Consider the following 55616-nt stretch of genomic DNA (forward strand, 5'->3'; position numbering starts at 1 on the left):
AACCAGTCGTCGGTGGTTTCCTGCCAGCTGTGGGTCAGGTTATGCAGGTTGAGTTTCCGCCGCTCCCGGAAAAGCCGCCGCATGTCGGCCAGGTCGTCCGGATTGTTGGCCAGCTGCTCCAGGACAACCCAGTCGTTCCACACGGTTGAGAAATGCCAGCCGGGATTGTCGATATCGCAATCCGGCAAGCGGTAGTGCAGGGTTGGCCGGCTTTTGATCCTCGGATCCTGAACATGGCGTTCAAGACGCTCCCTGTCCAGATGGGCAAAGAGCGGGAGCAGATCAAGGGCACGGTTGCGGGTCGGATTGAATTCCAGGTAGTCCTCCATCAGCTCGCCGAGGTTTGGCTGGTAGTTATCTTCCATCAGCAGCTCTGTGTAGCGGCCGTGCCAGGGTTCGATATAGGTGGTGAATTTACGGCTGACATCCAGTTGGTGCCGGTGTTTGAGCCAGTCGTATAACGCCGCAAACGCCTGGAAGTAGCGGACCAGTGTCTCTGGGTTGAGATCGGGCAGTTCCGGGTTCAGTTGCAGGCCGAAGGCAAAATAGATGGCATCCCGGCTGCCCAGCGCACCGGCCTTCCTGAGGTCATCAACGAGCAATTCGATGGCAGCCAGGCTGGAAAATGGCAGGGGTGGGCTGATTATTTCGAGAGGCACAACACGCTCGGCCGCTGCATCGATCACATCCATCGCCTGGCCACCCAGTTCCCGGATTGATTCCGGAAGCCGCCCATCGGTCAGATCGAGATCCTTGATAGGGTCGGAATCCAGTTCCACCGTAAATTCGCCGAGTTCTGTCTGCAGTGCTGTCACGTACCGTGACTGGAGTACAGGGGTGCCTTTCAGCAGTCTGGCGGCCAAGGTAACCAGCTCATCGTAGCCCAGGCCGGACAGCTCGATCTCGACGCCAACACGGCGCTCCTTCCCTTCGTTTGTCTTCAGAATGTCAGGCATCCTGCAGGCACTGGCTTGGGTCATGCTTCTCCCTGGTTCATAAGGACTCGTGCGCTCACCATATCACACCGCCGTTAATCCTCATTGTTAAGCGAATGCAAGAAAATCATGGGCCTGACTTTACACTGGATAAAACACTGTATATAGTCAGTTTACTGTATATAAAAACAGGGCACCCGGAACGGCCTTTCCAGCAGAAAGTTCGGGCCCGGGCCCCGATTAAGCGGAGTAGCTTGATGAAGCTGACAGCAAGGCAGTCACAGGTACTGGACATCATACGCCGATACGTCGATGAGACCGGCTATCCGCCAACCCGCGCCGAAATTGCGGCGGAACTGGGTTTTCGCTCGGCCAATGCAGCAGAGGAGCATCTTCGCGCGCTGGCACGGAAAGGGGCCATCGAGATGGTGCCCGGGGCCAGCCGCGGTATCCGTCTTCCTGAGGCTGAAGAAGATCTGGGTTTGCCGGTTATCGGGCAGGTTGCGGCTGGTAGTCCGATCCTCGCCCAGGAACATATTGAGGATCACTGCACTCTCCGGCCTGAGTTCTTCTCGCCCTCGGCTGACTACCTGCTGCGGGTTCGGGGCATGAGCATGAAGGATATCGGCATTCTTGACGGCGATTTGCTGGCAGTGCACAGCACTCAGGATGTTCACAATGGCCAGGTGGTTGTTGCCCGGGTTGGCGATGAAGTCACGGTAAAACGTTTCCGTAAGGAAGGCTCGAAAGTCTACCTGATTGCCGAGAACGAAGAATTCGAACCCATTGAAGTGGACCTGACAGAGCAGGAATTGTTCATCGAAGGTCTGGGTGTCGGTGTTATCCGCCGCTCTGATCTGCACTGATCAGTCCGGATAGCCTCAGATAGATTGAAAACGGGTGAATTATGGAACAAATGAGCTTTAATCAGAATCTGGCCTACAATCCCAATGCTCTGTCCTGTTCAGTGCCGGCAACCGCCGCCCGCGAGCGACGCTCTGTCATTCGCGCCCGACGCTCTCAGGAACCCACCGAAGCCAAGGTTACCGGTAACGTCACGGAAATTATCCTGCCCGAAGGTCAGGTGGAAAACTTCCAGCTGCTGTTGCCCATGCTGACCCAACTGAACCAGGAAAAGCGTTGGCTGGCCTGGATCGACCCGCCTCAGGCATTGGTCAGCAAGTGGCAAAAAATGCACGGGATCGTGGCTGGTGAGTTGCTGGTGCTTCGTTCAACACCGGACCATCCCGCGCAGGAGCTTGCCGAGCGAGCCCTCAGTGCGGGTACGTGTCATGCGGTGGTCATGTGGACCCGTAAACTGGGCCGTGCTGCCCTGGAATCCCTGCAAAAAGCGTCTGCCGAAGGCCGCAGCCACGGGGTTGTTCTCCGGCAGCGTTAGGTCACTCAGTGGAGAGTGTAGGAGGGCTGGGCGTCTGAAGCGTCCAGTTCGTCATCTTCCCAGTCGATATCATGGGCAACATTGCCGACAGCCTCAATGCCTGCGGCGATCATTGCTTTGGCGACGGACATATCACGGTCTTCCATCATTTCCCGGGCTTCAGCCGAGAAAGAGATTTTTACCAGCGGCGCACTGTCATCATCAATGCGGCGCAGGGCGTAATCGCCGTTGGTCAGTTGCACGATTTCAAAAAACGATGGTGACATTCAGTAAACCTTCAAGTTAATTCGATCTGGAGCGCAGGCGGTTGGAGTGGCTTACCACTCGCTGTGCTGGTCTTCCAGATCGTCAGCAAAATGTTTGGCGGCATTCAGTGTTTTCAGCAACGCCGTCGCGGATCGATCCGGGCCGGAATCGGCGGACACCGCAATGATGTTTTCCGCGCTGACGGTTTTTTTGGTCGCCGGTGGTTGGCTCTGCGAGCGTTCCAATTGTTCCATGTGGTTCCACCAACTTCCGGAGCGCTGTTCCAGCTCTCTTAGCCGACCTATTTCATTCGGTTCCGTTCCGATCAGAAAGGCCAGTTCATCCAGAGTTGCAGGTTCTTCTGATTTTCTCTGGTACAGCCTGGCAATCATTACCAGCAATAGTTTCCGGGACCTGAGGAGGAGTTCAATCGCCCCCTGAATCGCTGCCTCCCGGCGCAAGGCCTGTTCCGCTTCGTTAGGAGATTGCCCTTCAGCCTCGACCGTTGGCCGATCCAGTTGCCCCAGCAGAGTGCGGGCGAGAAAGAGTTTTTGCGAAACCAGCGAGTGCCATTGCGAGGCCATGGAATACTTTTAACCCCCAGCGCGGGTGTAACCCCGGAAAATTAATTCATCACTATACCATTTTCGGTGACAAATTTCTTCAATTGTCTGTGCAGGCAGGATTCACAATAAAATACAAACAATCACTTGAAACGACCGTTTGAATTTGGCAAAAAGGCGCCCGGCTGTGCGAGTTCTGATCGTTGCGGCTGCCCAACTGCATGAACTTCTGGAGGTGTAAGGGATGCGAAGCCACATCGTTGCAGGTGTCGCCCTGGTTTTTTTCGGTTTTTCCGGACAGGCTCTGTCCAAAGTCACGACCGCCGAAGCCGAGCGGCTGGATGAGGACCTCACCCCGGTTGGAGCCGAGAGGGCGGGTAATCGTTCAGGCAGCATTCCAGCGTGGACCGGAGGTCTTACCACACCTCCGGAGGGCTGGCGCAAGGGCCAGGTTGAAATCGATCCGTTTCCGGAGGACCAGGCCCTCTTCGTCATAACCTCCGACAATCTTGACCTGTATCGGGACAAGCTCTCAGATGGCCATATTGCGATGCTGGAAAAGTATGGGCCTGACTTTTTCATGCCTGTCTACCAGACTCGCCGCACGGCGGCGTTCCCGGAGCATGTCTACGACAAGTTTCGTGAGAATGCCCTCACAGCGGAGCTGCTGGACAATGGCAATGGTGTGCGAGACACCATAATGACCAGTCCGTTCCCGATTCCCAAAGACGGCCTGGAAGTCATCTGGAACCACATCCTGCGTTACCGGGGCGAAGAGATCTCCCTGCGCAGCGCATCCGCGACACCTCAGAAGGATGGCTCCTACAACCCGGTGGTCAACGACTACGACTACTTTTTTGCTTACAGCCAGAAAGGAGCGGAGCTGGCGGAAATCGATAACAAGATTTTTTACCTGAAGACAGACACCATCGCACCGTCGTCCTTGGCTGGCACCATTACGCTGGTCCACGAGACCCTTGATCAGGTGCGGTCGCCGCGCCTGGCCTGGCGGTATGATTCCGGTTCCCGGCGGCTCCGCCGGTCGCCCAACCTCGCCTATGAGACTGATCTGCCGAATTCATCGTCCCTGCGTTCGGTAGACCAGAAAGATATGTATAACGGTGCGCCTAACCAGTACGACTGGGAGCTGAAAGGCAAGCGAGAGCTGTTCGTGCCCTACAATGCCTACAAGCTTCACGGTCCGGAGGTGGAAGCCGATGACGTGATTCGTCCGGGCCACATCAATCAGGAACTGACCCGGTATGAGCTTCATCGGGTGTGGGTAGTGGAAGCGAAACGTCGGACCGGAATCAGCCACATCTACGATCGTCGCGTGTTCTATGTGGATGAAGACAGCTGGCAGATTCTGGCCTCGGAGGAATACGATGCGGACGGAAACCTGTGGCGTGTGTCTGAGGCCCACAACATCAGCTATTACAGTGAGCCGGTGTTCTGGACTACCATGGAAATGACTTACGACCTGAAGGCGGAGCGTTACTACATTGATGGGTTGGATGATGGTTTCCCGGCGTATGATTTCAGTCCCGGGTTCCGCGGCGGTGAATTCACCGCATCAGCCGCCCGTCGGGCCGCTCGCCGCTGATTTCCAAGGAGACCGATATGGCAGACCCGCAAGTTCACCTTGATCATCTCGACCAGCTGATGGCCGATCTCGGTCGCGCGCTCGCAGACAAGGACTGGGAAGCGATGACCAGTCTTAATGAGAAGGTGAAGCCGGCAGTCGAGCCCCTGATGGCTGCCCTGGAAGCGGGAGAGGTTGAGGCGGAGCCGGTGAGGCTCCGCTTGCAGGAGCTGCAGCAGTTTATTGACGCCGCGGATGAATCCGCGCGCATCGCCCGCAAGGAAGCGGAAGATGGCCTCAAGGGGGTCAACCGGAATCGGAGCGCGGCAAAGGCCTATCAGAACGTCTCTTCGAATCGACCAAAATAGCGTCATAAAATTGACTCTGCCGCCCTTACAGTCTTAAATACCGCACAAATCCCTCAAGAGATTCGGTTGAATGTCTAAAAATAACAAGGTGCTGGTGCTGAGCGAGGATGATTCAAGATTGCGGGACATGGTCACCATTCTTGAGTTCATCGGCGAGGAGCAGGTCCTTGCCGGCGATGAAGCCAGGGCACTTTTGAACAGCGGCGACGAGGACAGGCTTTCAGATGTCGCGGTCGCGGTGGTGAACGGAGAGGATGCTGGCGCCACCGAGGCCATTGCGGTTGTGAGCAATGCCGTTCAGGGAGTCCCGTTGCTGGTTGTTGGACATCCTGAACTCAAGGGCCTGTCCGATGATGCCAGCGCCCGTATTATTGCCCGCATGGAATGGCCGCTGAATTACACCAAGTTTGTTGATTCCCTCTACCGGGCCCAGATCTACCGGGACCAGTTCAGCCGTTCCCGGGAGCGGGGCCAGCAGCGGGGACTACAGCTGTTTCGCAGCCTTGTGGGAACCAGCCGCAAGGTCCAGCAGGTACGCCAGTTGATGGAACAGGTGGCCGATAAGGATGTTAGCGTACTGATTACCGGTGAATCCGGCACCGGCAAGGAAGTGGTTGCCCGCAACCTGCACTATCATTCTTCCAGACGGGACAAGCCGTTTGTGCCGGTGAACTGTGGCGCCATCCCGGCTGAACTTCTGGAAAGCGAACTTTTCGGCCATGAAAAAGGCGCCTTTACCGGTGCCATTACAGCCCGGGTAGGGCGCTTCGAGATGGCGGAGGGCGGCACCCTGTTTCTGGATGAGATCGGCGACATGCCGCTCAACATGCAGGTGAAGATCCTCAGGGTTTTGCAGGAGCGTACCTTTGAGCGGGTGGGTAGCAATCGCACCCAGTCGGCGGATGTCCGGGTCATCGCCGCCACTCATAAGCATCTGGAGGACATGATCGAGTCCGGGGATTTCCGGGAAGATCTTTATTACCGCCTGAATGTATTTCCCATCGAGATGCCGGCCCTTCGCGATCGGGTGGAAGATATTCCGCTGCTGATCAACGAACTCATTTCCCGGATGGAGAAGGAGAAGCGGGGCTCGCTGCGGATGAATTCGGCGGCGATCTTGAGCCTTTGTCGCCATGACTGGCCCGGTAACGTACGTGAACTGGCCAATCTGGTTGAACGCCTGTCGATCATGCACCCCTACGGCGTAATCGGCGTTCAGGAGTTACCCAAGAAGTTCCGCTATATTGACGACTACGATGAAAACCGTCCGGTAGAGGACACCGGGATGCCTTCCGGTATTCCCGGTCTGGTGGGTCTGGATGCCCCGGCGTTGCTGCCGGTGAACGGTATCGACCTCAAGGATTACCTCTCCAACCTTGAAAAGCAGCTGATCCAGCAGGCACTCGACGAAGCCGGCGGTGTAGTGGCGAGAGCCGCCGAGAAGCTGCGGATCCGTCGCACCACTCTGGTGGAGAAAGTTCGCAAGTACGGGCTACGGGAAGAGGAATCTGAGGAATCCTGAGCTGGATCGTCCGGATTTTGAAGCTCGTTAAACGGCGTCAAAGGTTCGTAACCTGAGGCGCCGTTTCCATTTCCGACCGACGTAAAATTGTCATCCCTCTCTTTCCGGATTCTCTTTCCTGCTGAAATATATAGAAAAAATGAAGTTGGCACGGTGCTGGCTTAACAACCTGCAAACGAAGTATCCGAACTATTGGGTCCGAACCCAAGGGCCGATCGGGGAGTCAGGTTATGAGTCAGGCACAGTTTGTTCTTCAGTCCGGCGCGGGCGGTGCGAAAGCCAACGCTGCGGCGGATGTAAACGACAAGGTTACGGCCCTGTTTCCGGAACAGGACGACGCGGCGGTGGATTCTGCCCTGGAACTGTTCAACCGGATGTCCCGACAGATTACCGACTCGTATCGAACCCTTGAATCGCGGGTTAACCAGCTCTCTGGCGAACTGAACCAGGAATCGCTTCAGCGTCAGCAGGAGCTTGAAGAGAAAGAGCAGTTGGCGGACCGCCTGTCTACTTTGCTGAACGCACTGCCTGCCGGCGTTGTGGTTCTGGATAGCCAGGGCGTGGTGACGCAGACCAATCCCGCGGCCATTGCGCTTCTGGGAGAACCCCTGGATGGTGCCCGATGGGTGGATGTCATCCATCGCTGTTTCGCGCCCCGGCGGGACGATGGCCACGAAGTGTCTCTGAAAGATGGTCGCAGGGTCAGCATTGAGATCCGGACCATGGAAAACCAGCCCGGCCAGTTGATTCTGCTGACCGACCTCACTGAAACCCGGCATCTGCAGGCGCAGCTGGCCCACGCCCAGCGTCTGTCTGCCATGGGTAAGATGGTCGCATCCCTTGCTCACCAGATTCGCACCCCGCTGTCTGCCGCTATCCTTTATGGCGGTCACCTTGGCCAGGAAGACCTCGACGAAGAAATGCGTCAACGCTGTGCTTCGCGTTTGATGTCTCGCCTGACCCACCTGGAACAGCAGGTGCGGGATATGCTGATCTTCGCCCGGGGGGAAACCCGGCTGGCCGAGGAACTGTCTGCGGGCAAGCTGGTTTCGGCACTGGCTTCGGCCGTGGAAGGGCTGAAGCCGGCTCCCGGCGCAGAAGTCTGCCTCCAGAACGAAATCTCCGGCGACTGTCGTCTCATGTGTAACCGGGACGCCCTCGTAGGCGCCTGCACCAATCTTGTGAACAACAGTCTTGAGGCCGGCGCGACCCGTGTTGCTGTTCGGGTAACCGAAGAAACCGGCGAGCTGGTCATTCGTGTTGTGGATAACGGACCTGGCTTCGAATCCTCGGACACGGCGCGTTTAACAGAAGCATTTTACACAACCAAGTCCCATGGCACGGGGCTCGGTCTTGCGGTGGTGCAAGCCGTTATCAAGGCGCATCAGGGGCGGTTTTCCATTGAATCGCCGGACCAGGGCGGCGCCATCGCTACCTTGCGGCTACCGCAATTACGTAACAGAAACTGATCGGAGGCACCCATGGCTAAGGCCCAGATTCTGATTGTTGAGGACGACCATGACCTGCGGGAAGCGCTGGTAACCACCCTTGAACTGGCAAAATTCCGGGTGCGGGAAGCGTCGAATGCCAGCGAAGCGCTTGAGCGACTGGCAGAGTCCCCGGTGGATATGGTGGTCAGTGATGTCAACATGCCGGGCCTGTCAGGACATCAGTTGCTGGCTGAGGTTCAGCGGCTGTATCCGGGGCTGCCAATGATGCTGATCACGGCCTATGGCCAGATCAGTGATGCGGTGTCTGCCATGCAGGCCGGAGCCATCGATTACCTTGTCAAGCCGTTCGAGCCACGGTTCCTGGTGGATGCTGTCAGCAAGATTGTTGGCGGCGGACGTGAAAAAGCCAGCGATGAGCCAGTGGCCGAGGATCCGATCAGCAAGCGCATGTTCCAGCTGGCGACCAAAGTGGCCGGCAGCGACTCGACGGTCATGATCTCCGGTGAAAGCGGAACCGGTAAGGAAGTGCTTGCCCGGTATATTCATCAGCAATCTCCACGGGCGGATCAGCCGTTTGTGGCTATAAACTGTGCAGCGATTCCCGAAAACATGCTGGAAGCCATTCTGTTTGGGCATGAGAAGGGCGCCTTTACCGGTGCCGTCGCCTCCTCGCCCGGCAAATTCGAGCAGGCCAATGGTGGCACCATTCTTCTGGACGAGATTTCTGAGATGGATCTGGGGCTCCAGTCCAAGCTGCTGCGGGTCTTGCAGGAGCGGGAAGTGGAGCGGGTTGGCGGTCGCAAGACCATCAGTCTGGATGTCCGGGTGGTGGCGACCACTAACCGGGATCTGGCGGATTACGTTCGCGAAGGCAAATTCCGGGAAGACCTTTACTATCGCCTGACGGTGTTTCCGATGCACTGGCAGCCGCTCCGGGAGCGCCCGCTGGATATCATGCCGCTGGCCACGTCGCTGCTTAAAAAGCATTGCCGGAAAATGAAGCTTACCGGGATTACCTTTGGCCAGGACGCAAAAAGCGCGTTGATGAATCATCCGTGGCCGGGCAATGTCCGGGAGCTGGATAACGCCATCCAGAGAGCGCTGGTACTGCACCAGGGCAATGTCATTCACTCGGGCGATCTGTGTCTGGAGCTGGGCATCACCGGCCGACCGGACCTTCGCAGCGTGGAGCCGGCTTCGCCATCCGCAATCGGTGGCAACACAGCGGAGGCAGCTGGCATTTCAGACTCCGGTATTTCCGCCTACGATCAGCCGCTTCATGGGCAGGTCGATGAGCCTGACAGCGCGGCTTCGCTGGGAGATGATCTGAGGCAGCAGGAATTCCGTATTATTATCCAGACACTTCGGAAAGAGCGTGGACGTCGCAATCGGGCCGCAGAGCAGCTGGGCATCAGCCCCAGGACACTCCGCTACAAACTGGCCCAGATGCGCGACGCCGGAATCGATCTGGACGCCGAAATGGCCTTGGTCTGACCCCCTGCAAGACGAACTCCTTCATTGGCACCCCTCGGGGTGCCGTTTTTTTATATCTCGTCAAAAGTCCGTCAGTGATTTCTTCTGGATCAGGAAGAAATTTCCTAACTGTATGATATTTAATATTAAAAACTACTTGGCCTGCCAATTGCTTAATCCGGACTAACAGCACCCCAAGAGCAATGCCGTCCCGGGGAGGGCGGAGCCAGGAGAGAGTTATGGTTCAACGTGCCGACATTAACAGTGTTTTGTCCGATATCCGGTCCCTGCGTTCCCAGATGATGCAGAACCAGCGGGTCGAACAGGATCAATCGGTTCGTGGCCGTATAGACGGTCCCCGTCAGGTTCAGGAAACTCAGGAGACGCCCAGCTTTAATGACATGCTGAGCAATGCTGTGAACAACGTGAACGACCTCCAGAAAACCGCGGGTGATCTGAGAACCGCATACGATATGGGCGATCCGAACGTGGACATCACTCGCGTGATGATTGCCGCCCAGAAATCCTCTGTCTCCTTCGAAGCACTGACCCAGGTACGTAACCGGGTGGTTCGGGCCTACGAAGACATTATGAACATGCCGATCTGATAACGGAGCAGAGTCATGGCCAGCGTACCTGCAGAAACCAACGCTTCCAACATGCCGACAGCCCGGGAGGGCGACGCGCCAGAGAGCCGCAGCGACCTGTTCATGGGGTTCAACCGGCTCAACCTGTTGCGCCAGATCGGCCTGATGGTGGGGCTTGCCGCAAGCGTAGCGCTGGGCCTGGCAGTTGTACTCTGGGCCCAGGAGCCGAACTATCAGCCTGTGGTGGGTGATCTCTCCTCCTACAACCCCCAAGATGTGACCACCATCCTGGAAAGCAACGGCATCGACTACAAGATGGATCCGCGCACCGGCGCCTTACTGGTTCCTTCGGATCAGGTCTACAACGCACGGCTGAAGCTGGCGGCAGAGGGCGTCACGGATCGCCAAACCATGGGCTACGAGTTGCTGGACCAGGAACGCGGTCTTGGCACGTCCCAGTTCATGGAAACCATCTCTTACCGCCGCGGGCTCGAGGGTGAGCTTGCCCGCACCGTCGCCAGCATGCGCGGTGTCCGGAATGCCCGGGTGCACCTGGCAATACCGGAGCGCTCCGTTTTTGTCCGCGATGCCCGCGATCCGTCTGCCTCGGTATTTCTTGAAGTCTTTGCTGGCCGCCGGCCGGAACAGGAACAGATCAATGCCATTGTAAATCTGGTTGCCGGCAGCGTTCCCATGATGAGCAAGGAACATGTAACCGTTGTTGACCAGAACGGCAATTTGCTGACCGGCAAGGAAAGTCAGACCAATGCCGACCAGATGGCGGACCAGTATGAGTACACGTCGAGAGTCGAGGAGCGCCTGACCCGTCGGGTGGCTTCCCTGATCGGACCGATTGTGGGTGATGGCCGTTATCGGGCTGAAGTTTCGGCGGATCTGGACTTCTCCTCGGTCGAACAGGCAGAGGAATTGTTTAACCCCGAGCAGCAGGCGGTGCGCAGCGAGCGCGAGCTCACTGAGCAGCGTTCGGCCGGTGCCCAGGGCGGTATTCCCGGAGCATTGGCGAACCAGCCCCCGGCCGATGCGACGGTGCCCGAGCAGGCTGCCGGTGGCGATGGCGAAGGAGCCGCTCCCGCGCCGGTAAATGTGCGTCGGGAATCCACGCGGAACTACGAAATGGATCGCACGGTCAGCTATCGGCGTCAGGAGCTGGGCAGAGTCAAACGGGTAACGGTAGCTCTGGCCGTGGATGATATGAAAGTGGTGAATCCCCAAACCGGCGAGGTCAGCTATGAGCCCTGGCCGGAGCAGGAGCTGCAACGCCTCAGCATGCTGGTGCGCGACGCGGTGGGTTATTCTGCCGCCCGGGGTGACAGTGTTACGGTAATGAACACCGCGTTTGCGCCGGAAGAAACCGTTGAATATGAGGCTCCTTCCTTCTGGGAACAGCCCTGGTTCTGGGACCTGATGAAGCAGGTGCTGGCAGGCCTGGTCATTCTGGTGCTGGTACTCGGGCTGTTGCGTCCCACACTGAAGAGCCTGTCCGGCGGTGGCCAGAGCGAGCGCGGTCTGGATTCCGGTAGCGGCGGCGGTTACGGTGGCCTTGACGATATCGAGGGCGGCGATGAATTGCGCAAGGCCATGTCCTCCCAGGATGATCTGCTTTTGCCGGGTGCCACAGACGGTTATGATAGGCAGCTGAACGCATTGAAAGGTCTGATTGCCGAAGACCCGGCGCGGGTCGCACAGGTAATGCGCCAGTGGGTGAATGTCGATGACTGAACAAGCCAATCAACAGGGTGGCAATGAGCCGAAGAAGCCACAGCGGAAAATTCCGCGCGTGGAGCAGGCTGCTATTCTGCTGATGTCACTGGGCGAGGCGGATGCGGCTGAAATTCTCAAGCACATGGGGCCCAAAGAGGTCCAGCGTGTGGGTGTGGCCATGGCCCAGATGAAGGATGTCAGCAAGGATGAAGTCACTTATGTGATGAACCAGTTTGTTGATGCCGTGGGTGGCCAGACCGGTCTGGGCGTGGGCAATGACGACTATATCCGGACGATGCTGACTCAGGCCCTGGGCGACGATAAGGCATCCAGCCTGATCGACCGTATCCTGATCGGCGGCAACACCACCGGCCTGGATACCCTCAAGTGGATGGAACCCCGGGCTGTGGGTGACATCATTCGTTACGAACACCCGCAGATTCAGGCCATTGTTATCTCCTATCTTGATCCGGATCAGGCGGCTGAAATTCTCGGCACTCTGGATGAAAAAGTGCGCCTTGACGTCATGATGCGGGTGGCATCGCTGGAGAGTATCCAGCCCCAGGCGCTGCAGGAACTGAACGATATTCTTGAAAAGCAGTTCTCCGGCGGCGCCGCCTCCCAGACCAGCCGGATTGGTGGTGTCAAACGGGCAGCGGATATCATGAACTTCATGGATCGCAGCATTGAAGGCAATCTGATGGATTCGATCAAGGACATGGATCCGGACCTTGCCAGCACCATTGAGGATCTGATGTTCGTGTTCGATAACCTCAAGGAAGTGGACGATCGCGGTATTCAGGCACTGTTGCGGGAAGTGTCCTCGGAAGTACTGGTGGTGGCACTCAAAGGCGCCGACGAAGAGGTTCAGAACAAGATCTTCAAGAACATGTCCAAGCGTGCAGCAGAGTTGCTGCAGGATGATCTTGAGGCCAAGGGGCCAGTCAAGGTCAGCGAAGTTGAATCGGCCCAGAAAGATATTATTACTATCGCCCGCCGGATGGCCGAGGCCGGTGAAATCTCCCTCGGCGGTGCCGGCGAAGAAATGATGTAATGAAAGATTCCACCCGAGACGTCAACCGGATTCCCAAGGAGCAGCTGACCGCCTACGAGCGCTGGGAGTTGCCCCTGCTGGATGCCCGTGGCAACGAAGTGCCCCGGGAGGAGGAGCGGGAGGTCAAGCCCCTGACGGCAGCCGACATTGACGAGATCCGTCAGGCAGCCCGTGAAGACGGTTACAAAGAGGGGCGTGATCAGGGTTACGAGGACGGTCTGAAAGCCGGCAAGGAAGAAGGGCACCGGGAAGGCCTGGAAACAGGCCTTGCAGAGGGCAGGGAGCAGGGCAAAACCCAGGGCTACGACGACACCCGCAAGGAAATTGACACCAAACTCGACCGTCTCGAACACTTGCTGGGTGAACTGCTGCTACCAATCAGGCGGCACGAGGACGAGCTTGAAACCTCGCTGGTCAACCTGACCACGGTTCTGGCGCGGGCGGTGGTCTACCGCGAGCTGACCATCGACTCCTCCCAGATCCGCCATGTGGTTCGCCGAGCGATGGAAGCTCTGCCCTCCACCGCGGAGAACATCCGCATCCACATCAATCCCGAAGATTGCGAGATGGTCCGCGAGGTGACTGCCCGGCTGGAAGCGTCCGCTTCCGTCATTGAAGATGCCAGTATTCTGCCCGGTGGCTGCAAGGTGGAAACCCGCCACAGCCTGGTGGATTTCACCGTCGAAAAACGCTTCCAGCGGGCCGTTCAGAGCATGCTGGACCAGCAGATGAACGACAGTGAGGGCGGAGAGACCGAGGAGCTTGATTCCATGATGGAAGACCTGACCGGTTTCCATCGAGAGGTACTGGATTCTCACGAGTCCGGGGGCTCCGCAGACGACCCGAAGCCGGCGCAGGATGAAGGTGACGGTGATGACCTCGAATCTCGCTGATCGCCTCAACCGCTTCCAGGGCTTTCTGGGCAACGAACCTGAACCTGAGCTCTCGGGCCGACTGACCCGTATGGTCGGCCTGACACTGGAATGTGTCGGTTGCCCCATGGTCGTCGGTGACCGCTGCGTGATCTTTGGCCAGAACACCGGCAACGTTGAAGCGGAGGTGGTGGGTTTCGAGGACGACAGGGTGTATCTGATGCCCCTGACAGCGATTGAAGGGCTCAAGCCCGGTGCCAGGGTAGTGCCTCTGTCCGCCGCCAGTCGTGTTCCGGTGGGGCCGCAGTTGCTTGGTCGGGTAGTGGATGGCAGTGGCGAGCCCCTGGATGGAAAAGGGCCCCTGCAGGCCGAAGCCCGCGTTGCGCTCACCGGCGATATCATCAACCCGCTGAATCGTGCGCCGGTGCGACAGTCCATGGACGTGGGTATCCGGGCGATTAACGCGTTGATGACCGTCGGCCAGGGCCAGCGTCTCGGTCTGTTTGCCGGCAGTGGCGTGGGCAAGAGTATGCTGCTGGGCATGATGACCCGCTTCACCGATGCCGACATCACCGTGGTGGGCCTGATTGGTGAACGGGGTCGCGAGGTTAAGGAATTTATCGAAGACATTCTGGGCGAGGAGGGGCTTTCCCGCTCGGTAGTGGTGGCCGCGCCCGCTGATGACTCGCCTCTGATGCGGCTGCGTGCCGCCATGCTGACCACCCGAATTGCCGAGTATTACCGGGATCAGGGCAAGCGGGTGCTGCTGCTCATGGATTCCCTGACCCGCTATGCCCAGGCCCAGCGGGAGATCGCTCTTGCCGTGGGTGAGCCGCCGGCCACCAAAGGTTATCCGCCTTCGGTGTTTGCCAAGCTGCCCCAGTTGGTGGAGCGAACCGGCAACGGCCGCCCCGGTGGTGGCTCGATTACCGCCTTCTACACCGTGCTTACCGAGGGTGACGACCAGCAGGACCCGATCGCCGATGCTGCCAGGGCGATTCTGGACGGCCACATCGTACTGTCCCGTCGGCTCGCCGAAGAGGGGCATTATCCGGCTATTGATGTGGAAGCCTCGATAAGCCGGGTCATGCCTCAGGTCACCGAAACCGAACATTTCGCCCGTGCCCAGCGGTTCAAACAGGTGTATTCCCGCTATCAGCAGGCCCGGGACCTGATTTCCGTGGGTGCCTACGTCAAGGGCTCCGATCCCGAGACCGATTTTGCCATCACCCACATCGGCAATATGCGCCAGTTTTTACAGCAGGGGCTCAATGAGAGCGCTCCGCTGAAAGACAGTGTCGAGCAATTGCTGGCAGTGGTGCCGGAACGTCGGTCCCCCGAGCGGCGCAAGTCGGCGGTTCCGAATCCGGCAGCCGGCCCCGGCGGCGGTGACGCCTGATGCTGCGATCCCGGCGGCTGGAAGTGGTTCTTTCCCTTGAAGAACGCAAGGAACAGGAAGCTCTGGAACGAATGGGCGAAGCCCGAAAGCTGGCTGAACAGCAGCGCGAACAGGTGCAGAACCTGAACCGTTACCAGCAGGAGTACCGCGATCAGATCCGTAACAGTCAGCAGGGCGTGGTGCAGGTTTCCCGCCTCCAGGCCTGGCAAGCCTTTATCGCGCAACTGGATCAGGTGATCCGGCAGCAGCAGAAACAGCTGGACCAGGCAGAGAAGGTCTTTGAGGCGCGTAAACAGGAATGGCAGCAGGCCTGGGAGCGGCGGCGCGGCATGGAAAAGTACATCGAAACCTGCCGGCAACAGGAACAGAAAGAGCAGGATCTTCGCGAACAAAAGCTCTCGGACGAGGCCGCCGGGCGGGCCTTTAACCGCCGTCGACGCTGAATCTTGCTACGCATCAAGCAAATACGGGTGCAAAATCAGGCCACTCAGCTATCCTTACCCGAAGAAGGACTGGTGAAAAACGCCGGTTGAATGCTGCTCTAGATACCTTGGGAGGTTGAGGAATGCCGATTCAGACGCGCCGCGATGATGACGGTCAGACCCTGGTTATCAGAATCGAGGGGCGGTTTGATTTCAGCACCCATCAGGCATTCCGGGATGCCTACGAGCATGGTGATCCGGATATCCGCTACTACATTGTGGACCTGTCGGACACCACCTATCTGGACAGCTCGGCCCTTGGTATGTTGTTGTTGCTCAGGGATTACGCCGGGGGTGACAGCGCCCGCATTGTGATCGAAAACTGCAATAACGATGTACGCCGCATTCTTTCCATCTCCAATTTCGAGCAATTGTTCAACATCCGCTGATGCTCGCGGACTGCCGGAGTAGTCATGGATGATTCCGTTGCAGAACACAACAGCTCTCTGAGAATACTCATCGCTGACGATTCGGACAGCGACCGCCTGATCCTCAAAACACTCCTGAAGCGCCTCGGGCACGAGGTTCTGGACGTTGCCAACGGACTGGATGCAGTCTCGGTATTCCAGCAGGAGTCGCCGGATCTGGTTCTGCTCGATGCCCTCATGCCGATCATGGACGGTATGGAAGCCGCCCGTCAGATCAAATTCCTGGCCGGCGAGCGGCTGGTCCCACTGATCTTCCTGACCTCCCTTTCTGAAGCTGGCGCGCTGGCCCGTTGCCTGGAGGCGGGTGGTGATGACTTTCTGGGCAAGCCCTACAACCGGATTATCATCGAAGCCAAGATCAAGGCGTTCAACCGGATGCGGCTGATGCACCAGACCCTCTCGGATCAGCGGGATCTGATCCGGGAGCGGAATCGACAGTTGACCGAAGAGCAGGAAATCGCCAAGCGGGTATTCGACAACGTCGCTCACTCCGGTTGCCTGGACGCCGCCAATATCCGTTATCACGCCTCGCCCCAGTCCATTTTCAATGGCGATGTGCTGTTCGCCTCGCCACGCCCTGCAGGCGGGATGCTGATCTTCATGGGGGATTTCACCGGCCACGGTCTGCCGGCGGCCATTGGCGCCATGCCAGTTGCCGAAATCTTTTACGGCATGGCCAACAAGGGCTTTAACGGCCAGGATGTGTTGCGCGAGATCAATCAGAAACTCAAACGGATTCTGCCTACCGGGATGTTCTGTTGTGGCGCCATGATCGAGGCGGACTTCAAACTTAACCAGGCGCAGATATGGAACGGCGGTTTGCCCGATGGCTGGCTGATCCGACCCTCAGGAGAGCATCTGGCGCTGCCATCGCGGCATTTGCCACTCGGTATTCTCTCGCCCGATCAGTTCAATGCCGATTTCGAGAGAGTTGGTGCTGCCCCGGGTGATCGGGTGCTGATGATGACTGATGGTTTTCTGGAATTTTCCGACAGCGCCGGCAACGTCTTTGGCGAACAGGGAGTCACTGGAACGCTTGATCGGCTGGCTGCAGGCGACCACCCATTTGACGCCATGATGTCTGCGGTTCACCGGTTTACCGGTACCTTTGAAGATGGCGACGATCTGACGCTATGCTGTCTGGAAATGATGGACGAAGCCGGACTTTCTACTCTGCCAGATCGTGCCGCACCGTCAGCACTTGCCGGGCCGGCCGAATGGCGCTGCACCTATGAAATCCGTGAAAGGACGCTTGGCGAGTTCAGTCCCCTGCCTCTGTTGCTTCACATCTGCATGGAAGTGCCGGGTCTTCGCCGCAAAAGTGGAGAAATTTATACCTTGCTGGCGGAACTCTACAACAACGCGCTGGAACATGGTGTTCTGGAATTGCCGTCTGAATGGAAACACTCTCCGGAGGGCTTTGGCCGCTATTATGCCGAGCGCAATCGGCGGCTGGCTAACGTGGAGGGGCACTACATCCGGTTTACACTGCATCATTCCCTGAAACCGGATGGCGGCCGGCTTCGTGTAGTTTGCGAGGACAGTGGCCAGGGGTTTGATTTCCGGAATCATCCCAGTGTGGCCTCCGGTGTCTCCCCGGCGATGAGTGGGCGGTATGCAGGGCGGGGCCTGCTGCTGTTGAAACGCCTGGCTGAGACCATCAGGTTTCATGAACAGGGCAATCATGTTGAAATTGTTTATGATTGGCAGTTCGCCCGTACAGCGGAGAATCGAGATGACTGATAAACCACACCTGGACGAGGAGGCACTGGCTGAGCTTCGAGACGTCATGGAGGATGAGTTCGAAGTGCTGATACAGACCTATCTGGCAGATTCCCGGGACAGAATCCTGGCTCTGCGGGAAGCCCTGAAGGCTGAGGACAGTGATGCCTTTGCGAAGACAGCCCACAGTTTCAAGGGCAGTTGCATCAATATCGGCGCTCCCAGACTTGGCGAGATCTGTCTTAAAGCCGAGATGGCCGGAAAGGAGTCCCGGCTGGAAGACGCGCCGGATCTGCTGAATGAAATTGACCGGGAATTCGAGCAGGTGATTGAGCGCCTGGACGGATTGCTGGTTCGATAGTTTTCGCCAACTCAGGCCTTTGGCCAGGCAGGGCCAGCGTGCTCTGGCATCACAATTGCTTTGTCTTTCGCAGTGAGTGTATTAACTGCCCAAACACCGGCCAGGTCCGGCAAGGTGAGGGCGACAATGCGATAAAAGCGGCAAGAGGTTGCCATGGCCCAGATGGTTCTCCCCCAAACCCCCGCGCCCGGGACACAGAAAGATCCCGGCCCGTCCAAATCCGGAAACAGCCGGGATCCGGCTGAAAGAAAAAACGATTTTGAATCTGTCTCCCAGGCGGAGCAGAAGCGGCTGGACCGCCAGAAAGCGGATCGCAACGCCGAGGCAAAGTCTGCTGATGAATCCCGTTCCGCCCGGGACAATGCGCCCGATGCCGACGCCAGGGCAAAGTCTGGTGAGAAGCCCGATGCAGCCTCCGGGACCGAGCCTCGGGAATCCGGTGAGCCGGTCGTTGCCAGTGATGAATCCGGGGCAGAGCCCACCGCACTGCCACTGACGTTTGCCGAGTTACAGTCGTGGCTGAGCCCGCAAGCCGGTCGTTCCGGTGAGGCGACCTTCTCGGCAGCCGGCACTGGAACCGGCGCCAGTGCTTCGGCTGGTGGGCCTGGCCAGGCTGCTGCCGTGGGCGGTATATTCAATGGCATTCTCTCGTCCGCACCCGGGCAGAGCGGGCAGGCCTCTGCTGGCGTCGTCACCGGCGATGCCACATTAACGGACGCCATGAAGGCTTCGGTACTCACCGATACTGGTCGAAACCCCGATTCCGGCTCTCTTCTCAGCTCTGGCCGTTTCCAATCGGCCATGGATCTCGTCTCCCAGCAGGTGGCCAGTGGCACTAATGGAGCGGCTAAACTGGCGGCTGAGAACGCTGCGCCTCTTCGAGGTTATGCCACCTCCATCGATGTGCCGGTTGGTCATGCTGAATGGGGTGACAAGCTGGTGGGCAAGCTCAGCTGGCTGACCGCCCGCAACATGTCGGTTGCAGAGATCCACCTGACCCCGCCGGACATGGGCCCCATGGAGGTCAAGGTTCGGGTGCAGAACGAGCAGGCAAGCATTACTGTCCATTCTGCGAATCCGGTGGTCCGGGATCAGCTGGAACTCCACTCTCACCGGCTCCGGGATATGCTCGGTGAGCAGGGGCTTTCACTGGCCGGCTTCGACGTTTCCGATTCGCCACGGCAGCAGGCCGGTGAACAGGGAGCCGGAAACGGTGATGGCTCCGGCGCGGATTCGACGTCGCTGCTCGTTGCCGATCAGGACGATGAAAATGTCAGCTCCGGCAGCCTTGACCTAAGCTGGAAAGGCGAAGTTGACATCTTCGCCTGACGCCTGTCGATATTCTCCTCTAATCTCTTTTGCCCATCCTTTCCGGCAACGCTAAACTGCTGTTCTGAACGGGAAGGTTGGGTGTTCTGGCCCGCCCTTTGCATCCAATCCTGAAAAGTCACGGAAAAACCCTCCGTCTGACGGATTTCTGGCAAATCGAAGACTATGGCTGAAAATAACGAATCTGAAGCGGCTCCCGCCAAGAAAGGGAAACTGAAGCTGATCATCATGCTGGTGGTGGTGGTAATCCTGGCCATTGTGTTGTCTGTGGTGGGTACCCTGTGGTTCCTGGGTGACGGTTTGCCGGGCCTGGGGGATGGCGAAGGCGAGATGGCCGAAACCGCAGAGGAACGATTTGTACCCAGCAGCTACCACCTGATGGACAAGGCGGTGGTAACCACCGTTCAGGCGGAAGGTCGCCAGCGGTATGCCCAGGTTTATCTGGCGCTTGAGTCCACAGATCAGCAGGCACTGGAAGCTGCCAAGTTGCATATGCCCTTGATTCGAAGCCAGTTGGTAACGGTTCTTGGGAGCAGCAATTTCAATGAATTGCAGACGCCCGAGGGGCGGGGCAGCCTTGCCGAGCGGATGCTGACAACGGTAAATCAGGTGCTGGAGCAGGAAGGCGAGCCCGCCATCAAACGGGTGTTATTCAGAAATTTTGTCGTGCAATAGCGCACGGGCCACGGTACTTCAGGGGCAGGACTACGTATGCAGGACTTGTTGTCACAGGATGAAATCGATGCCCTCCTCCATGGGGTGGATGACGGTGACATTGATACCTATGAAGAGACTGACGATACCGGCATAAAGTCCTACGACCTTGCCAGCCAGGATCGCATCGTCCGGGGCCGGATGCCGACCCTGGAAATGATCAACGAGCGGTTCGCCCGCTACACCCGGATCAGCCTCTTCAATCTGATGCGTCGCAATGCCGATGTCTCTACCGGCGGCGTGCAGATCATGAAGTTCGGCGAGTACATCCACACCCTGTACGTGCCCACCAGTCTCAACCTGTGCAAAGTCCGCCCGTTGCGCGGCACTTCTCTGTTCGTGCTGGATGCCAAGCTGGTCTTCAAACTGGTGGACAATTTCTTCGGTGGGGAAGGGCGACACGCCAAGATCGAGGGTCGCGAGTTCACCCCGACCGAGACCCGCATCGTGCAGATGGTTCTGGATCAGGTGTTCCATGACATGAAGGAAGCCTGGCATGCGGTCCTCAAGGTGGATTTCGAGTACCTGAGCTCGGAGGTCAACCCGGCCATGGCCAACATTGTCAGCCCCAGTGAAGTGGTCGTGGTCAGCACCTTCCACATTGAACTCGACGGCGGCGGCGGTGAACTGCATTTTGCCTTGCCCTATTCCATGATCGAGCCCATTCGCGACGTGCTCGATGCCGGGGTGCAAAGTGATATCGACGATGTTGATGAGCGCTGGGTGAACGCGCTTCAGGAAGACATCAAAGAGGTTAACGTACCGATCAACACCACGGTTTGTCGCCGTCGCATATCGTTGCGGGACATTGCCAAGATGAAAGCCGGCGACATCATCCCGGTGGAGGTTCCCGAGTATCTGACGGTTACTGCCAACGGAATCCCGATCTACAAGGCTACGCTGGGAACCCGTGACGGAAAACTGGCACTGCGAATTCATGAACGGGCATCAGTGCCCAAGGTAAAGAAACAACTGAAGGTGGGACGCAATGGCTGACGACGACAAGAAAGACGAGCAGGAACTCAGCGAAGACGAAAAGCTGGCTGCCGAGTGGGAAGCCGCCATGGAAGAGTCCGGTGATGAGGGCGAACGCGAGGACGAGTGGGCCGCTGCGATGGCAGAGGCCGGCGAGACCGATGAGGCTGAGGACGACGTTCAGACTGCCCCCATGGAGGAATTCGATACCGGAAGCGAACCCGCCCAGGGTGGCGGCCCGGCTCCGGATATCGACGTTATCCTCGACATACCGGTCACTATTTCAATGGAAGTAGGCAACACCCAGATCCCGATACGGAACCTGCTGCAGCTCAACCAGGGCTCGGTAATCGAGCTCGACCGGCTGGCGGGGGAGCCTCTGGATGTGTTGGTCAACGGAACGCTGATTGCTCACGGCGAGGTGGTCATGGTGAACGAGAAGTTCGGCATCCGTCTCACCGACGTGATCAGCCCGGGCGAACGCATCAAGCGGTTGCAGAAGTAATATGTGGTCCAGACTGACTGCGGCACTGGCGCTGCTTGTGATCAATCCGGTCGTCGCCCAGGAAACGGCCAAGACGGTCGCGCCTGATTCCCCGGTGCGAGCCCCGGACACCCTCGGTACCATTGTCAGCCTGGGGCTGGGTCTGGTGGCAGTCGTTGCCGTGATCTATGGCTGCGCCTGGATCATCCGGCGGATGAACGGCATGACCGGCATGAACAACAACGCCATCAAGGTGGTGTCGGTGATGGCCATCGGCGCCCGGGAGCGTATCGCCTTGATTGAGGTGGGCGGCCAGCAGATTCTGTTGGGGATTACGCCATCGGCGATCCGGACCCTGCATGTGTTTGACGAGCCGGTTGTTGAGGCCGGCAGCGCCGGTTCCGGTGATTTTGCCCGTCGCCTTCAGGGCATGATCGGCAAATCCTGGACCTCCCCGACAAGGAACGACTAGCCCCATGCTTGCCGCAACCATCAAGCGAGTTCTTCCTTCCCTGATCGTATTGGCAGGCTTTTTCTGGGCGCCTCTGGCTCTGGCTCAGGAACCTTCCGGTATCCCTGGTATACCGGCCTTTACCGTAACGCCCGGGGAAGGCGAGGGCGCTCAGGAATACTCGGTAACCCTGCAGATCCTGGCGCTGATGACAGCGCTCACCTTCCTGCCAGCCATGCTCATGATGATGACTTCGTTCACCCGCATCATCGTGGTATTTGCCATCCTGCGTCAGGCCATAGGCCTGCAGTCCACACCGTCGAATCAGATACTTCTCGGGTTGGCCCTGTTTCTCAGCATTTTCATCATGAAACCGGTGCTGGAAGAGGCCAATCGGGTCGCATTACAGCCCTATATGCAGGAAGAGGTGACCTCCCTTGAGGCGGTTGAGCTTGCCAGCCAGCCGTTCCGGAAGTTCATGCTGGAACAGACCCGCGAGAGTGATCTGGCGCTGTTCATGCGAATCTCGGACACACAATACGAGACCCCGCAAGACGTGTCTTTCTGGATACTGATGCCGGCATTTGTGACCAGTGAGCTCAAAACCGCGTTCCAGATCGGGTTTATCCTGTTCATCCCGTTCCTGATTATCGACATGGTGGTGGCCAGTGTTCTTATGGCCATGGGTATGATGATGCTGTCGCCAATCATTATCTCCCTGCCGTTCAAGATCATGCTCTTTGTACTGGTGGACGGCTGGGCCCTGATCATGGGCACCCTGGCTGCCAGTTACGGAATATAGGAGGCGTCATGACTCCGGAAACCGTTATCGACATCCTGCGCGAAGCCCTCTGGATGATTGTCCTCCTTGCTTCAATCATCATCGGCCCCGGTCTGGTTATCGGCCTGGTGGTCAGTACCTTTCAGGCAGCAACGCAGATCAACGAGCAGACCCTGAGCTTCCTGCCGCGCCTGTTGGTCACGCTGATCGTTATCATCGTCTGGGGGCCCTGGATGCTGACGCAACTGCTGGACCATGCCAACCGGCTGTTCGCCAATATCCCTTACCTGATCGGCTGACGGATGATACCGGCGGAGATCAGCGCAGACGTTATCGGCCAGTGGGTCGGCCAGCATCTCTGGCCTCTGTTCCGGCTGGCCAGCTTCCTGATGGTGATCCCCATATTCGGTACTCAACTGGTGCCAGCACGGATACGCCTGGGGCTGGCTCTGTTGATGACCATTCTCATCGCACCCATGATTCCGCCCGTGCCTCAGGTAGAAGCGCTGAGCGCTGATGCGGTAGTGATCACGCTGCAGCAGATTCTCATTGGCGTGGGCATGGGCTTCGCGCTTACGGCGCTCTGGCAATTGTTCGTGATTGCCGGTCAGATGATCGCCATGCAGATGGGGCTGGGCTTCGCCTCCATGGTTGACCCGGCGAACGGCGTTAACGTGCCCGTACTGTCCCAGATCTACACGATCACCATCACCCTGCTGTTCCTGGCCATGAACGGACACCTCGTTGCCTTCGAAGTCTTTATCGAAAGCTTCCGCACCCTGCCCATCGGCATGGAAGGCCTGGGACAGACCGGCGTCTGGGAACTGGCTCACCGGATCAGCTGGATGTTCGCCTCCGCCATGCTCCTGGCGTTGCCCGCAGTTACGGCCGTGCTGATCGTCAACATCTCCTTTGGCGTTATGACCCGTGCCGCACCCCAGATGAACATATTCGCCTTGGGTTTCCCGATTGGCCTGATTTTTGGATTGTTTGCCATATGGGTGCTGCACGCCAATTTTCTGCCGCACTTCGATCAGTACACCCGAGAGACCTTTGATTTCATGCGGGGACTGCAGGGGCAGCCGTAAAGACTCATGGCCGAAGAAAACGACAACAGTCAGGAAAAAACGGAAGAGGCCACCCCCCGAAGGCTCGAAAAAGCCAAGGAGGAGGGCCAGACTGCGCGCTCTAAAGAGCTGGCCACCATGGCTGTGCTCCTGGCCGGCGCCGGGGGCATGCTGATGTTTGGCGCCAGCCTCGGTGCGTCGCTGGCGGCCATCATGCGCGACAGCTTCGTGATCGAACGCTCCGCCATCTTTGACATGCGACACATGAGCGTCCAGCTCATAGAGTCCGCCAAGGAAGCAGCCTGGGCCCTCTCACCCATTCTGGTGCTATTGCTCATTGCCGCCATTTTCGGCTCTATCGGCATTGGGGGTCTGTTGATAAGCGGCAAGGCTGTTGCTCCCAAGCTCAACCGCATGGATCCCATCAAGGGCCTCGGTCGCATGTTTTCCCTTCGCTCACTGATCGAGCTGGTAAAGGCCATCGCGAAAGTCGGCCTGGTCATGGCGTTGGCCATCCTCATCCTCGATCTGCGCACGGAAGACCTCCTGGCCATCGCGGAAGAGCCGGTGGTACCGGCCATGGAGCATGTTCTCTGGACCATCGCCTGGAGTTTTTTCCTGCTGTCCTGCGCTACCATCATCATCGCGGCGATCGACGTACCCTTCCAGATCTACGATCACCAGAAAAAACTGCGCATGACCAAGCAGGAGGTGAAAGACGAGTACAAGGACACCGAGGGCAAGCCGGAGGTGAAAGGCAAGATCCGCCAGCTCCAGCGCGAAATGGCCCAGCGCCGGATGATGCAGGACGTGCCCACCGCAGACGTGGTGATCACCAACCCGACCCACTACGCGGTGGCCCTGAAGTACGACCAGAAGGCCATGGCCGCTCCCATTGTGGTGGCAAAGGGGGCCGATGAGGTGGCCTTCAAGGTCATGGAAATTGCCCGTGAAAACAAAGTCGAGATTCTGAGAACGCCGCCGCTTACCCGGGCGGTGTACCACAACACCGACATCGGCGAAGAGATTCCCGATGGCCTCTACATGGCCATCGCCCAGGTGCTCGCCTATGTGTTCCAGCTCCGCCAGTTCCGCAAGGGGCGTGGGCCCAAACCGGGTATGCCTGATTTCCCAATTCCCTCTGATTTGCGGCGCGACGTCTAGTTTGGAGTTGGAGTCCTGTAAGTAGCCTGCGATTTTGGGGGTAAGCGTGGTCGTGGGCGGCCTTTTCAGGACACGCTACGAGCACCCCTTCGGGGTCCAGCCAGCAATCACAGATTGCTGTCGTTCGGCTGTCGCATGAAGCTTCGCTTCATAATCGCTTGGCCTCACCCATGTGCGCTTGGCTGTGGCCATCCATGGCCACAGACAGTCCTGAAAAGGCCGCCCAAGACCACTTATCAAACCCATCGATATCGCTGAAAAATTCCAATGTTGACCGTAGGTCGGATTAGGCGAAGCCGTAATCCGACAATGCAGGTCTGGCTCTGATCCCATTTGTTGGATTACGGCTTCGCCTAATCCAACCTACGTGGTTTTGGCGGATTCCCGTCAGGTTGGCGAGGTTTGTGGGGTTGCCTCCCAAAAATGTCGGCGGCCAAGGATGGCCGACGCCAAGCGCACATGGATGTGCTCGTAGCGGTTTTTGGGAGGCAACCCCACAAAACTCTTACTGCTAAATCATCAGGCTAGGGCAGGAGTGGAAGGCAAGATCAGCAGCCAGCCTCAATAACCCGAACCATCGGCTCCCCGCGGCTTTCGGGAATAGGCAGCACCCCATACCAGGACCGCGGATCGTGCACAGTGGTCGAGGTAAAGCCGCAGGAGAGAAAGTGCTCCCGGGCCTGCTCGTCGGTCTGAAAGTGAAAGGATACTTGGCTACGCGTAGCAGCCCCGAGGACGCCGCCGAGTGCTTTGAGGGTAGTGTTCAGCAAGGGCTGTCTGGGCTGGTAGTAGCTCTCGGACAGGTAAATGGAGCCGGGGCGTTTAGCCATGGCGGCGGCCAGTCGGCGCCAGAACTCGCTGATGGTTTCCAGTGAAAAGTAGCTGGTCAGGCCTTCGGTGATGATGATCACTGGTTCTGAGTTTTCGAATACCCGGTCGATCACTTTTTCCAGTTGGTATTCACCGTGCTCTGCGAGGATATCAATCGGTGTTACCTGATGGTGTTCGCCCAGCCGGCCCGTGGCCATCAGGCGGAGGGCTTTGCGGGCGGCCATGTCGGGCAGGTCGGCTTCGACCATGTGGAGCAGGGGGTGTTTCTGGCGTAAGCGAATCCCCCGGGGCGACATGCCGCAGGCGATTTCCAGCACTTGTGTAATGCCCTTGTCGCGGATGGCCTGGTCAATCAGGTGGTCGATGATCAGGTGGCGCTGCAGGAGGAAGGTGCGGATGTTGCCGCCGATGGCCGCTTTGCTGGCGGCTTCGAAGGGGGTCATCAGTCGGTAAAGCCAGCGGCCTTTTTCTGTGGCCAGGGTGTCGTCAGAAAGCCCGTACCGGTGCCAGACGGCACCGGTATAGAGGGCAGTGAAACTGATGCCGGAGCTGTCAGTCGGCTTTCTGCTCATAAACGGCTTTACCCCATGCCTCGCGGCTGCCGGGGAGTATCAGGTTCAGGATGATGGCAGCCACCGCGCACAACGCGATGCCTTCCAGGTGCCCGAGCACCATGCCGCCGATACCGAACACCAGAGTGACACCCACGATGACCAGGTTGCGAGACTGTGACAGATCCACCTGGTGGCGGATCAGCGTGTTAAGGCCAACCACGGCAATGGAGCCGAAAAGCAGGCACAGGATGCCACCCATGACAGGCACCGGGATGGTCTGCAGTGCTGCACCGAACTTGCCGACGAACGCCAGAACGATGGCAACGCAGGCCGCCCACCACATGACCTTCGGGTTGAAGTTCTTGGTCAGCATCACCGCGCCGGTGACTTCCGAATAAGTGGTGTTGGGCGGCCCGCCGAGCAGGGAGGCGGCGCTGGTGGCCAGGCCGTCACCCAGCAGAGTGCGGTGCAGGCCCGGCTTCTCCAGGTAGTTCTTGCGGGTCACGTTGCCGATGGCCAGCACGTCACCAATGTGTTCGATGGCCGGGGCAATGGCCACCGGGATCATGAACAGTATGGCGCCCCAGCTAAAGGCTGGCGCAACAAAGTTGGGAACGGCAAACCAGGCGGCTTCCTGGATCGGGGTGGTATCCACGATGCCGGCAAAAGCAGACAGGATATAGCCGGTGATCACGCCGAACATGATCGGAATCAGCCGGAAAATGCCCTTGGCCCAGACCGACATGATGATGGTCACGGCCAGCGAGATCATGGCGATCCAGATGGCGGTGTCATAGGGGATCAGCTGGTTGGCGCCGTCACCGGTGCGCCCGGAGGCCATGTGAACCGCAACCGGTGCCAGGCCGAGGCCGATGGTCATGATCACCGGGCCGATAACCACTGGCGGCAACAGGCGGCGGACAAAGCCGGTGCCTCGCAGGCGCACCAGGCCACTCAGGAAAATGTAGAGAATACCCGCTGCCATCAGGCCGCCGAGGGTCTCTTCCATGCCAAACCGGCCTTTGGAGGCAATCACCGGAGCGATAAAGGCGAAGGACGAGGCCAGGAAGATCGGGATCTGGCCGCCGGTGACTATGTGGAATATCAGGGTGCCAAGGCCGGCGGTGAAGAGGGCCACGTTGGGATCCAGCCCGGTAATCAGGGGCATCAGAACCAGCGCACCGAATGCCACCAGCAGCATCTGGGAGCCGGCAATGGCCTGTTTCCAGACCGGGTCGTTGGTATGATCCTGCATACTTAAACGTCCTTCTGCTTGGTGCCGAAGATCTTGTCACCGGCATCGCCGAGACCCGGAAGGATGTAGCCTTTGTCGTTGAGACGCTCATCGACAGAAGCCGTATAGATAGACACGTCCGGATGTTTCTCCAGAACTTTTTCAACGCCCTCAGGTGCTGCAACCAGAACCAGAGCCCGGATCTCGGTGCTGCCCGCCTTCTTGAGCAGATCGATGGTGGAGATCATGGAGCCCCCGGTGGCGAGCATCGGATCGACAATCATGGCCATGCGCTGGTCCAGTTCGCCCACCAGTTTCTCCAGGTAGGTGCTGGCCTCGAGGGTCTCCTCGTTGCGGATCTGGCCGACAACACTGACCCGGGCCACCGGAATCAGGCTCAGCACACCGTCTAGCATGCCAAGACCGGCCCGCAGGATCGGAACGATGGTGACTTTTTTGCCGTGAATCTGCTCCACGTTGACCGGTCCGGCCCAGCCTTCGATGGTCTTTTCCTGCAGATTGAAGTCCTTGGTGGCCTCGTAGGTCAGGAGTGCACCAACTTCCTGTGCCAGCTCCCGGAAATTCTTGGTGCTGATATCCGCACGGCGCATGATGCCGAGCTTGTGGCGGATCAGAGGGTGTTTTACCTCGTGGATTGGCATGGGGTCACCTGTGTGTCTGGTTGGAGATTTATCGTCGCAATCAAATGGCGCAAGGATACCGCATCTGGGAAGGGGAGTCAGGCCGCAAATGGCGGGTTCACGGAAATCCACTAAGGGGTGGTACGGATCTTGCGATAACCCTTCCATACGACGCCCCGGTGTCAGATTTTCGACCCTTAGAACGCCTGCAGGCACGGCCAATCGGAGAAGTATCCGGCATGGACAGAGCTTTAGTCCTCAATAACGTCAAAACCCTGACGCGGGGAAACCTTGGCATTCCCATCATGCTGATGGGTTTGCTGGGCATGATGATCCTGCCCATGCCGGCGTTTCTGCTGGACGTGTTCTTTACCTTTAACATTACTCTGTCGATCGTCATTCTGCTGGTGTGTGTTTACGCCCTCCGGCCCATGGAGTTTGCCTCTTTCCCGACGGTTCTGCTGGTGGCCACGCTCCTGCGTCTCGCCCTCAATGTGGCCTCCACCCGGATTGTTCTGCTGAATGGCCACGAGGGCGGTGACGCCGCCGGTAAGGTGATCGAATCCTTCGGTGCGGTACTGATCGGTGGTAACTACGCCGTGGGTCTGGTGGTGTTTGCGATCCTGATGATCATCAACTTCCTGGTGGTGACCAAGGGTGCCGGCCGGGTGTCCGAGGTGAGTGCCCGCTTTACCCTGGATGCCATGCCCGGTAAACAGATGGCCATTGATGCGGATCTCAACGCTGGCCTTATCAATCAGGACGAAGCCAAGCATCGTCGTTCCGAGATCGCCCAGGAAGCGGATTTCTACGGCTCCATGGACGGTGCGTCCAAGTTTGTGAAGGGCGACGCCATTGCCGGCCTTCTGATTCTTGCCATTAACATCATCGGTGGTATTGCCATCGGCATGCTCCAGCACAATCTGGATTTCGGGCTGGCCATGGAGCGCTATGCACTGCTGACCATTGGTGACGGCCTGGTGGCACAGATTCCCTCGCTGCTGCTGTCCACATCCGCAGCGATCATGGTAACGCGGGTTACCTCCAGCCAGGACATGGGCGGGCAGATCCTCCAGCAGATGTTCAGCGCGCCCAAGGCCCTGTCGATTGCTGCCACCATCCTGATCATCCTCGGCCTGATTCCCGGCATGCCGCACGTGGCCTTCCTGGGTCTGGGTACGCTGGCAGCTGGAGCGGCCTGGTATATCTGGAAACACCAGAGGCAGATCGTCGAGGAAGACGGGGCATTCCCGGCCCGGGGCACTGGCGGGGCGGCACCGCGTCCAGCAGGCCGGGATCTGCCGCCGGGCGGCGACGCAGGGGGCGATCAGGGTCGTCAGCTGCCAGCACCCGGCGAGACCAAAGAGCTGGGCTGGGACGACGTGTCCACCGTCGATATCGTTGGTCTCGAAGTGGGTTACCGGCTGATCCCGCTGGTGGACAAATCCCAGGGTGGCCAGTTGCTCAGTCGCATCAAGGGGGTTCGTAAAAAGCTCTCCCAGGATCTGGGTTTCCTGATGCCCTCGGTCCATATTCGCGACAACCTGGATCTGATGCCCAACGTCTACCGCATCACCCTGATGGGCGTGACCATCGCCGAGGCGGAAATCCATCCAGACCGCGAACTGGCCATCGATCCTGGCCAGGTATTCGGAAAGATAGAGGGCATTGAAGGCAAGGATCCGGCGTTCGGTCTGGATGCCAGCTGGATTGAGCCGGACAAGAAAGACCAGGCCCAGACCCTGGGGTATACCGTGGTTGATGCCAGTACGGTGGTCGCCACCCATCTGAACCAGGTATTGCAGAAACACGCCCACGAACTGCTGGGCCACGAGGAAGTCCAGAAGTGGCTGGATCAACTGGAGAAGATTTCTCCGAAGCTGGCCGAGGAGCTGGTGCCCACGACTGTTTCCATCAGCCTGCTGTTGAAAGTGCTGCAGAACCTCCTGAAGGAGGAGGTGCCGATCCGGGATATGCGGTCCATTGCCGAGGCCATCGTGAACGTGCATCCGAAGAGTCAGGATCCGAAGCTGCTGACCACGGTAGCCCGGCAGTCCCTGCGCCGGATGATTGTCCAGAGTATCTGCGGCAACGAATCGGAAATCCCCGTCATCACCCTGGATCCGGATCTGGAACAGTTATTGCTAAAGTCAGTTCAACAGAGTCAACAATCCGGCGGTCAGGAAGATATTGGCCTGGTTCTGGAGCCGAATATGGTTGAAAAGCTCCAGCGCTCTCTTCAGGAGAGTGTTCAGCGCCAGGAGATGCTCGGTAAACCAGCCATTCTGCTGGTGTCCGGGCCCCTGAGGCCGGTACTGGCGAAGTTTGCCAGTTATGGGGTAGAGCGCCTGCACGTGCTCTCGTACCAGGAAATTCCGGATAACAAACAGATTACGATCGTGGCGTCCGTTGGCCAGTAACGGCGCGGATGACAGAGCGGACAGCGCCGGCACGGCGTTGCCGGTGGAGGAAGAGGCATCATGAAGGTAAAACGGTTTTTTGCTCAGTCCATGGCAGAGGCGCTGAAACAGGTCAGTGAACAGATGGGGCCAGATGCCGTGATTCTTTCCAACCGTCGGGTCGATGGCGGTGTCGAAATCGTCACGGCGTTAGACTATGACGAAAACATGGCGCGTCAGCGCCTGGGCAATCAGGCTGAAGAGGCCACCAACGGTTCCCGACTTGCGGAAATGCAAGCCGACCAGCATCGCCGTCTTGAAGATGAATTGGGCCGGTCCCGTGATCGCATCCGTGAAGTCAGGGAGAAGCGTGCTTCCCAGGGAGCCAGCTACGCAGGATCGTCGTTTGCCGCCGTTCAGGAAGCCGTGGGTGGTGGTTTCGGTGACATTGAACCTCTGCCCCAGGCGCCCAGGGAGGCCTATTCCGATGAGCTGGCGCAGATGCGCGCCGAGATCAGCTCCCTGAGAGACATGATGCAGGGTCGTCGGCCGCAGCCGGAGCCGGAGGTTTCGGCAACCACCGCCGTTCAACAGAGGCTGGCTGAGCGCTTGCAGGAATTTGGCCTGGGCACGGAACTGGCGGGCTCGATTTCCCGTCGCCACAAGGCCGGGCGTCTCGAGGACGGCTGGAAGCAGTCCCTCAAAATGTTGTGCACTGGTGTCCGGACCTCCCGTATGGAGTGGCTGGATGAGGGTGGCGCCTACGCGCTGGTGGGCCCCACCGGTTCCGGGAAAACCACCACCATTGGCAAGCTGGCCGCGCGCTACGTGCTGAAGCACGGCTCCGACTCCGTGGCACTGGTGACCACCGACCGCTATCGGGTGGCGGCCCACGAGCAGCTGTTCGTGTTCGGTCGTATCCTGAATGTGCCCGTTCGGGTGGTGGATGAGAGTCATAGCCTGGATGATATTCTCGACGAGCTATCAGACCGTCACCTGGTACTGATCGATACCGCGGGGCTGACAAGTGCGGATAAAGGTTACCAGGAACAGCTGGCCGAACTGGCTCGCAGCCATCACAATGTCAAGACGCATCTGGTGGTCTCGGCAACCAGTCAGCCACGTATCATGAAATCCGTCTGGCATTGCTATAAGATGGCAAATCTTGCGGGTTGTGTGATGACCAAGATCGATGAGGCCCTGACGCTGGGTGAGTCTCTTGGCTTTGTGATGGAAACCGGTCTGCCGGTCGCCTATTACACGGACGGGCAGAAGATACCTGAAGATCTGCACCACGCAGAAGCTGTTCCGCTGGTGCGATTGGCCGTGGATCGGCTTAAAACACTCCAGCAACAGCAGGCGGTCGCAGAGGGCCTGAAAGAGCACGCCTGAGACCGGACAGATTGACAGCAGGCGCCGGAAACGCACCCGGCGAAACGTGGCGAGAGACAAATAACAGTATGAGCAGAGCACATCCGGTACAGGTGATTGCAGTTTCCGGCGGTAAAGGTGGAGTCGGCAAAAGTAACGTGTCGGTGAACCTCGGAATTGCCCTGGCGCAGAAAGGCCGGAGAGTGGTGCTGCTCGACGCCGACCTTGGGCTGGCCAATATCGACGTATTGCTGGGCATTACCGCCAACCGTAACCTCCAGGATGTTCTGGCAGGCGACTGCGATCTCAAGGACGTTCTGGTGAATGGTCCTGGCGGCATCAAGATAGTTCCTGCCTCTTCCGGCACCCAGAGAATGACCCAGCTCAGCCCCATGGAGCACGCTGGTCTGATTAACGCGTTCAGCGAACTGGGGGACCAGATTGATGTCCTGATTGTGGATACCGCCGCTGGGATCTCCGAATCGGTTGTCAGCTTTCTCAGGGCGTCCCAGGAGTTGTTGCTGGTGGTCTGTGACGAGCCCACGTCCATTACCGACTGTTACGCCCTGATCAAACTCATGAACCGCGAATACGGCACCAATCGTTTCCGTATTCTTGCCAACCAGGTACGGAACGAGCAGGAAGGCCGGCATCTGTTCGAAAAACTGACACGGGTCACCGAGCGATTCCTGGATGTGGCACTACAATATGTTGGAATAGTCCCCTACGATGAGGCTGTGAAAAAAGCGGTCCAGCGACAGCGCGCGGTGCTGGATGCCTACCCCAGAGCAAAAGCCTCCCTGGCCATCAAGGCGCTGGCGGACAAGGTAGACAGCTGGCCGTTGCCGTCTTCTCCCCGCGGGCATCTGGAATTTTTTGTGGAGCGGCTCGTCGAAGTCTGAATCGGATCCAGTCAAACAAGAAACCGGATACATGACATTGGCGAAAAACCTCGGAATCTATAACCAGTCGGGTGCGCAGAAACCGTCTCAGCTTGTTGAGCAGCATGCGCCGCTGGTCAAGAAAATTGCCCTTCACCTGATGGCCCGCCTGCCGGCTTCCGTTCAGCTTGAAGACCTGATGCAGGCCGGCATGATCGGCCTGCTTGAGGCCGCCCAGCGATACAGTTCCACCAAAGGTGCCACCTTCGAGACCTACGCCGGCATCCGGATTCGCGGTGCCATGGTGGATGAAATCCGCAAGGGCGACTGGGTTCCCCGCTCTGTGCATCGCAACGCCCGCCGTATTTCCCAGGCCATCAAGGCCGTTGAAGATCGTCTTGGTCGTGAAGCCCAGGACCTGGAGGTGGCCGAAGAGCTGGGTATGGGGTTGGCCGAATACCATTCTTACCTTTCCGATTCCAACAGTGGCCGACTTTTTAGCCTCGATGAGCTCAATGAATCCGGAGAGCTGCCGATAGAACAGACAGAGACGCAGGATAATCCCCTTGAGGGCTTGTCCTCCGATGCCTTCCGGCGCAGCCTCGCTGAGGCCATTGAAGACCTGCCGGAGCGGGAAAAACTGGTGTTGAGCCTGTATTACCAGGAAGAACTGAACCTCAAGGAGATTGGCGCCGTGCTTGGCGTCAGCGAAAGCCGGGTAAGCCAGATTCACAGCCAGGCTGCTCTGCGCCTTCGGGGACGGCTGTCGGACTGGTGCCAGGAATCGGACAGCTGATTGCGTTCTGTCTGTGTCCGCGAAGAGGCAGTCTGTAGTTTTTGGTAACCGATGCTTTACAACCGAAGCAAAGGTCTGACAATAAGCGGTTAAAACAGCGGCCTGCTAGACTTTGAGCGCGAAGGTCAAACGAATTCCGGGTGTTACTAACTGGAGGTCCCATTGGACAAAAACATGAAAATCCTCATTGTGGACGACTTCTCCACGATGCGACGGATCATCAAGAACCTGCTGCGTGATCTGGGCTTCACCAACACCGATGAAGCAGACGATGGCAACACGGCGCTGCCGATGCTCAAGAGCGGCAAATACGATTTTCTGGTCACCGACTGGAACATGCCGGGCATGTCTGGTTTCGATCTGCTCAAGGCCGTTCGGGCTGATGAAAATCTTAAAACCCTGCCGGTGTTGATGGTAACGGCAGAAGCCAAGCGGGACCAGATTGTTGCCGCTGCCCAGGCGGGTGTGAACGGCTATGTGGTCAAACCGTTTACTGCCGCGGTGCTCAAGGAAAAGATTGAGAAAATCTTTGAAAGAATCCAGTAACCAGAGGTCGGATGGCTCTCATGAGCGATAGCAAAAAGAACCATCGGGGCCTTGAACCGGAGGTGACGGAAAAGCTCCAGCGGCAGGCAGCAGAACTGGCAGAGAGTGTTGATGCGGGGGATTATGCCAAAGCCATGACCCTGATCAATGAACTCAGTGAGGTCAGGGATCAGAGTCTGTATCGCGAGGTAGGGCGATTGACCCGGAGCTTGCACGAAGCAATCCGGAACTTCCAGATTGACCCCCGTAACGCCGAACAGCAGGAAGCACTGTCAATGATGACAGATGCCTCCGATCGCCTCGAGTACGTTGTGCAGATGACTGGAGAGGCCGCCAACCGGACCATGGATCTGGTTGAGGAAACCATGCCGGTGGCCAATGCCCTGAGAGACGAGGCCGCCGCCCTGCGTGACGAGTGGCAGCGTCTGCGTCGCCGGGAAATGCAGCCGGCGGAGTTCCGGGAACTTTATGGCCGGATTGATCGCTTTTTCGTCAGTATGGCGACCGATGCCGACACCATGTACAGCAACCTGTCGGAAATCCTGCTGGCTCAGGATTATCAGGATCTGACGGGGCAGGTTATTCAGAAGGTCACCGCCCTGGTGAAAGAGGTTGAGGAGCAGATGCTCAGCCTGGTGGTGATGGCAAGCCATGTGGACCAGCTCACGGGCACGGTGCACCAGATTGAAGAAAAAGAAGAGTCTGCGGAGAAGGGCGTCGGGCCCCAGATCAAGGCCGATGAGCGTGAAGATGTAGTCTCGGGACAGGATGACGTAGACGACCTGTTGTCCAGTCTCGGTTTCTGAATGAAGAGGGTAACGCATGGCGTTTGATGCTGATGAAGAGATTTTGCAGGACTTCCTGGTAGAAGCCGGCGAAATCCTCGAGAAGCTGTCAGAGCAGTTGGTAGATCTTGAGCAACATCCTGATGACAGTGATCTGCTCAACGCCATCTTTCGTGGCTTTCACACAGTAAAGGGTGGCGCGGGCTTCCTTCAGCTTGACGCGCTGGTGAATTGCTGCCATTCCGCCGAGAACGTGTTCGACATCCTGCGCAATCACAAGCGCAAGGTGGACTCTGAGCTGATGGACGTGGTCCTGGAAGCCCTGGACAACGTCAATGCCATGTTTGAGCAGGTCCGCAATCACGAGGAGCTGACACCGGCCCCGGACGAACTGATTGAACGCCTCGATGCACTGGCCCAGCCAGAAGGCGAGAGGGCATCCGCCGCTGCTTCTCAATCCGGGCACGAAGAGAGCGAACCGGCAGAAGACGGTGGCGACATCACCGACGACGAATTCGAACAGCTTCTGGATGCCTTGCAGGACGAAAAATCTGAGGACACCTCACCGGCGACAGACACCGGATCGCCGGGCGGCGACCAGGAAAGTTCTGGCGACGATGAAATTACCGACGACGAATTCGAGGCGCTGCTGGACCAGTTGCACGGAAAAGGGCAGTTTGCCGGTGCGCCTGCGGGCGAGGAAGAAGCTGCCAACAAAGATGAGAGGCCGGCTGCCAAGGCAGAGGGCGGTGGCAGCGACGACCTGATCACCGACGACGAATTTGAAAAACTGCTGGACGATCTTCACGGCAAAGGCGGAAGCCCGACAGCCGGGGGAGAGCCTTCAGCTTCGAAAGAGCCCTCAGCGCCGAAAGAGCCCTCAGCGCCGAAAGAGCCGGCCAAGCCGAAAGCAGAGGCGCCTAAGCCCGAGAAGTCGAAGCCAGCCGAAAAGCCGGAAGCCAAAGGCGCTGCGGCACCCGCTATGCCCGCCCGCGAGAACGCGCCTGCTGCGGAAACGACGGTACGTGTCGACACCAAGCGCCTTGATGACATCATGAATATGGTGGGCGAACTGGTGCTGGTGCGTAATCGCCTGCAGCGTCTGGGCAACGAAAGCGAAGACGAGCACATGCACAAGGCGGTGTCCAACCTGGATGTGGTCACCACCGATCTCCAGTCTGCCGTGATGCAGACCCGCATGCAGCCGATCAAGAAGGTGTTTGGCCGGTTCCCAAGGGTGGTGCGTGATCTGGCCCGGAACCTCAAGAAAGAGGTCAACCTGGTGATGCACGGTGAAGATACCGACCTGGACAAGAATCTGGTCGAAGCGCTGTCCGATCCGCTGGTTCACCTGGTCCGGAATTCGGTCGATCACGGCATCGAAGCCCCGGAGGTGCGCGAGAAAGCCGGTAAACCTCGCCAGGGTACCGTTACCCTGTCCGCCGAGCAGGAGGGGGATCATATCCTTCTGTTCATCGAGGATGATGGCGCCGGTATGGATCCGGAAGTGCTGCGCCGGAAGGCAGTTGAGAAGGGGATTTACGACCAGGATGCCGCTGATCGCCTGACCAATTCTGAGTGCTTCAACCTGATTTTTGCGGCCGGATTTTCCACCAAAGACCAGATTTCCGATGTCTCCGGCCGTGGTGTCGGCATGGATGTGGTTAAAACCAAGATTGGCCAGCTCAATGGCCAGTTAAGCATTGAATCGGAACTGGGCAAGGGTTCCCGGATTGTCATCAAGGTTCCGCTGACACTGGCCATCATGCCCACTCTGATGATCATGCTGGGGGATCAGTCGTTCGCGCTGCCGCTGGTCAATGTGGTCGAGATCTTCCACCTTGACCTTACCAAGACCAATATCGTCGACGGGCGTGAGTGCATTGTGGTTCGGGAAAAGGTATTCCCGCTGTTTCATATCAAGCGATGGCTGGTTCGTGGCGGTGCTTCCCAGGACGTGCCTGAAAACGCCCATGTGGTCATCGTGGCCATGGGGACCAAACAGGTTGGTTTTGTTGTCGACCAGCTGGTCGGACAGGAAGAGGTGGTGATCAAGCCCCTCGGGCGCGCCCTTCAGGGTACGCCGGGAATGGCCGGCGCCACCATTACCGGTGATGGCCGGATTGCGCTGATTATTGATGTGCCAAGTCTGTTGCAACATTACGGCTGAACCGGGCCTTCAGGTGACTGTGGCGGTAGAAGGCCGAAGAACTATGGATTGGGTAGGAGAAGTGGATGACAGTTTCTGTCCTGGTCGTTGACGATTCAGGGTTTTTTCGCAAACGGCTGACGGAAATCCTGACCAGCTCCGGCCAGATCAAGGTGGTTGGTGCAGCTACCAATGGTCGGGAAGGCGTGGAGCTGGCTGAGAAACTGCGTCCCGACGTGATCACCATGGACTACGAGATGCCGGTAATGGATGGGATCTCTGCCGTGCGCGAAATCATGCGCAAGCATCCGACACCGGTGCTCATGTTCTCTTCGCTTACCTATGAGGGCGCCCGGGTGACCCTCGACGCGCTTGAGGCAGGTGCCGTCGATTTCCTGCCCAAGAATTTCGAGGAAATCGCCCGGGATAACAGTCAGCTCCAGAAAATTCTCATCGACCGGATTCTCGACGTGGCCCGCAGCCGGCCGGGAAACCGGCCTGCGGCCCCGGCCCGCACTGAACCCTCGGCGCCCGCCCCCCGGGCACCAGGCACCTCGGCGCGTCCCCGCCCGGACAGCACGCTGCGCCAGCGCCCAGACACACCCAGCCCTGCAGCCCCGGCCGGCTCCCCGAGTGACGCCGAAGCACCGAGGCGTCATGCCCGCCGAGGCGCTGCCAAGCATTACGCGGTGGTTGGTATTGGTACTTCGACGGGCGGACCGGTTGCCCTGCAACGGGTATTGACTGCGTTACCCGCCGCTTTTCCGGCACCCATCGTACTGGTGCAGCATATGCCGGCCAGCTTTACGCCGGCCTTCGCCGAACGCCTCAACAAGCTCTGCCGGATTGAAGTGCGGCAGGCGCAGGATGGCGATGTGTTGCGGCCCGGGCTTGCTTTGCTGGCACCCGGCGGCAAACAGATGATGGTCGAGAATCGCGGTGGCCAGGCCAGGATCCGTATTCTGCCGGGCGACGAGCGGCTCAATTACAAGCCTTGTGTCGATGTAACTTTCGGTTCCCTGGCCAGGAGTTTTCCGGGCAAGACGCTGGGCGTCATTCTTACTGGCATGGGCTCGGATGGCAAAGAAGGTTGCCGGATGATGAAACAGAGTGGGTCCGACATCTGGTCCCAGGATGAGAAATCCTCGGTTATCTACGGTATGCCCATGGCGGTTGCGAAGGCAGGGCTGACAGATGATGTGCTGTCGCTGGACGAAATCGGGCCGCGCCTGGTCGAAGGTGTCTGCTGATGGATATCCTGAGTCTGCTCGGGGTCATACTGGCCTTTGCCGCCATACTCGGCGGTAATCTGCTCGAAGGCGGTGCGGTTAGTTCCCTGTTCAACGGGCCGGCAGCCATTATCGTCATTGGTGGTACCCTGGCGGCGACCATTCTGCAGACCTCCTGGCCCATGCTCAAACGGGCTTTTACCCAGGTGCGTTGGGTGTTCGTCCCGCCGTTCATCAACCTGGAAGACGGTATTGGTAAGGTCATTGACTGGAGTGTCAAAGCCCGGAAGCAGGGTCTGCTGGGCCTTGAAGGCCTTGCCGAAAGAGAGCCTGAACCCTTTGCCCGCAAGGGGTTGCAACTGCTGGTGGACGGGGCCGAAACCGAGACCATCCGAGGCATCATGGAGGTGGACCTGGAGTCCCGTGAGCAGCGTGATCTGGAGTCTGCCAAAGTGTTTGAGGCCATGGGCGGTTACTCGCCGACTATCGGCATCATCGGGGCTGTGATGGGTTTGATCCAGGTGATGACGAACCTGGAGGATCCTCAGTCCCTGGGCAGCGGGATTGCGACCGCCTTTGTGGCCACCATCTACGGTGTGGCCCTGGCCAACCTGCTGTTCTTCCCGGTCGCAAACAAGATGCGCGGTATCGTGCGGGAACGTACCCGATACGAGGACATGATGATCGATGGCATTATTGCCATTGCCGAGGGTGAAAATCCGAAATCCATCGAATTGCGGCTGCGGGGCTTCCTGCAGTAAGCATGCGCAGGCCAATGTATGCGGCGCCGTAGGCGACAGGACGATGATCTGCACAACAAAGAGCGGTGGCTGATTTCCTACGCGGATTTCATCACCCTGTTGTTCGCCTTTTTTGTGGTGATGTATTCGGTATCGTCCGTCAACGAAGGCAAGTACAAAGTCCTTTCGGAAACCCTGACCGGTGTGTTTAACGCGCCCCAGAGGTCCTTTCAGCCCATTGAGATTGGCGATCAGCCGCAAAGATCACTGAATGCGCCTGCAGAGAATGTCATTCCGCCGGCAGTGACCGAAGCCCCCCGTAATCCGGAGATGGACGCCCAGGCCCGAACGGAAGCGCTGCGGGCCATGGCCGACCAGCTGTCGATGGAATTCGATGAGCTGATCAGCCAGGGGGTGGTGTCACTGGAGACCAGCGACCAGTGGCTGGAGTTGAATCTGCCCAACAGTCTGTTGTTTGGCAGCGGCGACGCAGAGCCCCATTACGACGCGTTTGATGTTGTCGAGAAGATCGCCACCGTCCTGAATAACAGGGACAACGCGGTCAAAGTGGAAGGCTTCACCGATAACCAGCCGATCAGTACCTCCCGCTATCCCTCCAACTGGGAACTGTCTGCGGCCCGGGCGGCGTCGATGGTACGGATGTTGGTGATGGAGGGCATCGAGCCGGAGCGTCTGGCGGCCGTGGGCTATGGCCAGTATCAGCCGGTTGCCCGCAATGACACAGAAGAGGGGCGGCGCAGAAATCGCCGGGTGGTATTGCTGATTTCCCGTGACGCCAGTATCCGCGGCGCTATGCGCTGAACAGCTCGTCGGCAGATGCGTATAGAGCCATTGGCACGGTTCCTGTATTAATCCCTGTTAACAAAAAGGCGCCGGCAAGAGCTTGCCGGCATTCCCCAGTGCGATTTGTTCAAGTTGCCCGGGGAATGGCCGATAACCGGGACTGTGGCCACAGTGATTGCCGGCCACACCGATGTGTTCTCTGGAGAATCGAAGCGTGCGAATCTGGGCAGTAGCCAATCAAAAAGGTGGTGTCGGTAAAACCACGAGTGTTGTTGCGTTGGGCGGCTTGCTTGCCGAGCGTGGCAAGCGTGTTCTCGTTGTGGATCTCGACCCCCATGGCTCGCTTACCAGCTGGTTCGGATACGACCCGGACACCATTGCCCACAGCGTTTTCGATCTGTTCCAGCACCAGGGCAAGGTGCCCGAGGGACTTCCGGCCCAGCTGATTACCGAAACCAGTTGCAAGGGTCTGTCCCTGCTCCCGGCGAGTGCGGCCCTGGCCACCCTTGAGCGTAGGATGATCGGTGTTGAGGGCATGGGGCTTATCATATCCCGGGCCCTGACCCAGCTCTGGGACGACTTCGATTATGTCTTGCTGGACAATACCCCCTCGCTGGGGGTTCTGATGGTCAACGCGCTGGCGGCGGCCCAGCACCTGATTATTCCCGTGCAAACCGAATTTCTGGCCATCAAGGGCCTGGAACGCATGCTGCATACCCTGAAGATGATCATGCGTTCCCAGAAAAACGAGCTGTCCTACACCATTGTGCCAACCCTGTATGACCGGCGTACCCAGGCATCGGTGAAGAGCCTGAACCTCCTGCGAAAAACCTATCGTGAATCCCTGTGGCAGTTTGCCATTCCCGTGGACACCAAGTTCCGGGATGCCAGCCAGGGCGGTATTACTCCCTCTGCGCTGGATGCGGAAACCCACGGTGTCCGGGCCTACAGCCATTTGCTGGACGATCTCATGTCCCGGGTGGGCACGGTGAAGGAGCGTCAGCATGGCTGACGATAAATTGACAAGGCTGGCAGACCCGGAAACCGCCATAGCCAGTTACCTTGACGAACTGCTGCACACGGCCACTGATACTGCGCTACGGGAGGAAGCCGCCGCGCCTGAACCGGTGAAGCAGGCACCTCAGAAGCCTCAGGTAGCAACCCGACCCAGCCCGGCCCCGGTAACGACTGTCGAAAAACCGGCGGCAAGGCCCGAAACGCCCAGACCGGCCCCGGAGAAGCCCGCAGAACCAGCGCGGCCAGTGGTGCGTCAGGCGCCCGAAGCGCCTGTGCCCAAGCCAAAAGTGGAGGCTCGGCCTGAGCCACAGCCAGAGCCAGCTGCGCCACCCTCGCGTCCGGAATGGTCAGAGCAGCCTTTCGAGTGCCTGATATTCACGGTTGCGGGTCTTCAGCTGGCGGTACCACTGATTCTGCTCGGTGCCATCCATCGGATTGAGGAAGAGATTCGGCCCATTCCGGGCAGCCCGCGCTGGTACATGGGCATCCGCCCGGACCGGGACCATAACCTGAGGGTGGTGGATACGGCCGAATGGATCATGGCGGGGCGGGTGCCACAGGATGCACGTGACAACTACCGGTTCGTGATCCGGCTTGATAACAGCGACTGGGGGCTGGCCTGTGATGATGTGGCCCAGTCCTTTACGCTCAGGCCGGACGAGGTTCGATGGCGGACTGCCCGCAGCAAACGGCCCTGGCTGGCTGGGACGGTGATTGACCAGATGTGCGCGCTGATAGACGTGCGTACCATGGCTGACTTGCTGGTGCGGGCGGAAAGAGAGCACCATCTGGATCTGAGCTGACGTAAACAACGGTTACTGAATGAAACCGAGCCGTGCTGGCACGGTTTGTGCCCTTAACTATAGTATTGGGCACTGATGATATTTTTTTGACGATCAGGTTGCCCGCCGGGCAGCCCAATAGGAGAAACATCGCTATGGCATCCCCGAGCGGACAAACCAATCAGGCCCAGGACGATCAGGTACTGCAGTACGTTACCTTCCGGCTGGATGATGAGACCTACGGTCTGAATGTCATGCAGATCCAGGAAGTGCTGAGATACACGGAGATTGCTCCGGTTCCGGGCGCTCCGGATTATGTGCTCGGCATCATCAACCTTCGGGGTAACGTGGTTACGGTCATCGACACCCGCCGGCGTTTTGGCCTGGCGGATGCGGAAGTAACCGATGCCACCCGGATTGTGGTAATGGAATCCGCCAACCAGGTAATGGGCATTCTGGTGGACTCCGTGGCCGAGGTGGTGTACCTGAAAGCCAGCGAAATTGAGACCGCACCGAACGTGGGTAACGAGGAAAGTGCCAAGTTTATCCAGGGCGTGTGCAACAAGGATGGCGAACTGATCATTCTGGTCGAGTTCGACAAGATGCTGTCAGACCACGAGTGGGCTGAAATCGCGGCACTGTAATCCGGGATACCCCGTTACAGGCCTGAAGATGGATGCCTTCCGTGGCAATTAACGGGAGACATCCGTCATGTTTGCAGAAATTCCTTCGTATCTTCCCTGGGCGCTGACTGTGGCAGCCTTGTCCCTGGTTTTTGTTCAGGGCCTGGTGCTGGGGCGCCAGGTACGTAGCCTGAGAGTAACCCTGAAAGAACGCTGCGATACCCTTGGCCGGGAACTGCATGCCACAACCAGTGGCAGCATGGGGGTAGGGCAGCGGTTGGTCACCTGTGAACGCCAGTTGCACGAACTGCGGACCACGCTCGATGAGATGCGTCAGAACGATCCGCTGCGAATCTCTTATGATGAAGCCTCTCGACTGGTTGATCTCGGCGCCGATATCGACGATCTTATGAACACGTGCGGAATTTCCCGTCCCGAGGCCGAGCTGGTGTCAGCACTCAGAAAACGTCAGGCGGCCTGATACCACGCCGTTACGGACGCTGCTGAATGAAGAGAGTTTATCCGAGGGCCCTTGAGGCCCTCCGATCTGTATCCCGCCATGATTTTGTTTCCGGTTCTGATCTGGTTCCCTCGATAACCGGCCACTCCATTCCCCGCGAAGAAACCGTCAGTCATATCCTGTCCCTGCTTCCGGAGATCGAACCGGATCAGGTGGTCATGCACGTGGGCGGCGGTTCCGGATATCTGGCTGCCGTGCTTTCAGGCCTGGCCCATCGGGTGGTCTACGTTGAAAGAAATGCGATTGTTGCCGAAGCGGCCAGAGAGCGGTTTTTCCGACTCGGTATGCACAATGTCGATGTAGTGGTTGCCAATGCCGAAGACGCTCCGGCGCCTGACCCGCTATGCGATTTTGTCCTTTGCACATCGTTTGTTAAAGAGCCCCGCAGCCTGGTTCATCTATTCCGCGAAGGCGGTCACCTGGTTTGCCTTGAGGGGCGCGCGGGACCGGTGCCGAGCCTCGCCATGTTTGTGCGCCATAACGATGGACTGGATCGGGTGCGAACCCTCGGCTGGGTCGACTTCAACCGTAACGTGGAACAGATCCTGATCGACCAGGGCCTTGTGGATGAAAACATCCTCGTGGAGGCAAAGGCGGAGGCTGCAAAACAGAATTGTCGACTGCTTGATGTGCTTCGGCGCAAGCTGAATCTTGAAGAGATCGATCTCTATCGCTCTCTTGCGCGGCAGCGCGGTATGACCTTCACCGACGCGGACGAACTTCTTCCGGATCTTCACCCGGCGCTGTTCCGGCGATTCTCACGCACATTTCTGGACCTTTCACGACTGATTCCAATTGCCGAAGAGGATGGCCGGATCACCGTTGTGACCGATGATCCCGATGCCAGGACAGATCAGCTGGAGCGCCTGAGCCCGAATCAGGTGGTTGATTGCCTGCTGGTGACACCGACGGATTTTCGCCGCCTCTGGTCGGCGCTGGATCTGACCGCCAAGGGCCGGAGCTTTGCAGCGGATCACGGGTCCGGCCCGGAGCAGCAGGCCAGTTCGACCGGCACCACCGATCAATTGCTGGGCAACGATCCGAAAAACAAGCACGTCAGTCCCTACCTGGTGTCTGTCTACGAAGCCATCCTGCTGGATGCGGTGAGCGAGAAAGCCAGCGACATTCATATCGAACAGTACGGTGACCGGATTCGCATCCGCCTGCGGGTGGATGGCGATCTCCATGATCTGCCCCAGTACCAGTTGTCGCCCCGGGAGATCAAAGGGGTGATCAACGTGATCAAGCTGCGGGCGGAACTGAACATCGCCGAGCATCGGTTGCCCCAGGGCGGACGATCCCGGCTTCAGCTTGGCGACATGGCTTACGACCTGCGTATCCAGACCCAGCCCTCCCTGCATGGCGAGCATGCCATTGTCCGGCTGTTACCGCAGACCGGCCGCGCCATGACCATCGCCGAGCTTGGCATGTCACCGATGATCGGGGCCCGTTATCAGCGACTGCTGGATAACCCGGCCGGGCTGGTGCTGGTGGTGGGGCCGACCGGCTCCGGCAAGTCCACCACGCTGTATGCCGGCCTGCAGACCCTGGCTGATGATGGTCGCCGAAAAGTGATTACGGTGGAAGATCCCATCGAGTACTCCATCGATAACATCCAGCAGACCAGGGTTCGGTCGGAGATTGGCTTTGGTTTCGCCGACGCCATGAGAGCGTTTGTCCGGGAAGATCCGGATGTGATTCTTGTGGGCGAGATTCGGGACCAGGAGACCGCGCTGGAGGCGATCAGGGCCTCCCAGACCGGGCACGTGGTTCTGTCTACGCTGCACTGCAACGACGCGGTCGATTCACTACAACGTCTCTACGATCTGGGTATCCACCCGAATTCCATCGCCGGTGAGCTGCTGGCCGTCATAGCCCAGCGTCTGGCCAAGCGCATCTGTAAGCATTGTAGTCAGCCCGCGGAGCCGGATCCGGTGATTCTGTCTGAGGTGTTTCCCGATGGGCCGCCCGCGGATTTCCGCTGTTTTGAAGGCGCCGGCTGCGATAAATGCAACGGTCGTGGTACCCAGGGTCGAGTGGCAATTGTCGAGTACATGGAAGTTGATTCGGACATCCGGAACGCCATTTCCAGCCAACCGCCGATCGGGGAGTTGCGCTGGCGTGCTCTCGATGCCGGCCTGGTGACCATGCGGGACAGCGCCCTGGATCATGTGATTGAAGGCATTATTCCGCTTTCCGAGCTGCCGCGAATTCTCCCGAGGGAACGCATGGCCCCGGAAGTTCGTGGCGGCCGCAGGAGTCAGGAATGAGCAACAAGCAATCTGTTAACAAGGCGGCCCAGCGGGAGCCGGTGGAGGTGGTCTACTCTGTTGAGCTGGACAAGCTCAGGAGTATGGATCATGGCCCGGTGCCTCCCGGCTGGTTAATGTCACCCCGGGCGGTGGAAAAGTTCGTGCTGGGGGATGAGAAGCTCGGCATTGAACGGAAATTCGTTGCCGACCGGGCCATGGTAGTCCGGATTATCATTTCTCTGTGCACCAGCCGTGGCTGCCTGCTGGTCGGTGAGCCAGGTACGGCCAAATCCTGGTTGTCGGAATTGCTGGCGGCCGCCACTTCGGGCAGCTCCACGTTAACCTTGCAGGGTGGCGCGGTGAGCAGCGTCGGGCAATTGCTGTATAGCTGGAACGAAGCGGTTCTGCATACCGAGGGACCCTGTCTGAAGGCGTTGGTACCCAGCCCCTTGTTGAGAGGGATGATGGAGGGCCGGATGGTTCGGTTTGAAGAGATTGCCCGTTGCCCCCAGGCGCTGCAGGATGCGCTGCTCTCCGTGCTGTCCGACAGGGTGGTGGTGATTCCCGAGCTGGCGGGTGACGATGGTGTGGTGCTCGCGCGTGAAGGCTTTAACGTCATCGCCACGTCCAACAGCATCGATGAGGGCGTTCATCGGATGAGCGCCGCCCTGAAGCGGCGGATGGACTTTGAGGAAATTCGCCCGATCCGCAATCTGGCTGACGAGATGGCTGTGGTTCTCCGGGAGGTTCGCCGGGCCAACAGTCGGGCCGGAATTGAGGTGGCGCTTGAAGAATCGGTCATCGAGATCCTGGTGACCATGTTCCACGAGCTGCGCAATGGCCAGACCCTCGATGGTCGCAGTACCGACCGCCTCGCCGGCTCGGCGCTGTCCACGGCGGAAGCTGTGTCGGTCGCGCATGCGGCCAGCCTCAACGCCTGGTATTACGGCGGGGGAAGCATCACGGTGGAGCAGTTGATGCACCACATCATCGGCTCGGCCCTGAAGGATCAGCCCGAGGACCGGCGCCGGTTGCGCCATTACTTTGAAACCACCGTAGCGCCAAGGCGTGGTGACAACTGGCAGCAGGCCTGGGCGCTGCGCTCACTGATTCACTGAGTCATCCGGTGGCGTGCCCGGTTTGCGGTCTTCGGGAGTCAGCCCCCGAATGTGGAAGGCAAACGCCAGGATTTCCGCAATCACCCGGTACAGCGACTCGGGAATTTCCTCGTTCAGTGACAGGCGCGCCAGAATGCTGGCCAGCTCCGCATTTTCATAGAGGGGAACATTGTTTTCCCGGGCGATGCGGATGATCTCCTCGGCCAGCTCGTGGGTGCCGGTGGCGCTGATGGTGGGCGCTTTCTCGCCATCGTACTTGAGCGCAACGGCGGCTCTGCTTTGCTGTTCGGTCTCTGATGTCATGCCCGGGTATCCACCAGTCTGTGTTCGAGTCGGGTAACGCTGCTCTGAGGCGTGCCGCGGCGGCAGTCCAGGTCAGTCACTTCCAGGCCCAGGTCGGTCAGGCTCTGTCGCAATGCGGGAAGCTCCTGGTTCACCTGGCGCAGGGTTGTCTGTTTCTCTGCCCAGACCCGGGCGCTCACTGCCTGTTGGCGAAGGGCGACATCGAAATGCAGGGGCCCAGCCTCATCCAGATCCATGGACAGTGAAAGCCGCCACTCGGCTGTGGCGGTTTTCGCGGATCTGGTTTCCGATTCCCTGTCTTGGGGATATTGTTCGATCCGGACCTGCGCCAGCCTCGGCTCGTTCTGCGGTGTCAGCCATGGCAGATCGAGCACAAGGGTCGACGTGGGTGCCGGCCCTGCTGCATCACCCCCGCCACGGGCAGTGAGCACCTGGCTGTGCAATTGGTTGACGGTGATCCGGTTGAGCATTCCGGCCAGCAGTCGGAGCATCTGCCCCACGCTGGGCGCCTCGCCACTGCCGGGGGGCTGGGGAGTGGCCAGTGGTTGCGGAAACTGAAGTGGCGCCTGCATGAGCTCTGGCGTCGAGATAGGTGTCAGCCGGTTGAAGTGTTCCGGTGTGCTGCCTTGTTGGGCAAGCAATGCGGTAATCACCCTGGCAAGCGCCAGCTTGAGATCGGGTAACTGGGCAGAGGGTGTCTGAGCCAGGCGTGACTCGGCGAACAGGCCACTTTCCGAAAGCCATTGGCGGACCTGTTGCGATGTTGTGTCCTGGCTGCCAGCACCGGGCGTCAGGCTGTTCCCAGAAGGCAGCCTCGCCACCATTTGTTCAATAGCCTGCCTGGCGGCTTCCGGAAGCGGTTGGGGGGCTCGCGATGAGGGCAGTTGGCCCGGCAGAGGGTCTTGCCGGAGGCCCTGTGTCAGCGTGCCCATCAGTCTGGCCAGGCCAGCGTCGAGGGTTTGCTGCCAGGGCAGTCGCTGGGCGAGGGCCCGGGCGATACCGGCTTCGGGCGCGGGAGCGAGTTTGCCCATCAGCTGCAGCTCATTGCCAGCCCGCATCACTTTTACCCAGTCACCGGTCGCCAGTTCGGTCTTGCCGACGGCGGACTGGACGAGAAGAGACTTGCCCCTGATATCCAGTAACAGATCCGCACTGCTGCTGCCCTGACGGTTGATTATCTCTGCCACCCGCGCCAGGGTGGTTTCCCGGTTTGTCAGCTGTAGCTGGTCGAGCAGCTGCCGTGCTGATGCAGCCACGGGCTCGCGGGCCGCTTCGGTTGTGACTGCAGGCCGGGAAGTCTGCGTTGCAGGCTGGGCTGGAGGTGTCGGGGGCTGTTGTCCGTTGGGTAGTTTCATCGTCACTGATTTGATGTTGGACAAGAGTAATCCGCCGGCGCTTTCGTTATAATACGGCGCGCCGGCAGGTCATGCGCGAACAATGATCATGGCCGCCGCTGTCACGAATGCACCCGATGCCGTCTTCACGCGCATCGTCCTGGTTACGGGGCCCTGATGTCTGAGCCGTTATTACAGGCTGTCGATCTGCAGTGCGAGCGGGATGAACGGATCCTGTTCCGTGACCTGTCGTTCTCCATACTGCCCGGTACGGTCACCCGTGTCGAGGGGCCTAACGGCTCCGGCAAGACCACGCTGTTGCGAATGCTGGCCGGCCTGAATGATGCCTGGTCCGGCAGTCTGCTCTGGTGCGGCAAGCCCAGGTCTGCCCAACGCGAAGAATTCCTCCGCAATACCCTGTATCTTGGCCACCGGCCTGGCATCAAACCATTGCTGACACCCATGGAAAATCTCCGGGCACTGACGGCAGGGCGGCGGCCGCTGCCGGAACCGGTTCTGCGCGAGGCGCTGGATGGTACCGGGCTGACCTGGTTTCAGGATGTGCCTTGCCGGAATCTTTCGGCAGGGCAGCAACGGCGAGTGGCCCTGGCGCGCCTGTTGATCGCCGATGAGCCGCTCTGGTTGCTGGATGAGGTCTTCACCGCCATTGATTCTGGTGGTGTCAGCGCTATTGAGGACCTCCTCCAACAGCGGGCCGCAGAGGGAGGCGCGGTGGTAGTGACCACCCACCACGATCTGAATTTACCCGGTATGCAGCGTATTGTTCTGGGTGGAGGGGCAGCCAATGAATGCTGATTGCCGACCAGCGCTGACTTTGCGGCAGGATACGGTCGGCGCACTGGCGGCGATGCAGGCGGTGTTTGCCCGGGATATGAAGGTAGCCTTCCGGCAAAGGCAGGACTTGCTCAATCCGCTGTTGTTCTTTGTCATGGTCGTAACCCTCTTTCCCCTCGGGGTTAGCCCGGAAGTGTCATTTCTGCGGGAGGCCGGAGCCGGTATCCTGTGGGTAGCTGCGTTGCTATCCGTGTTGTTGTCGCTGGACCATTTGTTTCGCCATGATTTTGATGACGGCACGCTTGAGCAACTCGTGCTTCAGCCCCAGCCCCTGTTTTTACTGGTGTTGGCGAAAACCGCGGCGCACTGGGTGTTAACAGGTCTGCCGCTGGTGGTACTAACGCCGGTTTTGGGCGTAATGGTTCATCTTGACGGGAACTCCATCGGAGTTTTGTGTCTAACGCTGCTGATCGGTACACCGGTGTTGAGCCTTATCGGGTCAATCGGCGCGGCACTGACGCTTGGATTACGGTCGGCAGGGGTACTCTTGTCCCTGCTGATCATTCCGCTGTACATTCCCGTCCTGATTTTCGGAACAGGTACGGTGGCTTCGGCCGCGGAGGGTGCTCCGGTGGGTGCCTATCTCGCTTTGATGGGTGCATTTCTGGTGCTGGCACTGACTCTGGCGCCCTTCGCATCGGCAGCGGCGCTGCGTATCAGCCTGTCTAACGGGTAAAACAAGGTAACGGTAGGACGGTGACCATCTGATGTGGCAATTTTTTCACAAGCTGGGTTCTCCCAAATGGTTCTTCGGGATTTCGGCCCGGCTGATGCCCTGGCTACTGGCAGGTGGCATCCTGCTGTTGATGGCGGGCATTGTCTGGGGGCTGGCCTTTGCGCCCAAGGATTACCTGCAGGGTAACAGCTATCGGATTATTTTCATCCACGTGCCCACGGCCTTCCTTGCCCAGTCGGTCTACGTGATGATGGCGGTGGCGGCTGTCGTCACTCTGGTCTGGCGCATGAAGCTGGCCGATGTGTTTGTGAAGTCTGTCGCGCCGGTGGGTCTGGTTCTGACCTTTCTGTCACTGTTTACCGGCGCTGTCTGGGGTAAGCCTACATGGGGAACCTGGTGGGTCTGGGATGCCCGTTTGACCTCCATGCTGATCCTGCTGTTCCTCTATGGCGGTGTCATTGCCCTGGACAGGGCCATCAATGATGAAAAATCTGCTGCCCGTGCCGTATCTGTGCTTGTGCTGGTCGGGGTGGTGAATATACCGATTATCCAGTACTCCGTTGAATGGTGGAATACGTTACACCAGCCGTCGACATTCAAATTGACGGAAAAGCCGTCAATGCCGGCAGAAATGTGGGTGCCGTTGCTCCTGTCTGTACTTGGGCTGTACTTGCTGTTTGGCTGGCTCGCCTGTTTGCGTATGCAGACAGAGATTCTGCTACGTGAACAGAGAACGCGCTGGGTTAAAGATTACGTGTTGGCCGGGAGGGGCTAGATATGGCATTTGATTCCTTTTCGGCATTTATGGTGATGGAAGGCCACGGGCCCTATGTCTGGTCCTGTTACGCTGCATTTTTTCTGCTGATGATCGGCCTGATGGTCTGGTCTCTGCGCCGCAGAAAAGCGGCCATTGAAGCCTGCCGTCGCGGCTATGAATTCCAGGCCGGGCGGAATGATCAGCAGGCGGCATCGGCCTCCGCAGCGTCCTTCAATCGCGTCAAGGTTTCCCAAGACTGAAAGGCAGATATCTGATGCATCCAATCCGAAAAAAGCGGCTGACAATTGTCTTGTTCCTGTTGGTGGGACTGGCCATTGCTGTGGGTCTGACGACTTATGCGCTGCGCCAGAACATCAACCTGTTCTACGACCCCACCCAGATTTCCGCCGGTGAAGCACCGGTGGATGTCAGAATCCGGGCCGGTGGCATGGTCGAGGAGGGCTCGGTTCTGCGTGATCCGGACAGCCTGATGGTTGAGTTCAAGGTGACTGACTTCAACGCGTCTGTGCCGGTTCAATACACCGGTATCCTTCCGGATCTGTTTGCCGAGGGGCAGGGTGTGGTCGCCATGGGCCGACTGGATGAAAACGGCCGCTTTGTGGCCGATCAGGTTCTCGCCAAGCACGATGAAAACTATATGCCGCCGGAAGTCGCGGATGCACTGGAGAAGGCCTCGAAGGGCCAGCACAAAGCCAGTGGCAGTGCGGAAACCGTGTCCTACTAACCATTTTATCTAACAGCCTGGTTTCTGGAGGCCTTTGATGTATCCCGAACTCGGACAGCTTGCACTGATTCTCGCGCTGTTGTTGGCAGTGCTCCTTTCCGTAGTCCCCCTGGCCGGTTCTTTGACCGGCAGGGACAATCTTCAGGCGTTCGCCAGGCCACTTGCATCCGGCATGTTTGTGTTCGTGGGGCTTGCCTTTGCCGTCCTGACCCATGCCTTTGTGACTGACGACTTTTCAGTGGCCTACGTGGCCAATAACAGCAACAGCCTGTTGCCCTGGTATTACAAGTTCAGCGCTGTATGGGGCGGTCATGAGGGCTCGTTGCTACTCTGGATACTGATGCTGGCGGGCTGGACATTGGCGGTCGCTATCTTCAGCCGTCGACTGCCGGCGGTGATGATCTCCCAGGTGCTATCGGTGCTGGGTATGGTCTGCGTCGGCTTCCTGCTGTTTATCGTTATCACCTCCAATCCGTTCGACCGTTTGCTGCCCAATGTGCCCGCCGATGGCGCGGATCTGAACCCCTTGCTCCAGGATTTCGGGCTGATCGTGCATCCGCCGATGCTCTACATGGGCTATGTTGGTTTTGCCGTGGCCTTTGCCTTTGCCATTGCCGCCCTGATCAATGGCCGCCTCGATGCCGCCTGGGCCCGCTGGTCGCGGCCCTGGACCACGGTTGCCTGGGCGTTTCTTTCCCTCGGTATCGCCCTGGGCAGCTGGTGGGCCTATTACGAGCTTGGCTGGGGTGGCTGGTGGTTCTGGGACCCGGTCGAGAATGCTTCACTGTTGCCCTGGCTTTCCGGTACCGCCCTGATGCATTCGCTGGCGGTCACCGAGAAGCGCGGTGTGTTCAAGAGCTGGACGGTACTGCTGGCCATAGTCACCTTTGCACTCAGCCTGCTCGGCACCTTCCTGGTCCGGTCTGGCGTGCTGACATCGGTTCACGCCTTCGCTTCGGATCCGGAGCGGGGAACCTTCCTGCTGGCCCTGCTGGCAGTGACCGTAATAGCAAGTCTGGCGCTGTATGCGTTCCGGGCACCGGTGGTGCATGTCCGCTCCCGTTATGGCTCTTTGTCCCGGGAAGTGTTCCTGTTGCTCAACAACGTGCTGCTGGTATCCGCCACGCTTCTGGTAGCAGTCGGCACGCTGTATCCGCTGGTTCTTGATTATCTGGAACTGGGCAAGCTGTCGATCGGTGAACCGTTCTTCAACCTGACGTTTAGCCCCCTGGCCGTGGCGACCGGCCTGTTGCTGGGTGCCGGCATTTTCTCCCGCTGGAAGAAAACCGATGGCGGCTGGCTGGCTCGAAAGCTTCTGTGGCCCCTGGCAATCAGTATTGTGGCTACCACGGCGGTTCTGATCGGTTACGGTGGCTTCAAGCCCTGGGCGTTCCTCGGTATTTTCTCCGCCATGTGGGTAACGGTTGCCACTTTCTGGGATCTCTGGGACAAGTCCTCTTCCCGAAAGGGCCGACTGTACGGTCTCAAGCGGCAGTCGCGCAGCTATTACGGCATGGTACTCGGGCATCTGGGTCTGGCCATTACCATGGCAGGCGCTACGGTTGTCTCCAATTACGGCATTGAGCGTGATGTCCGTATGGTACCCGGCGATGTCGCGACCGTCGGCGATTACCAGTTTGTGTTCCGGGATATCGGCGCGCGTCAGGGACCGAACTTTACGGCTCAGTACGGCACCTTTGATGTCATGCTGGACGGCGAGCGTATTTCCGTGCTCCATCCCGAGAAACGCCAGTACTCTGTCGGCATGAGCGTCATGACTGAGGCCGATATCGACGCCGGTCTGTTCCGGGACATCTTTGTAGCTATTGGTGAGCGCATCACCGACGAAGCCTGGGCCATCCGGCTGCAATACAAGCCGCTGATTCGCTGGCTCTGGCTGGGCTCCCTGTTTATGGCCGCCGGCGGCTTCCTGGCCATCGCTGATCGCCGCTACCGGATTCGGGAGGGAGCTGACAAGAAGGTGCAGGTCGGCACTGCCGCGCCCGAGACAGGTTCTGCGACGTCCGCTGGAGCTGCCTCATGAAGCGGTTCCTGCTGTTTCTGCCGCTGTTGATCGCCCTTGTTGTCGGCATAGTGCTGTTTGCCGGTATCGGTAAGGATCCAACCAGGCTTGAATCGGCCCTGGTTGGCAAACCGGTTCCTGAATTCATCCTGAAAGATCTGCACAACCCGGAGACCATGCTGGATCAAAGCCTGTTTCAGGGGCAGGTTACGCTGTTGAATGTCTGGGGCACCTGGTGCCCTGCCTGCAAGGATGAGCACGACGATCTGATGTGGCTTGCCGAGGAGAAAGGCGTCAACATCATTGGTCTGAACTACAAAGACAACCGCGAAGATGCTCTGGTTTGGCTCGATCGTCTGGGTGACCCGTACCGGAAAACCATCTACGACCCACGGGGCACCCTCGGATTTGATCTGGGGGTTTATGGCGCGCCGGAAACCTTTGTGATCGATGCCAATGGCATGGTGCGCTTCCGCCACGTGGGCGTGGTCAATGAGACGGTCTGGGAACAGACATTGCTGCCTGTGATCAATGACGTTCAGGGGAATGGCTGATGGTCAGGATCATTTTTTTGGTGTTGGCGCTTTTGCTGCCCGGTGTCGCTGCAGCCGATGTGGCCGATGTGTACGATTTTTCGGATCGGGCCCAGGAGCAGCGCTACCAGAACCTGATCGCGGAATTGCGCTGCCCGAAATGCCAGAATCAGAACATTGCCGACTCTAACGCGCCTATCTCCAAGGACATGAGGGCCGTCGTCTACCGGATGATGAAAGACGGTGCCAGTAACGAGGAGATCATCGAGTCCCTGGTTGGCAGGTTCGGAGAGTTCGTTCGCTACAAGCCCGAGTTGGACAGCCGGACTTTTCTGCTCTGGGCGACACCGGCCATTGCGGTCTTCGGCGGGCTTCTGGTGGTGGCCGGTGTGGTCATCCGCTCCCGACGGGCCGGGCCCGAAAGCCCGGCACTGAGTGCCGAGGAAAAAGCCCGGGTCGACAAAATGCTGGCAGACGAGGACAAGCCGTCCTGAAGCTGGCTTTGCCCGGGATATCCTGGCTGCTACCTCATTCTTAATTCTGAACCTGTGACTGATACTCCATGACTGACACTTTCTGGATTGCCGCAACGGTACTGATTATTCTTGCCCTTTTGTTTGTGTTGTACCCGGTCTTCTTTCATCGGCTTGGTGCGAGGAAGCAGACGGACCTGAAAAACCAGAATCTGATGGCCTACCGCTCCCGGATGAAGGAGCTTGATAGTGAATACGAGGCCGGTATTCTGGATGATGAAAATTATCGCCAACTCAAGGAAGAGCTCGCCGGAAGCATGCTGGACGATGTTCCCGAGCAGGAACCGGTGAGGCCCATGATCAGCGGTCGCAGGAGTGCCATGGCAGTGGCGCTGGTGTCGATTCTTCTGATCCCCGCGGCTACCGTTTACCTGTATGAGCGTTGGGGAGCGATGGACCGGGTTGAGCAGTTCATCACCATGCAGGAAATGGGCGCCACCGACGGTTCCAGACAGGCCCAGATGATGGAACTTTCCGGGCAGCTGCGAGAGCGGCTGGAGGCCAGCCCGGATAATCCGGAGGGCTGGGCGATGCTGGGGCGCACCTACATGCGCCTGGAGCGCTATGACGATGCGGCCTGGGCATTCAGGCAGCTGGCCGGCAGTGTGAATGACGATGACAGGGCCGAAGCCGTTGCCTATGGCCTCTCTGCCCAGGCGCTGTTCTTCGGTAGTCAGGGTGCCATGACGCAAGAGGTTACTGCAGCCATTGAACAGGCTCGTGAGCTGAACCCGGACGAAGTTAATGCTCTTGGGTTGTTGGGCATCAATGCCTTCAGCCAGGAGAATTATCGGGAAGCCATAGAGTACTGGGAGCGAATACAAACCGTTGCACCAGACCACCCTCAGATCGCTTCAATCCGGGAAGGGATTCGTGAAGCCTACACCCGTCTTGGCGAGGAACCACCGGCACAGGTGGCCGAAGCGCAAGCATCCGGAGCCGGAGTGACCGTTCGGGTGACTCTTGCCGAGGACTTCCGGGATCAGGTGCCGGCCGATACCACGCTGTTCTTGTTTGCCCGTCAGGCCAATGTTCGGCAGGGTCCACCTCTGGCCGTTGCCAGGCTGACGGCCGACCAGCTGCCGGTGGAAATCCGCCTGGACGACCGGTATGCGATGTCACCCAAGGCTACCATTTCCAGTGTTAACGAGGTCGTCGTGACGGCCCGTCTTAGTCGTTCCGGCAATGTCAGCGCCCAGGCGGGTGACTGGCAGGGCAGTACCGACGCGCCCATAGCGGTAAACGAAAGCCAGGACGCGCCGGTAGCGGTTGTAATCGATCAGCAACTGATCGATTAATACTCAGGAGAGGCCCTTCGGGTAGAGTGGCGGCAGATCGGCGCTGGTTTGGGCCTGTCTTTGTTTCCGTATCTTCTCAAGGGCCCGCGCCAATGGCCGACCATCCCAGGTGTCGTTCTCGTGTCCGGGCGCAAAAAGCCGGGCCTGCAGCCTTCT

Annotated in this window: 59 protein-coding genes (2 of these 59 cut by a window edge); 50 read left to right on the forward strand and 9 right to left on the reverse strand. The window is 58.7% G+C overall.

The features are described from left to right. Positions 1-980, reverse strand: the 5' portion of a protein-coding gene (locus KEHDKFFH_RS01820) for an amidoligase family protein (protein WP_104320330.1). The gene continues 22 nt to the left of window position 1, outside the view; only the first 980 of its 1002 coding nucleotides appear in the window; the start codon lies at positions 978-980; its stop codon lies off the left edge, out of view. A gap of 209 nt (positions 981-1189) precedes the next feature. Between KEHDKFFH_RS01820 and lexA the strand changes: the two genes are divergently transcribed. Then, entirely contained in the window at positions 1190-1801 is a 612-nt protein-coding gene (gene lexA / locus KEHDKFFH_RS01825; RefSeq protein ID WP_192875727.1) for a transcriptional repressor LexA, read from the forward strand. Positions 1802-1842: 41 nt separating this feature from the next. Further along, complete coding sequence (locus KEHDKFFH_RS01830; RefSeq protein WP_104320331.1) at positions 1843-2334, forward strand: cell division inhibitor SulA; 492 nt, start codon at positions 1843-1845, stop codon at positions 2332-2334. Positions 2335-2339: 5 nt separating this feature from the next. On the opposite strand, the gene KEHDKFFH_RS01835 is transcribed toward KEHDKFFH_RS01830, so the two are convergent. Both KEHDKFFH_RS01835 and KEHDKFFH_RS01840 read right to left on the reverse strand, forming a co-directional pair. Further along, positions 2340-2600: a hypothetical protein gene (locus tag KEHDKFFH_RS01835; RefSeq protein WP_104320332.1), complete on the reverse strand. Its 261-nt coding sequence runs from the start codon at positions 2598-2600 to the stop codon at positions 2340-2342. Between the two features lie 51 nt (positions 2601-2651). Beyond that, a complete protein-coding gene (locus KEHDKFFH_RS01840; protein WP_104320333.1) occupies positions 2652-3164 on the reverse strand; it encodes a DUF6586 family protein in 513 nt (170 codons plus the stop codon). A 223-nt stretch (positions 3165-3387) separates the two neighbouring features. Here KEHDKFFH_RS01840 and KEHDKFFH_RS01845 point away from each other — a divergent pair, with 223 nt between their 5' ends. The 23 genes from KEHDKFFH_RS01845 to flhB all read left to right on the forward strand — a co-directional run bounded on the left by KEHDKFFH_RS01845 (position 3388) and on the right by flhB (position 25131). Next, positions 3388-4746: a DUF1329 domain-containing protein gene (locus KEHDKFFH_RS01845; RefSeq protein ID WP_104320334.1), complete on the forward strand. Its 1359-nt coding sequence runs from the start codon at positions 3388-3390 to the stop codon at positions 4744-4746. A gap of 17 nt (positions 4747-4763) precedes the next feature. Beyond that, the gene (locus tag KEHDKFFH_RS01850) at positions 4764-5093 is read left to right on the forward strand and encodes an SOS cell division inhibitor (protein ID WP_104320335.1); all 330 of its coding nucleotides are present in this window, start codon (positions 4764-4766) and stop codon (positions 5091-5093) included. 70 nt (positions 5094-5163) lie between these two features. Next, on the forward strand, positions 5164-6615 hold the full coding sequence (locus KEHDKFFH_RS01855; protein WP_104320336.1) for a sigma-54 dependent transcriptional regulator: 1452 nt from the start codon (positions 5164-5166) through the stop codon (positions 6613-6615). Between the two features lie 230 nt (positions 6616-6845). Further along, positions 6846-8084, forward strand: a complete 1239-nt coding sequence (locus KEHDKFFH_RS01860) for a sensor histidine kinase (protein WP_104320337.1) — start codon at positions 6846-6848, stop codon at positions 8082-8084. A 12-nt stretch (positions 8085-8096) separates the two neighbouring features. Then, positions 8097-9560 carry a sigma-54-dependent transcriptional regulator gene (locus tag KEHDKFFH_RS01865; RefSeq protein WP_104320338.1) on the forward strand — a complete coding sequence of 488 codons (1464 nt, stop codon included), beginning with the start codon at positions 8097-8099 and terminating at the stop codon, positions 9558-9560. Positions 9561-9778: 218 nt separating this feature from the next. Further along, positions 9779-10147: a flagellar hook-basal body complex protein FliE gene (fliE, locus tag KEHDKFFH_RS01870; RefSeq protein ID WP_008173058.1), complete on the forward strand. Its 369-nt coding sequence runs from the start codon at positions 9779-9781 to the stop codon at positions 10145-10147. 15 nt (positions 10148-10162) lie between these two features. Continuing rightward, positions 10163-11866, forward strand: coding sequence for a flagellar basal-body MS-ring/collar protein FliF (gene fliF / locus KEHDKFFH_RS01875; RefSeq protein ID WP_104320339.1), 1704 nt, complete (start codon positions 10163-10165; stop codon positions 11864-11866). After that, on the forward strand, positions 11859-12902 hold the full coding sequence (gene fliG, locus KEHDKFFH_RS01880; RefSeq protein ID WP_104320340.1) for a flagellar motor switch protein FliG: 1044 nt from the start codon (positions 11859-11861) through the stop codon (positions 12900-12902). The genes fliF and fliG overlap by 8 nt, the downstream gene beginning before the upstream one ends. Further along, positions 12902-13795 carry a flagellar assembly protein FliH gene (locus KEHDKFFH_RS01885; RefSeq protein WP_104320341.1) on the forward strand — a complete coding sequence of 298 codons (894 nt, stop codon included), beginning with the start codon at positions 12902-12904 and terminating at the stop codon, positions 13793-13795. The genes fliG and KEHDKFFH_RS01885 overlap by 1 nt, the downstream gene beginning before the upstream one ends. Then, positions 13776-15173: a flagellar protein export ATPase FliI gene (gene fliI, locus KEHDKFFH_RS01890; protein WP_104320342.1), complete on the forward strand. Its 1398-nt coding sequence runs from the start codon at positions 13776-13778 to the stop codon at positions 15171-15173. The genes KEHDKFFH_RS01885 and fliI overlap by 20 nt, the downstream gene beginning before the upstream one ends. Beyond that, positions 15173-15616: a flagellar export protein FliJ gene (gene fliJ / locus KEHDKFFH_RS01895; RefSeq protein ID WP_104320343.1), complete on the forward strand. Its 444-nt coding sequence runs from the start codon at positions 15173-15175 to the stop codon at positions 15614-15616. The genes fliI and fliJ overlap by 1 nt, the downstream gene beginning before the upstream one ends. Positions 15617-15738: 122 nt before the next feature. Further along, positions 15739-16044 (forward strand): STAS domain-containing protein, encoded by a 306-nt coding sequence (locus KEHDKFFH_RS01900; protein ID WP_104320344.1) that lies wholly within the window; start codon positions 15739-15741, stop codon positions 16042-16044. Between the two features lie 24 nt (positions 16045-16068). Continuing rightward, positions 16069-17826, forward strand: coding sequence for a PP2C family protein-serine/threonine phosphatase (locus KEHDKFFH_RS01905; protein WP_104320345.1), 1758 nt, complete (start codon positions 16069-16071; stop codon positions 17824-17826). Then, a complete protein-coding gene (locus KEHDKFFH_RS01910; protein ID WP_104320346.1) occupies positions 17819-18166 on the forward strand; it encodes an Hpt domain-containing protein in 348 nt (115 codons plus the stop codon). The genes KEHDKFFH_RS01905 and KEHDKFFH_RS01910 overlap by 8 nt, the downstream gene beginning before the upstream one ends. A gap of 153 nt (positions 18167-18319) precedes the next feature. Beyond that, positions 18320-19495, forward strand: coding sequence for a flagellar hook-length control protein FliK (locus tag KEHDKFFH_RS01915; protein WP_104320347.1), 1176 nt, complete (start codon positions 18320-18322; stop codon positions 19493-19495). 165 nt (positions 19496-19660) lie between these two features. After that, positions 19661-20170 (forward strand): flagellar basal body-associated FliL family protein, encoded by a 510-nt coding sequence (locus KEHDKFFH_RS01920; protein WP_104320348.1) that lies wholly within the window; start codon positions 19661-19663, stop codon positions 20168-20170. Positions 20171-20206: 36 nt separating this feature from the next. Further along, positions 20207-21205 (forward strand): flagellar motor switch protein FliM, encoded by a 999-nt coding sequence (gene fliM, locus KEHDKFFH_RS01925; protein WP_088827741.1) that lies wholly within the window; start codon positions 20207-20209, stop codon positions 21203-21205. After that, positions 21198-21689: a flagellar motor switch protein FliN gene (gene fliN / locus KEHDKFFH_RS01930; RefSeq protein WP_104320349.1), complete on the forward strand. Its 492-nt coding sequence runs from the start codon at positions 21198-21200 to the stop codon at positions 21687-21689. The genes fliM and fliN overlap by 8 nt, the downstream gene beginning before the upstream one ends. Before the next feature lies 1 nt (position 21690). After that, complete coding sequence (gene fliO / locus KEHDKFFH_RS01935; protein WP_104320350.1) at positions 21691-22140, forward strand: flagellar biosynthetic protein FliO; 450 nt, start codon at positions 21691-21693, stop codon at positions 22138-22140. A 4-nt stretch (positions 22141-22144) separates the two neighbouring features. Next, positions 22145-22921 carry a flagellar type III secretion system pore protein FliP gene (gene fliP, locus KEHDKFFH_RS01940; RefSeq protein ID WP_104320351.1) on the forward strand — a complete coding sequence of 259 codons (777 nt, stop codon included), beginning with the start codon at positions 22145-22147 and terminating at the stop codon, positions 22919-22921. An 8-nt stretch (positions 22922-22929) separates the two neighbouring features. After that, positions 22930-23199: a flagellar biosynthesis protein FliQ gene (gene fliQ, locus KEHDKFFH_RS01945; protein WP_104320352.1), complete on the forward strand. Its 270-nt coding sequence runs from the start codon at positions 22930-22932 to the stop codon at positions 23197-23199. A gap of 3 nt (positions 23200-23202) precedes the next feature. Then, entirely contained in the window at positions 23203-23988 is a 786-nt protein-coding gene (gene fliR, locus KEHDKFFH_RS01950; RefSeq protein WP_104320353.1) for a flagellar biosynthetic protein FliR, read from the forward strand. Between the two features lie 6 nt (positions 23989-23994). Then, on the forward strand, positions 23995-25131 hold the full coding sequence (flhB, locus tag KEHDKFFH_RS01955; RefSeq protein ID WP_104320354.1) for a flagellar biosynthesis protein FlhB: 1137 nt from the start codon (positions 23995-23997) through the stop codon (positions 25129-25131). Positions 25132-25679: 548 nt separating this feature from the next. Here flhB and KEHDKFFH_RS01960 read toward each other — a convergent pair. The 3 genes from KEHDKFFH_RS01960 to upp are packed head-to-tail and all read right to left on the reverse strand — an operon-like array spanning position 25680 to position 28412. After that, positions 25680-26534, reverse strand: a complete 855-nt coding sequence (locus tag KEHDKFFH_RS01960; protein ID WP_104320355.1) for a class I SAM-dependent methyltransferase — start codon at positions 26532-26534, stop codon at positions 25680-25682. Beyond that, the gene (locus tag KEHDKFFH_RS01965) at positions 26515-27771 is read right to left on the reverse strand and encodes a uracil-xanthine permease family protein (RefSeq protein WP_104320356.1); all 1257 of its coding nucleotides are present in this window, start codon (positions 27769-27771) and stop codon (positions 26515-26517) included. The genes KEHDKFFH_RS01960 and KEHDKFFH_RS01965 overlap by 20 nt, the downstream gene beginning before the upstream one ends. Positions 27772-27773: 2 nt before the next feature. Then, a complete protein-coding gene (gene upp / locus KEHDKFFH_RS01970; RefSeq protein WP_008173081.1) occupies positions 27774-28412 on the reverse strand; it encodes a uracil phosphoribosyltransferase in 639 nt (212 codons plus the stop codon). 218 nt (positions 28413-28630) lie between these two features. On the opposite strand from upp, the gene flhA reads away from it, so the two are divergent. From flhA to KEHDKFFH_RS02050, 16 genes are all read left to right on the forward strand, one after another. Further along, the gene (gene flhA, locus KEHDKFFH_RS01975; RefSeq protein WP_104320357.1) at positions 28631-30811 is read left to right on the forward strand and encodes a flagellar biosynthesis protein FlhA; all 2181 of its coding nucleotides are present in this window, start codon (positions 28631-28633) and stop codon (positions 30809-30811) included. Between the two features lie 60 nt (positions 30812-30871). Beyond that, positions 30872-32182 (forward strand): flagellar biosynthesis GTPase FlhF, encoded by a 1311-nt coding sequence (gene flhF / locus KEHDKFFH_RS01980; RefSeq protein ID WP_104320358.1) that lies wholly within the window; start codon positions 30872-30874, stop codon positions 32180-32182. A gap of 68 nt (positions 32183-32250) precedes the next feature. Then, the gene (locus tag KEHDKFFH_RS01985; protein ID WP_088559149.1) at positions 32251-33063 is read left to right on the forward strand and encodes a MinD/ParA family protein; all 813 of its coding nucleotides are present in this window, start codon (positions 32251-32253) and stop codon (positions 33061-33063) included. 31 nt (positions 33064-33094) lie between these two features. After that, positions 33095-33838, forward strand: a complete 744-nt coding sequence (locus tag KEHDKFFH_RS01990; protein ID WP_104320359.1) for an RNA polymerase sigma factor FliA — start codon at positions 33095-33097, stop codon at positions 33836-33838. Between the two features lie 162 nt (positions 33839-34000). Beyond that, entirely contained in the window at positions 34001-34384 is a 384-nt protein-coding gene (gene cheY / locus KEHDKFFH_RS01995; RefSeq protein WP_008173086.1) for a chemotaxis response regulator CheY, read from the forward strand. A gap of 20 nt (positions 34385-34404) precedes the next feature. Further along, positions 34405-35190: a protein phosphatase CheZ gene (locus KEHDKFFH_RS02000; protein WP_104320479.1), complete on the forward strand. Its 786-nt coding sequence runs from the start codon at positions 34405-34407 to the stop codon at positions 35188-35190. A 16-nt stretch (positions 35191-35206) separates the two neighbouring features. Beyond that, positions 35207-37339 (forward strand): chemotaxis protein CheA, encoded by a 2133-nt coding sequence (locus KEHDKFFH_RS02005; protein WP_104320360.1) that lies wholly within the window; start codon positions 35207-35209, stop codon positions 37337-37339. A 65-nt stretch (positions 37340-37404) separates the two neighbouring features. Continuing rightward, positions 37405-38568, forward strand: a complete 1164-nt coding sequence (locus KEHDKFFH_RS02010) for a protein-glutamate methylesterase/protein-glutamine glutaminase (protein WP_104320361.1) — start codon at positions 37405-37407, stop codon at positions 38566-38568. Next, positions 38568-39308: a flagellar motor protein gene (locus tag KEHDKFFH_RS02015; RefSeq protein ID WP_064228816.1), complete on the forward strand. Its 741-nt coding sequence runs from the start codon at positions 38568-38570 to the stop codon at positions 39306-39308. The genes KEHDKFFH_RS02010 and KEHDKFFH_RS02015 overlap by 1 nt, the downstream gene beginning before the upstream one ends. A gap of 18 nt (positions 39309-39326) precedes the next feature. Continuing rightward, positions 39327-40109, forward strand: a complete 783-nt coding sequence (motD, locus tag KEHDKFFH_RS02020; protein WP_104320362.1) for a flagellar motor protein MotD — start codon at positions 39327-39329, stop codon at positions 40107-40109. 196 nt (positions 40110-40305) lie between these two features. Beyond that, positions 40306-41103, forward strand: a complete 798-nt coding sequence (locus KEHDKFFH_RS02025) for a ParA family protein (protein ID WP_192875728.1) — start codon at positions 40306-40308, stop codon at positions 41101-41103. Beyond that, the gene (locus KEHDKFFH_RS02030; RefSeq protein WP_104320364.1) at positions 41096-41911 is read left to right on the forward strand and encodes a chemotaxis protein CheW; all 816 of its coding nucleotides are present in this window, start codon (positions 41096-41098) and stop codon (positions 41909-41911) included. The genes KEHDKFFH_RS02025 and KEHDKFFH_RS02030 overlap by 8 nt, the downstream gene beginning before the upstream one ends. Before the next feature lie 134 nt (positions 41912-42045). Then, positions 42046-42534: a chemotaxis protein CheW gene (locus tag KEHDKFFH_RS02035; RefSeq protein WP_008173094.1), complete on the forward strand. Its 489-nt coding sequence runs from the start codon at positions 42046-42048 to the stop codon at positions 42532-42534. Positions 42535-42601: 67 nt separating this feature from the next. Further along, entirely contained in the window at positions 42602-42994 is a 393-nt protein-coding gene (locus KEHDKFFH_RS02040; RefSeq protein WP_104320365.1) for a DUF2802 domain-containing protein, read from the forward strand. A 26-nt stretch (positions 42995-43020) separates the two neighbouring features. Next, positions 43021-45303 carry an ATPase, T2SS/T4P/T4SS family gene (locus KEHDKFFH_RS02045; protein WP_104320366.1) on the forward strand — a complete coding sequence of 761 codons (2283 nt, stop codon included), beginning with the start codon at positions 43021-43023 and terminating at the stop codon, positions 45301-45303. After that, on the forward strand, positions 45300-46403 hold the full coding sequence (locus KEHDKFFH_RS02050; RefSeq protein ID WP_104320367.1) for an ATP-binding protein: 1104 nt from the start codon (positions 45300-45302) through the stop codon (positions 46401-46403). The genes KEHDKFFH_RS02045 and KEHDKFFH_RS02050 overlap by 4 nt, the downstream gene beginning before the upstream one ends. On the opposite strand, the gene KEHDKFFH_RS02055 is transcribed toward KEHDKFFH_RS02050, so the two are convergent. Continuing rightward, positions 46389-46706, reverse strand: a complete 318-nt coding sequence (locus KEHDKFFH_RS02055) for an EscU/YscU/HrcU family type III secretion system export apparatus switch protein (RefSeq protein WP_104320368.1) — start codon at positions 46704-46706, stop codon at positions 46389-46391. The genes KEHDKFFH_RS02050 and KEHDKFFH_RS02055 overlap by 15 nt on opposite strands. Continuing rightward, positions 46703-47962, reverse strand: a complete 1260-nt coding sequence (fliK, locus tag KEHDKFFH_RS02060; RefSeq protein ID WP_241956406.1) for a flagellar hook-length control protein FliK — start codon at positions 47960-47962, stop codon at positions 46703-46705. Before fliK ends, KEHDKFFH_RS02055 begins: the two co-directional genes overlap by 4 nt. Positions 47963-48217: 255 nt before the next feature. Between fliK and ccmA the strand changes: the two genes are divergently transcribed. From ccmA to ccmI, 9 genes are all read left to right on the forward strand, one after another. Next, complete coding sequence (gene ccmA / locus KEHDKFFH_RS02065; RefSeq protein ID WP_104320369.1) at positions 48218-48856, forward strand: cytochrome c biogenesis heme-transporting ATPase CcmA; 639 nt, start codon at positions 48218-48220, stop codon at positions 48854-48856. Then, positions 48846-49571 (forward strand): heme exporter protein CcmB, encoded by a 726-nt coding sequence (gene ccmB, locus KEHDKFFH_RS02070; RefSeq protein ID WP_064228825.1) that lies wholly within the window; start codon positions 48846-48848, stop codon positions 49569-49571. The genes ccmA and ccmB overlap by 11 nt, the downstream gene beginning before the upstream one ends. 31 nt (positions 49572-49602) lie before the next feature. Next, positions 49603-50346 (forward strand): heme ABC transporter permease CcmC, encoded by a 744-nt coding sequence (gene ccmC / locus KEHDKFFH_RS02075; RefSeq protein WP_104320370.1) that lies wholly within the window; start codon positions 49603-49605, stop codon positions 50344-50346. Positions 50347-50348: 2 nt separating this feature from the next. Continuing rightward, complete coding sequence (gene ccmD / locus KEHDKFFH_RS02080) at positions 50349-50588, forward strand: heme exporter protein CcmD (RefSeq protein WP_104320371.1); 240 nt, start codon at positions 50349-50351, stop codon at positions 50586-50588. Positions 50589-50602: 14 nt separating this feature from the next. After that, the gene (gene ccmE / locus KEHDKFFH_RS02085) at positions 50603-51073 is read left to right on the forward strand and encodes a cytochrome c maturation protein CcmE (protein WP_064228828.1); all 471 of its coding nucleotides are present in this window, start codon (positions 50603-50605) and stop codon (positions 51071-51073) included. Between the two features lie 37 nt (positions 51074-51110). Continuing rightward, positions 51111-53117, forward strand: coding sequence for a heme lyase CcmF/NrfE family subunit (locus KEHDKFFH_RS02090; RefSeq protein ID WP_104320372.1), 2007 nt, complete (start codon positions 51111-51113; stop codon positions 53115-53117). Beyond that, positions 53114-53650, forward strand: a complete 537-nt coding sequence (locus tag KEHDKFFH_RS02095) for a DsbE family thiol:disulfide interchange protein (RefSeq protein ID WP_104320373.1) — start codon at positions 53114-53116, stop codon at positions 53648-53650. The genes KEHDKFFH_RS02090 and KEHDKFFH_RS02095 overlap by 4 nt, the downstream gene beginning before the upstream one ends. Beyond that, positions 53650-54123, forward strand: a complete 474-nt coding sequence (locus tag KEHDKFFH_RS02100) for a cytochrome c-type biogenesis protein (RefSeq protein WP_104320374.1) — start codon at positions 53650-53652, stop codon at positions 54121-54123. The genes KEHDKFFH_RS02095 and KEHDKFFH_RS02100 overlap by 1 nt, the downstream gene beginning before the upstream one ends. Before the next feature lie 68 nt (positions 54124-54191). Next, positions 54192-55460, forward strand: coding sequence for a c-type cytochrome biogenesis protein CcmI (ccmI, locus tag KEHDKFFH_RS02105; RefSeq protein ID WP_104320375.1), 1269 nt, complete (start codon positions 54192-54194; stop codon positions 55458-55460). A gap of 3 nt (positions 55461-55463) precedes the next feature. Here the strand turns inward: ccmI and KEHDKFFH_RS02110 are convergent, their stop codons facing one another. Beyond that, on the reverse strand, positions 55464-55616 hold the 3' portion of the coding sequence (locus KEHDKFFH_RS02110; RefSeq protein ID WP_104320376.1) for a BatD family protein. The gene runs 1584 nt beyond the window's last position; only the last 153 of its 1737 coding nucleotides appear in the window; the start codon falls outside the window, past its right edge; its stop codon occupies positions 55464-55466.

Source organism: Marinobacter maroccanus, assembly GCF_002933275.1.
GTDB classification, from domain to species: Bacteria; Pseudomonadota; Gammaproteobacteria; order Pseudomonadales; family Oleiphilaceae; genus Marinobacter; species Marinobacter maroccanus.

Excerpts from the sequence above, each read along its gene's own strand:
- KEHDKFFH_RS01830 (WP_104320331.1), top strand. The coding sequence starts at position 1,843 with ATGGAACAAATGAGCTTTAATCAGAATCTGGCCTACAATCCCAATGCT.
- KEHDKFFH_RS01835 (WP_104320332.1), bottom strand. The coding sequence starts at position 2,600 with ATGTCACCATCGTTTTTTGAAATCGTGCAACTGACCAACGGCGATTAC.
- KEHDKFFH_RS01840 (WP_104320333.1), bottom strand. The coding sequence starts at position 3,164 with ATGGCCTCGCAATGGCACTCGCTGGTTTCGCAAAAACTCTTTCTCGCC.
- KEHDKFFH_RS01845 (WP_104320334.1), top strand. The coding sequence starts at position 3,388 with ATGCGAAGCCACATCGTTGCAGGTGTCGCCCTGGTTTTTTTCGGTTTT.
- KEHDKFFH_RS01850 (WP_104320335.1), top strand. The coding sequence starts at position 4,764 with ATGGCAGACCCGCAAGTTCACCTTGATCATCTCGACCAGCTGATGGCC.
- KEHDKFFH_RS01855 (WP_104320336.1), top strand. The coding sequence starts at position 5,164 with ATGTCTAAAAATAACAAGGTGCTGGTGCTGAGCGAGGATGATTCAAGA.
- KEHDKFFH_RS01860 (WP_104320337.1), top strand. The coding sequence starts at position 6,846 with ATGAGTCAGGCACAGTTTGTTCTTCAGTCCGGCGCGGGCGGTGCGAAA.
- KEHDKFFH_RS01865 (WP_104320338.1), top strand. The coding sequence starts at position 8,097 with ATGGCTAAGGCCCAGATTCTGATTGTTGAGGACGACCATGACCTGCGG.
- fliE (WP_008173058.1), top strand. The coding sequence starts at position 9,779 with ATGGTTCAACGTGCCGACATTAACAGTGTTTTGTCCGATATCCGGTCC.
- fliF (WP_104320339.1), top strand. The coding sequence starts at position 10,163 with ATGGCCAGCGTACCTGCAGAAACCAACGCTTCCAACATGCCGACAGCC.
- fliG (WP_104320340.1), top strand. The coding sequence starts at position 11,859 with ATGACTGAACAAGCCAATCAACAGGGTGGCAATGAGCCGAAGAAGCCA.
- KEHDKFFH_RS01885 (WP_104320341.1), top strand. The coding sequence starts at position 12,902 with ATGAAAGATTCCACCCGAGACGTCAACCGGATTCCCAAGGAGCAGCTG.
- fliI (WP_104320342.1), top strand. The coding sequence starts at position 13,776 with ATGACCTCGAATCTCGCTGATCGCCTCAACCGCTTCCAGGGCTTTCTG.
- fliJ (WP_104320343.1), top strand. The coding sequence starts at position 15,173 with ATGCTGCGATCCCGGCGGCTGGAAGTGGTTCTTTCCCTTGAAGAACGC.
- KEHDKFFH_RS01900 (WP_104320344.1), top strand. The coding sequence starts at position 15,739 with ATGCCGATTCAGACGCGCCGCGATGATGACGGTCAGACCCTGGTTATC.
- KEHDKFFH_RS01905 (WP_104320345.1), top strand. The coding sequence starts at position 16,069 with ATGGATGATTCCGTTGCAGAACACAACAGCTCTCTGAGAATACTCATC.
- KEHDKFFH_RS01910 (WP_104320346.1), top strand. The coding sequence starts at position 17,819 with ATGACTGATAAACCACACCTGGACGAGGAGGCACTGGCTGAGCTTCGA.
- KEHDKFFH_RS01915 (WP_104320347.1), top strand. The coding sequence starts at position 18,320 with ATGGCCCAGATGGTTCTCCCCCAAACCCCCGCGCCCGGGACACAGAAA.
- KEHDKFFH_RS01920 (WP_104320348.1), top strand. The coding sequence starts at position 19,661 with ATGGCTGAAAATAACGAATCTGAAGCGGCTCCCGCCAAGAAAGGGAAA.
- fliM (WP_088827741.1), top strand. The coding sequence starts at position 20,207 with ATGCAGGACTTGTTGTCACAGGATGAAATCGATGCCCTCCTCCATGGG.
- fliN (WP_104320349.1), top strand. The coding sequence starts at position 21,198 with ATGGCTGACGACGACAAGAAAGACGAGCAGGAACTCAGCGAAGACGAA.
- fliO (WP_104320350.1), top strand. The coding sequence starts at position 21,691 with ATGTGGTCCAGACTGACTGCGGCACTGGCGCTGCTTGTGATCAATCCG.
- fliP (WP_104320351.1), top strand. The coding sequence starts at position 22,145 with ATGCTTGCCGCAACCATCAAGCGAGTTCTTCCTTCCCTGATCGTATTG.
- fliQ (WP_104320352.1), top strand. The coding sequence starts at position 22,930 with ATGACTCCGGAAACCGTTATCGACATCCTGCGCGAAGCCCTCTGGATG.
- fliR (WP_104320353.1), top strand. The coding sequence starts at position 23,203 with ATGATACCGGCGGAGATCAGCGCAGACGTTATCGGCCAGTGGGTCGGC.
- flhB (WP_104320354.1), top strand. The coding sequence starts at position 23,995 with ATGGCCGAAGAAAACGACAACAGTCAGGAAAAAACGGAAGAGGCCACC.
- KEHDKFFH_RS01960 (WP_104320355.1), bottom strand. The coding sequence starts at position 26,534 with ATGAGCAGAAAGCCGACTGACAGCTCCGGCATCAGTTTCACTGCCCTC.
- KEHDKFFH_RS01965 (WP_104320356.1), bottom strand. The coding sequence starts at position 27,771 with ATGCAGGATCATACCAACGACCCGGTCTGGAAACAGGCCATTGCCGGC.
- upp (WP_008173081.1), bottom strand. The coding sequence starts at position 28,412 with ATGCCAATCCACGAGGTAAAACACCCTCTGATCCGCCACAAGCTCGGC.
- flhA (WP_104320357.1), top strand. The coding sequence starts at position 28,631 with ATGGACAGAGCTTTAGTCCTCAATAACGTCAAAACCCTGACGCGGGGA.
- flhF (WP_104320358.1), top strand. The coding sequence starts at position 30,872 with ATGAAGGTAAAACGGTTTTTTGCTCAGTCCATGGCAGAGGCGCTGAAA.
- KEHDKFFH_RS01985 (WP_088559149.1), top strand. The coding sequence starts at position 32,251 with ATGAGCAGAGCACATCCGGTACAGGTGATTGCAGTTTCCGGCGGTAAA.
- KEHDKFFH_RS01990 (WP_104320359.1), top strand. The coding sequence starts at position 33,095 with ATGACATTGGCGAAAAACCTCGGAATCTATAACCAGTCGGGTGCGCAG.
- KEHDKFFH_RS02000 (WP_104320479.1), top strand. The coding sequence starts at position 34,405 with ATGAGCGATAGCAAAAAGAACCATCGGGGCCTTGAACCGGAGGTGACG.
- KEHDKFFH_RS02005 (WP_104320360.1), top strand. The coding sequence starts at position 35,207 with ATGGCGTTTGATGCTGATGAAGAGATTTTGCAGGACTTCCTGGTAGAA.
- KEHDKFFH_RS02010 (WP_104320361.1), top strand. The coding sequence starts at position 37,405 with ATGACAGTTTCTGTCCTGGTCGTTGACGATTCAGGGTTTTTTCGCAAA.
- KEHDKFFH_RS02015 (WP_064228816.1), top strand. The coding sequence starts at position 38,568 with ATGGATATCCTGAGTCTGCTCGGGGTCATACTGGCCTTTGCCGCCATA.
- motD (WP_104320362.1), top strand. The coding sequence starts at position 39,327 with ATGCGGCGCCGTAGGCGACAGGACGATGATCTGCACAACAAAGAGCGG.
- KEHDKFFH_RS02030 (WP_104320364.1), top strand. The coding sequence starts at position 41,096 with ATGGCTGACGATAAATTGACAAGGCTGGCAGACCCGGAAACCGCCATA.
- KEHDKFFH_RS02035 (WP_008173094.1), top strand. The coding sequence starts at position 42,046 with ATGGCATCCCCGAGCGGACAAACCAATCAGGCCCAGGACGATCAGGTA.
- KEHDKFFH_RS02040 (WP_104320365.1), top strand. The coding sequence starts at position 42,602 with ATGTTTGCAGAAATTCCTTCGTATCTTCCCTGGGCGCTGACTGTGGCA.
- KEHDKFFH_RS02045 (WP_104320366.1), top strand. The coding sequence starts at position 43,021 with ATGAAGAGAGTTTATCCGAGGGCCCTTGAGGCCCTCCGATCTGTATCC.
- KEHDKFFH_RS02050 (WP_104320367.1), top strand. The coding sequence starts at position 45,300 with ATGAGCAACAAGCAATCTGTTAACAAGGCGGCCCAGCGGGAGCCGGTG.
- KEHDKFFH_RS02055 (WP_104320368.1), bottom strand. The coding sequence starts at position 46,706 with ATGACATCAGAGACCGAACAGCAAAGCAGAGCCGCCGTTGCGCTCAAG.
- ccmA (WP_104320369.1), top strand. The coding sequence starts at position 48,218 with ATGTCTGAGCCGTTATTACAGGCTGTCGATCTGCAGTGCGAGCGGGAT.
- ccmB (WP_064228825.1), top strand. The coding sequence starts at position 48,846 with ATGAATGCTGATTGCCGACCAGCGCTGACTTTGCGGCAGGATACGGTC.
- ccmC (WP_104320370.1), top strand. The coding sequence starts at position 49,603 with ATGTGGCAATTTTTTCACAAGCTGGGTTCTCCCAAATGGTTCTTCGGG.
- ccmD (WP_104320371.1), top strand. The coding sequence starts at position 50,349 with ATGGCATTTGATTCCTTTTCGGCATTTATGGTGATGGAAGGCCACGGG.
- ccmE (WP_064228828.1), top strand. The coding sequence starts at position 50,603 with ATGCATCCAATCCGAAAAAAGCGGCTGACAATTGTCTTGTTCCTGTTG.
- KEHDKFFH_RS02090 (WP_104320372.1), top strand. The coding sequence starts at position 51,111 with ATGTATCCCGAACTCGGACAGCTTGCACTGATTCTCGCGCTGTTGTTG.
- KEHDKFFH_RS02095 (WP_104320373.1), top strand. The coding sequence starts at position 53,114 with ATGAAGCGGTTCCTGCTGTTTCTGCCGCTGTTGATCGCCCTTGTTGTC.
- KEHDKFFH_RS02100 (WP_104320374.1), top strand. The coding sequence starts at position 53,650 with ATGGTCAGGATCATTTTTTTGGTGTTGGCGCTTTTGCTGCCCGGTGTC.
- ccmI (WP_104320375.1), top strand. The coding sequence starts at position 54,192 with ATGACTGACACTTTCTGGATTGCCGCAACGGTACTGATTATTCTTGCC.